Genomic DNA, 55566 nt, shown 5'->3' on the forward strand with positions numbered 1-55566 from the left:
TCACGATATTTCGTGCAATATCGTGAAGAGTCAAGGAGGTATTCATGCTGACAACACAGAGACGGGCTTTGATTTCGGCACGGTTGGCGCGCGACGGCGAGATCGTCGCCAAGCGCCTGGCGGACGAACTGGACCTCTCGGAAGACACGATCCGGCGCGATCTCCGCGAGATGGCGGCGGAAGGTTTGCTGAAGCGCGTACATGGCGGCGCGCTGCCGCTGGTCCCGCCGCTACCAAACTTTACCGCACGGCAGGAGATTGCCGGCGACGTCAAACACCGGCTTGGGCGAAAGGCCGCGACGATGATCGAGGCGGGCCAGACGATCTTTCTCGACGGCGGCACGAGCAACGCGGAAATCGCGCGGGCACTGCCGCGGGAGATGCGGCTGACCGTCGTCACCCACAGCCCGACGATTGCCGCCGAGCTCGAACGCCACGAAGCCGAAGTGATCCTGATCGGTGGCCGGCTCTACAAACATTCGATGGTTGCGACGGGCGCGGCGGCGCTCACCGCCATCGCCGGCATCCGCATCGACCTGTTCTTCCTCGGCGTCACCGCCATTCATCCGGTTCACGGAGTTTCCACCGGCGACTTCGAGGAGGCGGCCGTCAAGCGCGCGATCCTCGCCCAGGCCGCCGACACCTATGTGCTTGCGACAGCGGAGAAATTCGACGCAGTTTCGCCACATCGCGTGGCCGGAATCGCCGATCTCGCCGGCTTCATCGTACCGGTGGAAATCGAGCGCCAGATGCTAACGCCCTATGACGACGCGAGCGTTGTGATGATCGGCGCCTGACGGTGCCAGCGCGCCGAGGCTGTCCGTGAGGGCTGCAGGCGAGAACCGTCGCCCGCGAACCTCAGGCGGCGAAAGCGTCCGTGACCCTGACGTCGCCGACATGGATGCCGTTCCAGTTGTACATCGAGTGATTTGCCTGCGCCATCAGGGCCGCGTGCAGGTCCGGCTCATCCCTGAAGAAGCGCGCAAGCGTTGCCGCCACCATCGCTTCGGCGGCGCGGGTCGTGCCGTCCTCGCATTTCAGCGCGATGGCGATGCCCTTTTCCGGGATGGCGGCACAGAACACGCCTTCGGCACCGGTCTTGGCGAAGATGCGGCCGGGGGCCGTTTTCATCAGCCGGGTGCAGGCGCGCTTGGTTCCGGCCACGTAGAAGGGCTCGACCATGCAGGCCTCGATCAGCCGCCTGGAGGCCCGGGCGCGTTCGGGTCCAAGACCGACGCCGGTCGCCATCTTGGCAAACCCGTGCGCCAGGCCCTTGAGCGGAACGGCGTAGGTCGGGATCGAGCAGCCGTCGACCCCGCAATTGTCCGTGCCGAGGATCGCCCCGGTCAGGCTTTCCATCGTGCCGCGGATTTCCTGCTGCAGCGGATGCTCGTAGCCGACATAGCCCTTCACCTCGGTGCCGGAATGGCAGCAGGCGCAGATGAAGCCTGAATGTTTGCCGGAGCAGTTGTTATGAAGCGCTGTCGGCGCCTCCAGGCTGCGGGCCTGGCCGATCAAGGTCCTCTGGTCGGACGACCAATGGGCGCCGCATTCGAGCGCCGAGACGTCGAGGCCCGCCGCCGCGAGCATCTTTGCGGCAAGCTCTACATGCTCCGGCTCGCCGGAATGGGAGGAGCAGGCAAGAGCCAGTTCCCTGTTGCCGAAACCGTAGGCGTCGGCCGCACCGCTTTCCATCAAGGGCAGCCCTTGCATCGCCTTGCAGGCGGAGCGCGGGAAAACGGCGGTGTCAGTCTCACCGAGCGAAAAGACGGTCCGGCCATCGCCGTCGACGGCGATCACAAGTCCGCGATGGCGACTTTCGACGAGGTTTCCGCGGGTGACTTCGACGAGAACGGGATTCGACATGCCTTGCCCTCAAATTTCCGAAATTGCTCCGTGCATTTAGCAGGAATCTTAAGGCAGGAAACGGAGTTTTCATGAAATTCGCCCGCAGGCTCGCCGCCGCCTTTCTCATCATCTACCTTCTGCCGGCGCTAGCCTCGGCCGGCTGGTGGTACATGCAGGACCGGCCACAGAGCTGGCGCTCTGCCGACTGGTCCTCGGCGGGCATCCTGCCGAAGACAGCCGAGAGCCCCGATGCGGCGATCTACGTCTTTTCGGCAACGACCGGCGGCATGAAGGGCGCCGTCGCCAGCCACGCCTGGATCGTGACCAAGCAACAGGGCGCCCTCGCCTACAACCGCTACGACAAGGTCGGCTGGGGCAAGCCGATCCGCCGCAACGCCTATCCGGCCGATGCGCGCTGGTATTCGAACGAGCCGAGATTGGTTGTTTCGATCACCGGAACCGAAGCCAGCCGGCTGATCCCGAAGATCGAAGCGGCGATCGCAAGCTATCCCTATGACGCACCCGGCGGCTATCGGATCTGGCCGGGCCCGAACTCCAACACCTTCGTCGCCCACGTGCTGCGCTCCGTGCCGGAACTCGGCGCCGTGCTGCCGCCCGACGCCGTCGGCCGCGATTATCTGCCGGAGGGCAAGTTGTTCCAGATCGATGCCGATGGCCGTGACATGCACGCCACGCTCTATGGCGTCGCCGGTATCTCGGCTGGTGTTCGCAGCGGCCTCGAACTGCACTTTTTCGGCCTCGTCGCCGGATTTGATTTCGCGAAGCCCGGCATCAAGATCCCGGCGCTCGGACGCTTCGGGGTGTGATCTGCAAAGTTCCAACAGTTGAGGCTGAAGGCCCGGGCGGGGAATACCGAAAATGGAAAAGGGCCGCCCGAGGCGACCCTTCCCTGAGTTCTGGCCAAGTGAGTGGCCCGGGCTTTAGGCCCGAAGGAAGGCGGGGATCAAGCCGAGGGCTGCCTCGACGTGTTCACCTCTCCCATGCCCTTCACCAAGACCGAAATCTCATTAGACATTGGATCACCTTCCTTTCTGTTCGTTTCAGATGGCAACAAGGTAGGTGATCCCACGGTATTTGCAAGACCGACTAAGGTTTAATGGCGCAAATCACGTGGCGATCCGGGGATCACATGGACATGATGATCTTGCCGATATGGTCGCCGGTCTCCATCTCGCGATGCCCGTCCGCCACCTTGGCAAAGGGCAGCACGGAGTGGATCACCGGCGCGACCTTGCCCGCCTCGAGCAGCGGCCAGACCTTTGCCACCAGACCATCGCGGATCGCCTGCTTCTCCGCCGGCGTACGGGGACGGAGCGCCGAGCCCATCACATGCAGACGCTTTGTCAGGATCGGCGCGATGTTCGCCGCCTCGACCTTGGCGCCGCCGAGGAAGGCGATGATCGACAGGCGGCCGTCCTTCGCCAGCGAAGCGATGTTGCGGTCGAAGTAACGCCCGCCGACCATATCGAGGATGACGTCGACGCCGCGTCCATCCGTCTCTTCGATAACGACCGTTTTGAAGTCCTCTTCGCGATAGTTGATCGCGCGCTTGGCGCCGAGCGACTCGCAAGCCTGACATTTCTCGGCGCTGCCGGCGGTGACGAAGACCTCGGCGCCGAAGGCCTTGGCAAGCTGGATCGCCGTCGTGCCGATGCCACTGGAGCCGCCATGGATGAGGATCGTTTCGCTCGCCTTCAAGCCGGCCATGTCGAAGACATTGGCCCAGACGGTGAAGAAGGTTTCGGGCAGAGCCGCCGCCTTCACCGCGTCATAGCCCTTCGGCCAGGCCAGCGCCTGGCTTGCCGGGACTGCCGCATATTCCGCATAGCCGCCGCCGTTGGCGAGCGCGCAGACTTTGTCTCCGATTTGAAATCCTTCCGCACCCGCGCCGAGCGCCACCACCTCGCCTGCCACTTCAAGGCCGAGGATCGGACTTGCACCCGGCGGTGGCGGATAGTCGCCCTTGCGCTGCAAGACATCGGGACGGTTGATGCCGGCCGCCTCCACCCGAACGAGGATGTCGCCCGGTTTGATCTCAGGCAACGGTCCCTTTTTCAGGACCATGTTTTCCGGTCCGCCTGGGGCCGGAAGATCGACGAAGTTCATTTCTGACGGAAGGGACATGGCACCACCTCATGCTGCTGATGTGCCACATCTAGCGCTGACGGCGTGCCGCGAAAAGGGTGGCGGTAGTATTGGCCGATCAGGGTTCGGCCGCCAGGAAGGACAGGATCTCGCCAGCCACCAGTGCCGGGCTTTCCCAATGAGGGTTGTGGCCATGGCCGGCCAAGCTGATCGAGCGCGCCGAGCCGATGGTTTCCGCCAGCAGCCGGCGATGCCCAGCGTCGAACAGCGGATCCTCACTGCCGCCGATCGCCAGCACCGGCAAACGCAACTGCCGCGCGGCGGCGCGAAGATCGGTCGCGGCAAGGCCATCGAGGATAGCGAGCCACGTCTGCGTCGGTATCTCTGCGGCCTCCTTGCGCATGTGCGCAAGGAACGCCGGGTCGACTGGTTGGTTGCAGGCGTGCCAGACATCGAAGAACGGGTGTTCCTGATCCAGCGGATCCTTCAACGCGCGGATCGCCCGCGCCGTTGGACTCCTCGCGTCGAGGCCCGGCTGCAGGCTGCCGGATAAAAGAACGAGGGCCCGGACCAGGTCCGGGCGAAGGGCGGCAAGCGCAATGGCGGTCATTGCCCCCATGGAATGGCCGATGACGACGATATCCCTCAGCGCCAGCCTATCGGCCAGACAAGCGAGATCCCGCGAAAAATCGGCAACCGTTGCCCCCGGCCCCGCCTGCGACGCGCCGTGGCCGGCGAGATCCGGAATGATCAGTCGATAGCCCACGAGGTGGGGCGCGACCAGCGAGAAAGAGCGGCTATTGTCGGAATAGCCGTGGAGCAGCAACAGCGCCGGCCCCTCGCCGCGATCGACATAGGCGAACTGGCGCCCGCCGGGCAGTTCGAGCCGCCGCTTCAGCGGCGACCAATCTTGCTGGTCGATGACGATCACAGTCCGAGCGCGGCCTTGACCGCGGCAAGCCCCGGCTGCCCGTCGAAGGTCGTCACCCCGGAAAGCCAGGCGTCGAGCCGCTGCGGCTCCTGCTCGATGGCCTTCTTGCCGGCCTCCTCCGGCGCCAGCCCGTCGCTCATCAGGGAACCCATGCCGCGGTTCTCGAAGTCGATATCGAAGCTCAGATTGTTGAGGAGCCTGGCGACATTCGGGCATTCCTGCAGGTAGCCCTTGCGCACCTGGGTCGAAACGGTCGCCGCGCCAAAGTCCGGTCCATAGAACTTGTCGCCGCCGGTCAGATACTTGATCGACAGGGCCGTGTTCATCGGATGCGGCGCCCAGCCCTGAAAGACGATGAAGGACTTGTCGCGAACCCGGCGCGTGACTTCCGCCAGCATGCCTTGCTCGCTTGATTCCACCACTTCCCAGCCATCAAGCCCGAGGCCCTGGTCCTTGACGGCATCCAGCATCAGCTGGTTGGAGCCGGGCTCGATGCCGTACATCTTCTTCTCGAATTTGTCGGCAAAGGTCTTCAGGTCCGCGAAATCCCTGACGCCCGCCTCCCAGACATAATCGGGTACGGCGAACGTGTACTTGGCCCCCTTCAGATTGGTGCGGACGGTTTCGACCGAACCGTCGTCCTTGTAGGGCTTGTAATAGGAGACCATCGCCGGGTCCCAATAGCCAAGGAAGACGTCGAGATCGCCGCTGCGCAGACTGGTGTAGATGACGTCAATGCCGAGCAGCTTGCTTTCGGGTTCATAACCCAATGCCTTGAGGACTGTCAGCCCGACGCCCGTGGTGAACGCCAGATCGTTCCAACCGGGCTCGGCCAGCCGGACTTGCCGACAGGATTGCGCCTCGCCGGCCAAGGCCGGAGAGGCGACGGCGACAACGGCAATGGTGGACATCAACAGTTTCAGCTTCGGCATCGCATCCTCCAGTTTGTCCATTCGGACTAATAATTGTCCCATGGGTCAACATTTGATCTTTCCGGAAAGTTTGTCAATGTGGGAATCGTTTGGAGGCGGCTGATGCGACTGACGAGGATAAGCGAGATCAGGCGGCGCGAGCTGCGCCGCGCGGCCTTTGAGGTGCTGCAGAAAGAGGGCATGGCCGGCGCGACGCTGGAGAAGGTCGCGACACACGCCGGCGCCTCCAAGGGCATCGTGCTGCATTATTTCGCCAACAAACAGGAGCTTTTCGAACATGCCATGCGCGAGGCGAACGCCGCGCTCAAGGAAGCGGTGGTCGTTCGGCTGAACCGCGCACGCACGCCGCGCGAGCGGCTAGAGGCGATCATTGAGGCGAACTTCGAGGAGCGCTTCTTCCAGCCTTCGGTCTGCCATGCCTGGCTTTCCCTTTGTGCCGAAGTTCCGCGCGAGCCGCAGCTTGCCCGCATCCAGAAGGTGATCCACGCGCGCATGCGCTCGAACCTGCTTTCCGCGCTCGTGGACCTGTTGCCGGCAGAAGACTGCGAGACCGTGGCGCTCGGCATCACTTCATTGATCGACGGCCTTTGGCTTAGGCTCGGATTGCAATCGGAAGGGCTGACGCGCGACACGGCGCTTTCCCAGATGCGCGACTATCTCGCCCATCGCATACCCGCGACCTAAGCGAGCCCGAAGACGGGAAATCAGCCGCCGAGTGCGTCCATGACAAGACCGGCTTCGCTGGTCTTGGCGCGGGATTTGATTTCGGCGATGCGGGCGCTGACGGCCTGGGCATCGGAAAAGACGAAGCCCTCCGGCAGGCCGAGGACGGCGATCGAGCAGCGCATCAGCGCGAATTCCTTCGGCGCACCGTCGCGACCATGGCCGCTGATGCGGCCCTCGGCCTGGTGCTCCGCCGAGTAGAGCTGGCGCACGTCGGAGCGGAAATCGTCCAGCAGGCGGTTCAGCACCGCCTCCAGCTCCTCAACCGAACAGCCGCTGATGCCGACGAAGAAATCATCTCCTCCGACATGGCCGAGGAACTTCTCCTCGCCGATGAAGTGGCGGCGCAGGAGTGCGGCAAACAGCGTGATCGCGAGATCGCCCTTCTGGAAGCCGTAGGTGTCGTTGAACGGCTTGAAGTCGTCGAAGTCGCAATAGCAGAAATAGCGGGTCTGATCGCCGTCGAGGATCGCGTCCTGGACGTAGTCGCGGATGGCGCGGTTGCCGGGCAGGCCCGTCAGCGGGTTCTGCTCCTGCGCCATCTTGAGCTGCTTTTCGTTGATGATCTTCAGAAGCGACGAGGCCGAAAGCGTACCGGCGTAACGCATGTTCTCCGTAAGGATCAGGCAATCGCTGCCGTCCATGCCGGCGAAGATCTTCAGCATTTCATCCGCGGGCGTATCGAGATCGGCGATCGGTGCCGGGCTGACGAAATGCGAGATCCGCCGCTGGTAGATCCGGTTCTTGAGGAGATCACGGCCGAAGGGGTGATAGATCAGCTCCTTGACGTGATACTCATGCAGAATGCCGCGCGGCTCGCCATTGGCGTTCAGAACCGGGAAGAAGCCCTGGCGCGGGTTTCGCCGGAAGAGATCGAAGACGGAATCGAGTTCATCGCTTTCGCGCACCGTCGGCAGTTGCTCGATCTGCTTGCGGATCAGGATACTGTCGAGCGAGGACGAGGGTTGCCTCACGCTGACGCTCTGATCGAGATGCGGATAGGCGGGCAGAAGCTCGCTGAGATGGGTGGTCGGCCGGGCGACGTAATAGCCCTGCACGAGATCGCAGCCGAGGTCGCGGCAGGTGAGGAACTCCGCCTCCGTCTCGACGCCCTCGGCGATGACCCGCGTACCAAGCACATGCGCGGTGTTGACGGTGTGGCGCACGAGGTGGCGCTTGCGGGCGTCAGCCTCGATGCCGGAGATGAAGTGCCTGTCGATCTTCACGTAATCGACCGGCTGGTCGCAGAGCAGCTTCAGCCCGTTGAAGCCAGCCCCGAAATCGTCAATGGCGAGCTTGAAGCCGGCGAGCCGGAGATCGCGCACGAGCGCGGAGAAGTCCGGCATCTTGCCGCTGTCGAAACGCTCGGAAAGCTCGAAGCAGAGCGACGAAGGGGCGATACCGGCGCGCTTCAGATGGTTGACGAGGCGCTCGACGATGTCGCCCTCGCCGCCGACGAGGCGCGAGTCGAAATTCAGAAACAGGGTGCGGGCGGAATGATCGGGCAGCGTCGCGAAGCCGGCGACGGCGCGGCTGTTGATCATGTGCTCCAGCGCCAGCAATTGCCCGGCTTCTTCCGCCTTGTCGAGCAGTTCCAGCGGCGAGGCAAAGCCCAGTTTCTGGAAGCCGCGCATCAGCGATTCGTAACCGAAGACGGTGCCGGTCGCCGCTTCGGTGATCGGCTGGAAGGCACTCTCGATCACCAGCTTGGCGAGCGTGACGATCTGGTCGTCGCCGAACCGGCGCAACGAGAGGATTTCGGCGGGGGCGGCGGACATGCCGGGCTCCAGAGACAGGGGAACGGACGATCGGACGCCGGCAGCATGGCCGCCAACTATCAACGAAGTCTTTCCCCATTATGAAGCTTTGATGAAAGCTATATGACAGTCGCTACCGCCCTTGATCTACTGCAAACATTCTAATGAAATCAGTAGTTTCATGAGCGATTGCTGCGGTTGCCCGGGCGCCGATAACGGCCGCTTTCGTACGGCCGGGCACCCAGCTCGGAACCCCACAGGAAGGGGGCGGTTATCCCTTCGCCAGCACGCCGAAGGCGATCAGCGACAGGCCCTGCATCACCAGGTCGACGGCGAGGAAAAGGCCGAGGATCCAGAGACTGTTGACCGGCCAGCCGGCGGCGATGATGAGGCCGGCGGCAAGCGTGACCAGACCGCCGAGTGCCACCCATCCCCAGCCTTGTACTGGCCTGAGCTTGAGACCGACCCAGATGCGGAAGCAGCCGGCGACGATGAGGGCGATCGCCATCACGAAGGTCAGGAAGGACGAGGCAAGCAAGGGATTGATGAAGGCAAACAGGCCGGCGATCGTATAACAGGCGCCGCTGAGCCCCCAGTAAAGTACGCTGTCCCAGCCCTTGACCTGGAAGGCGTGGGCGAGATTGAAAAGCCCGCCGACCAGCATGATGATCCCGACATAATAGACCGAAGCGACCGTGGCCATCAGCAGATTGCCGAAGGCAAGGCCACCGCACATGATGAGCAGCACGCCGAGTGCTACGAACCACCCCCATTTGCGGGCAACCGCCGTCTTGTCGGCGTGATCGAATGCATGGGTCATTTCAACCTCCAGTCCTTCAGATCGCGGGATCGCTACCGGGAGGATTGAGCCGGATTTCTTCGAAAAAGGGAAGCGAAAACACCGAAGATTTTTATTGATTGATGAGTCAATCAAAAATAAACTGACCTCCGTCAAGGGAGAGACGGATGCCAAAGGTCGGAATGGAGCCAGTGCGCCGCAAGGCGCTGGTGGACGCAGCACTTCGCGTGATCGGCGACCAGGGCACGCTGACCGTCACCATGTCCGAGATCGCCCGCCACGCCGGCGTCTCCCCTGCCCTTGCCCACCACTATTTCGGCAGCAAGGAACAATTGCTGATCGAGACGATCCGCAGCCTTCTACGGCAGTTGCGCGACGACACGGTGACGGCGCTTCGCACGGTGGCAGGCCCACGCGAAAGGCTGAGCGCCTTGATCCGCGTCTCCTTCCAGGCAAGCCAGTTCGCCCCAGATACGATTGCCGCATGGCTCGCCTTCTATTCGGAGGCGCAACGGTCTGAGGAGGTGCGGCGGCTGCTCGTCGTCTATGCCCGGCGCCTGCGCTCCAACCTCATGGCGAGCCTCAAGGCCCTTTGTGCCGACGATGACGCGGAACGCATCGCTGAAGGCGCTGCTGCGATGATCGACGGGCTTTATATCCGCCAGAGTCTGCGCTCCGCGCCGATCAGCATCGAAGCATCGATCGCGCTCACGGAAGACTACGTCAGCTCGCACATCGATCGGCTCAAATACCAGGGAACGGCCGCATGACAGCAAGATCGAACATCCTGATCATCATGGTCGACCAGCTGAACGGAAAGCTCTTTCCGGACGGACCGGCCGCGTTCCTGCATGCGCCGAACCTGAAAGCGCTCGCCGCGCGCTCGGCCCGCTTCCGCAACAACTACACCTCGTCGCCGCTCTGCGCCCCTGCCCGCGCCTCGTTCATGGCCGGGCAATTGCCGAGCCGCACCCGCGTCTACGACAACGCTGCCGAGTACCAGTCCTCGATCCCGACCTATGCGCATCATCTGCGCCGCGCCGGCTACTACACGGCTCTGTCGGGCAAGATGCATTTCGTCGGGCCGGACCAGCTGCACGGCTTCGAGGAGCGGCTGACGACCGACATCTACCCGGCCGATTTCGGCTGGACGCCCGATTATCGCAAGCCCGGCGAGCGCATCGACTGGTGGTACCACAATCTCGGCTCTGTCACGGGCGCCGGCGTCGCCGAGATCACCAACCAGATGGAATATGACGACGAGGTCGCCTTCCTCGCCAATCAGAAGCTCTATCAGCTCTCGCGCGAAAACGACGACGCGACACGCCGTCCCTGGTGCCTGACCGTCTCCTTCACCCACCCGCACGACCCCTATGTGGCGCGCAAGAAATTCTGGGATCTCTACGAGGATTGCGAGCATCTGCTGCCCGAGATCGGCATGCTGGCGGAGGACCAGCAGGACCCGCATTCCAAGCGCATCATGCATTCCTGCGACTATGTCAATTTCGACCTGACGGAAGACAATATCCGCCGGTCGCGCCAGGCCTACTTCGCCAATATCTCCTATCTCGACGAGAAGGTCGGAGAGCTCATCGACACGCTGACGCGCACCCGCATGCTCGACGACACGCTGATCCTTTTCTGCTCGGATCACGGCGACATGCTCGGCGAGCGCGGCCTGTGGTTCAAGATGAATTTCTTCGAAGGTTCAGCCCGCGTGCCGCTGATGGTCGCAGGCCCCGGTGTGACGCCGGGTCTGCACTTGGCCCCGACCTCCAATCTCGACGTGACGCCGACGCTTGCCGATCTCGCCGGTATTTCGATGGACGAGGTGAAGCCGTGGACCGACGGCATGAGTCTCGTGCCCATGATCAAAGGTGAGGAGCGCAGCGAGCCGGTGCTGATGGAATATGCAGCGGAAGCTTCTTACGCCCCGCTCGTCGCCATCCGCGAGGGCAAGTGGAAATACATCCACTGCGCGCTCGATCCGGATCAGCTCTACGATCTCGACGCCGACCCGCTGGAACTGAAGAATCTGGCGGCCCATCCGGAAACGCAGGTGCAGGCGGCAACGCTGCAGGCCTTCCGCGAGATGTGCGCCGCCCATTGGGACATGGAGGCTTTCGACGCGGCCGTGCGCGAAAGCCAGGCGCGGCGCTGGGTGGTCTACGAGGCGCTCCGCAACGGTGCCTACTACCCCTGGGATCACCAGCCGCTGCAGAAAGCATCCGAGCGCTACATGCGCAACCATATGAACCTCGACAATCTCGAGGAATCCAAACGCTATCCGCGGGGAGAATGACATGAAAGCCCAACCGCAAGCCTCGCACTTCATCGACGGCGAATATGTCGAGGACATCGAAGGCACCGTCATCGAGAGCATCTATCCGGCGACCGGCGAAGTGATCGCCCGGCTGCATGCGGCAACGCCGGCGATCGTCGAAAAGGCGATTGCAGCCGCCAAGCGCGCTCAACCGGAATGGGCGGCGATGAGCCCGACGGCCCGTGGCCGTATTTTGAAGCGCGCTGCCGAGATCATGCGCGAGCGCAACCGCGAGCTCTCGGAGCTCGAGACGCTCGATACCGGCAAGCCGATCCAAGAGACGATCGTCGCCGATCCGACGTCCGGTGCCGACAGTTTCGAATTCTTCGGTGGCGTCATCGCCACGGCGCTCAACGGCGACTACATCCCGCTCGGCGGCGATTTTGCCTATACCAAGCGCGTGCCGCTCGGCGTCTGCGTGGGTATCGGCGCCTGGAACTATCCGCAGCAGATCGCCTGCTGGAAGGGTGCGCCGGCGCTTGCCGCCGGCAATGCCATGGTCTTCAAGCCGTCGGAGAACACGCCGCTCGGCGCGCTGAAGATCGCCGAGATCCTGGTCGAGGCCGGCCTGCCGAAGGGCCTCTACAACGTCATCCAGGGGGATCGCACCACCGGTCCGTTGCTCGTCAACCATCCTGACGTCGCCAAGGTGTCGCTGACCGGCTCCGTGCCGACAGGCAAGAAGGTAGCCGGTGCGGCCGCAGCCGAACTCAAGCACGTCACCATGGAGCTCGGCGGCAAGTCGCCGCTGATCGTCTTCGACGATGCCGATCTCGAAAGCGCCATCGGCGGCGCCATGCTCGGCAATTTCTATTCGACCGGCCAGGTCTGCTCCAACGGCACCCGCGTTTTCGTGCAGAAAGGCATCAAGGAACAGTTCCTCACCCGGCTGAAGGCCCGCACCGAGGCGATCGTCATCGGCGACCCGATGGACGAGGCGACGCAGCTCGGCCCAATGGTATCGATGCCGCAGCGCGACAAGGTCTTTTCCTATATCGAGAAGGGCAAGGCGGAGGGCGCACGGCTCCTGACCGGCGGCGGCATTCCGAATGCCGTCAACGCAGAAGGCACCTACATCCAGCCGACGGTTTTTGCCGACGTCACCGACGACATGACGATCGCCCGCGAAGAGATCTTCGGGCCGGTCATGTGCGTGCTCGATTTCGACGACGAGGCCGAGGTGATCGCGCGGGCCAATGCGACCGAATTCGGCCTTTCGGCCGGCGTCTTCACCGCCGACATCACCCGCGCGCACCGCGTCGTCGATCAGCTCGAGGCCGGGACGCTGTGGATCAACACCTACAACCTTTGCCCGGTGGAGATCCCGTTCGGCGGCTCGAAGCAGTCCGGCTTCGGCCGCGAGAATTCGGTCGCCGCGCTCAACCACTACAGCGAATTGAAGACCGTCTATGTCGGCATGGGGCCGGTACAGGCGCCGTATTGAGAATTGGGGCCTCCATCGAGAGGCGGCTCCACCTCCCTCATCCTCGGGCGAGCGAAGCGAGTTCCGGGGATCCAGCAGCGCCACGTCTGTGGCGCACAAGAGTCTTCAAGCGACAGACGTCGCTTGGCTGGATTCCTGTGACACGCACAGGAATGAGGGGTGAAAGCGCCAGATAGGTCGAACGCGAGACGCTAGAAGAAAGACCACGCTTATGCAGGCAGATTACATCATCATCGGCTCCGGCTCCGCCGGTTCGGCGCTCGCCTACCGCTTGTCCGAAGACGGCAAGAACACGGTGCTGGTGCTGGAATATGGCGGCTCGGATATCGGCCCCTTCATCCAGATGCCGGCGGCCCTTGCCTGGCCGATGAGCATGAAGCGCTACAACTGGGGCTATCTCTCCGAACCGGAACCGAATCTCAACAACCGGCGCATCACCGCGCCGCGGGGCAAGGTGATCGGCGGCTCCTCCTCGATCAACGGTCTCGTCTATGTGCGCGGCCATGCGGAAGACTACAACCGCTGGGACGAGCTCGGCGCACGCGGCTGGGCCTATGCGGACGTGCTTCCCTATTTCAAGCGCATGGAAAATTCGCATGGCGGCGAAGCGGGCTGGCGCGGCACCGACGGGCCGCTGCACGTCAAGCGCGGCCCGGTCCACAACCCGCTGTTCCACGCCTTCATCGAAGCGGGCCAACAGGCCGGCTTCGAACTCACCGACGATTACAACGGCTCGAAGCAGGAAGGCTTCGGGCTGATGGAGCAGACCGTCTGGCAGGGACGGCGCTGGTCGGCGGCGAACGCCTACCTGAAGCCGGCAATGAAACGGCAAAACGTCTCGCTCGTGCGCTGCTTCGCCCGCCGGATCATCATCGAGAACGGCCGGGCGACCGGGGTCGAGATCGAGCGCGGCGGCAAGATCGAGATCGTCAAGGCGAACCGTGAGGTGATCGTCTCGGCCTCGTCGTTCAATTCGCCGAAACTGCTGATGCTCTCGGGCATTGGTCCAGCACAGCACCTCAAGGACATGGGTATCGAGGTGAAGGTCGACCGGCCCGGCGTCGGCCAGAACCTGCAGGACCACATGGAGTTCTATTTCCAGCAGATTTCGACCAAGCCTGTGTCGCTCTATTCCTGGCTGCCGTGGTTCTGGCAGGGCGTTGCCGGCGCGCAATGGCTGTTCTTCAAGAAGGGCCTCGGCATCTCCAACCAGTTCGAGGCCTGCGCCTTCCTGCGCTCCGCACCCGGCGTCAAGCAGCCGGATATCCAGTACCACTTCCTGCCGGTGGCGATCAGCTACGACGGCAAGGCGGCCGCCAACACGCACGGCTTCCAGGTGCATGTCGGCTACAATCTTTCCAAGTCGCGCGGCAACGTCACGCTGCGCTCCTCCGATCCGATGGCCGATCCTGTCATCCGCTTCAATTATATGAGCCACCCGGAGGACTGGGAGAAGTTCCGCCACTGCGTGCGCCTCACCCGCGAGATCTTCGGCCAGAAGGCTTTCGACCACTATCGCGGTCCGGAGATCCAGCCGGGCGAGAAGGTGCAGTCGGACGAGCAGATCGACGAATTTCTGCGCGAGCACCTGGAAAGCGCCTATCACCCTTGCGGCACCTGCAAGATGGGCGCCAAGGACGATCCGATGGCGGTTGTCGATCCGGAAACCCGCGTCATCGGCGTCGATGGCCTGCGCGTCGCCGACAGCTCGATCTTCCCGCATGTGACCTACGGCAACCTCAACAGCCCGTCGATCATGACCGGCGAGAAGGCAGCCGACCACATTCTCGGCAAGCAGCCGCTGGCGCGCTCCAACCAGGAGCCGTGGATCAACCCGCGCTGGGAGGTCAGCGACCGATAAGGATCGCGTGCACCAGAGCGCCGTGCGTTCAGACGAACGCACGGCGCTCTAGCACTTTGATTCTAGAGCATCTTATACGCTTTCAGTGATTCCACTTGAAAGCGGGATGCTCTAGGCGGCACGTTTTCCTCGCATTCGACAGCCGCAATGTCTGCGGCATGTCACGTTCGCCGACGCTATCTCGTCCTATCTTCTCGAGTGCCCGAGAAGAAGGAGACGAACATGACACCGAGGCTGGACCTGCTTGCCGTTACTCCAGCGGCAATGCCATCATGGCTCCTCGTGCCTGCCGGCCATGCCATAGCCGATTGCCCCGAACGGCGATGGGGGGCGTGATGACCGACGAAGACGTCAGAACGACCTTCGAGCCGCTGCGTCCCCGACTGATCCGCATCGCCTATCGGATGCTGGGTTCGGTCAGCGAAGCCGAGGATGTCGTCCAGGAGGCATTCCTGCGCTGGCTCGACGCCGACCGCACCGCCGTCAAGGATTCGTCAGCCTTCCTGCGCCGCATCGTGACGCGACTTTGCCTCGATCAGTTGAAGTCGGCGCGGCACCGACGCGAGACCTATGTCGGACCATGGCTGCCGGAACCGGTCCTCGAGGAAAACGACGACCTCGACGACATCACCTTGCCACTGATGATGGCGCTGGAGCGCCTGTCGCCGCTCGAACGGGCCGCGTTTCTATTGCACGATGTCTTCGGCGTCAGCTTCGATGAAATCGGCGAGACGCTCAGCCGCAAACCGGCGACCTGCCGTCAACTTGCCAGCCGCGCCCGCGTCAATATCCGCAGCGCTCGTCGCCGCTTTGTCATGCCCCGGGAACAAGGCCTCGAAATCGCCTGCGCTTTCTTCGCGGCTTCGCGCAGCGGCGACATGCAGCAGCTTCGCTCGCTGCTCGCAACGGAGGCGATCGTCTATGCCGACGGCGGCGGCAAGACAGTGGCGCCGAGATGGCCAATCATGGGCTTCGACAAGGTCATGAAACTCCACGCGTCGCTGGCGCTGATCTTTGCGGAGACGATGTCGCGGCTCGTGCGCTACGACTTCATCAACGGGCTACCCGGTTTCATCACCATCGAAGACGGTGAGATCCTGCAGACAACCGCCCTTGAGATCGAACAGGACCGGATCACCGCCATCTATGTCACGCGCAATCCGGAGAAGCTCAAACATCTCCCGGAGACGCTGAGGCAGTTCGATGGTCACGCCATTCATTGAACGACAGTGACTGCGTCCTGACGATCGCACGCGGTCGCTACTGCATGTTTCCTTAAATCGTAGCCGATTTAAGGACAAAAACTTGCAGCAAGGCAAAGTGCTACAGCGACCTTTGCGCGTCTCATAAGAAGCGCGGCACTGTAGAGCCCACCGCCCCATCAACCGATCCTGACCAGCGTTGCCTTCAACGTGCAACGCGCCGCCGGCGCGCGTCTTCGCTCGCGCGCTGCAGATCCATCACCCAAAACCAATGGAGACCAAACCATGAGCAACATATGCATCGCCGTTATCTATCACAGCGGCTACGGCCACACCGCACGTCAGGCGGAAGCCGTCAAAGCCGGAATCGAGCGGGTCGACGGCACGCAATGCCTGCTCTTGACCGTCGACGAAGCACCGGACCGGTGGAACGATCTGCTCTCGGCTGAGGCGATCATCTTCGGCACGCCAACCTATGTCGGGGGTCCATCAGCCGCGTTCAAATCTTTCCAGGAGGCAAGTTCGAACGCGGTGATGGCCAAAGGCTATCTCTGGAAAGACAAGATCGCCGCTGGCTTCACCAATTCGGGAACCGCTTCCGGCGACAAGCTCGCGACGCTGATGCAACTTGCACTCTTTGCTGCCCAGCACGGCATGCACTGGATCAACCTCGATCTGCCGCCGGCCAACCACTCGACCACAGGATCTTCTGACGATCTCAACCGGTTAGGCTTCTGGCTGGGTGCTGGGGCGCAGTCGAATGTCGACCAGGGGGCCGATCTTGCGCCGCCGCAATCCGATCTCGCCACCGCAACGCATCTCGGGCAACGGGTGGCCGAAGCGACGCTGCAGTTCGTGCGCGGCAGAGCGCTCAAGCAGGAGCCAGCCCTCCCCGCGTGGAAAACGGCCAACGACCGATAGAACCAGCATCAGAGAAAGCCGATCCAGCGCCCAGCCAGGAGCGCTGCCGGCCACACCGTCAGCGAGACGGCTGCCGGGATGCGAAGACGCCATGAGACCGGGCCGCCATTTACGGCGGCCCGCCAGGCGCCGCCCATATGCACACTGACAGCGTTGACGGCACCGATCCCCAGCAGAGCGATCTTTGCGAGAAAGGCAGCATTCGTGACATAGGCCGCCGGGCGCACGCTGAAGAGGCATAAGCCAGTGGTGATCGCCAATGCTAAGCCAACTGCCGCCGCACGCGACAGAAACGGTCCGAGCACTTCAAGTGAGGTGTTGCCGAAGAAACCGAGCAACCGTAAATCCAACGGCACGATGGCGCCCATCAGCAGCCCGATCGCGAGAATGTGGGCCGCATTGACCAAGAGATAGAGAAGCGCCGAACGCCTGAGCGCAGCGCCGACCGGCCAGCCGGCGATCCATTCGACAAGCTCCGCCCCACTCATCCACCGGCCCGGATGCGTTCCGGATAGATGTCATAGGTCTTGCCGGAGACCGTGATGCGCACCGCCTTCATGCGCTTTTCGTTCGGGTCGAGCGAGCGGTTGCCGAGAACGACGACGGCGTCACCGGCCTTGGCTGATCCCTCCACAAAGCCGGAGCGCTCCGTCTGCCGGGGATTGCCGAGTTCGACGTGCCACATGCCATCCGCGGTCGTTTCCACCTGCAAGGTCGGATGCGGCGGCGCCATCGATATTTCGCGGATGATGCCCTTGAGCTCGATTTGGTCGGCCTCGGCCCAGGACCATCCGTGATGGGCATAGGCGCCGGTGACCAGAAGCGCCGTCAGGACACCCGCTGCAACGCCACGGCGTGAAATGGCTTTCAACATGTGCGTGCTCCTTCGCCTGTTTCGGAGAGGCGGCAGCTTGAACCCGAAGAACGATTTGCGAAAGGATGTGGTCTTCAACACTTCTTGAGCATCGCCAACCGCCTCCTGTGGTTGCGATGACCATGGGTTGCGCGAGCTTTGTTCAACACCTTAAAATTTAGCCATTCTTAATCTCCGGTTGTTATGTCTAGATAAGACGGAGTGAACGCTGGGCGAACGTGCCATGAGGGCAGTTTCGCCGCGTAGTAACGCGTGCTCCATCCCCATCATCGTCATTACTCCCTGCCAAGGCGAGCTCGCTTCCCGATGACCATGCGGCCTTGTCCGCGGTCACCGGCCGAGGATGATTTGCCTTGCGGGCAACCGAGGAGCGTTTTTCATGACAATCAAAGCACGCCTGCTCGTGTGCTTGTCCCTGCTCGCCGTCGCCATGCTGGTCATGATCGTCACGGCTTTCAACGCGATGACATCGATCTCCAAGCGCACCGAATCGATCGTCGCCGACCGGCTGTTGCCGGTGGCGCAGCTCGATACCGTCGCCGACATGTACGCCGTCGAAATCGTCGATACGACCCACAAGATGCGAAGCGGCGCGCTTGGGTGGGCTGACGGCAAGGAGAAGATCAACGCGGCGCTTGCCACCATCGACGAACAATGGCGCGCCTATGAAGCAACGAGACTGACGCCTGAGGAAAAGAAGCTTGCGAAGACCTTCGACGCAGCCCGCGTCGGCAGCGAGCAGGCGGTCAGGGACATGCTCGAGATCATCGATCGACAGGACATCGCCGAGTTCGGCCGGTTTATCGACAGCCGCCTTTACGCGGCCATCGATCCGCTGGCCGAACCGATCGGCGCCCTGGTCAAGCTCCAGCTCGCGGAAGCCGACCAGGAGCTGGAGGCGGCCAAGGTGGAGAAGGACACCCTGACACGCTGGCAGGTCATGATCGCCGCCTTTGCCATCGCGCTTCTTGGGGCAACAGTCTGGTTCGTGGCCGCCGGTCTCTTTCGGCCGCTGACGCAGCTGTGCGAGGCCATGCGGCAGCTTGCAGCCGGCAACCTCAAGGCCACGATCTTCGGCGAAGGCCGCCGTGACGAGATCGGCCAGATGGCGGGTGCCGTCGCTGTCTTCCGCGACAATGCGCTCGAACGCCAGCGGCTCGAGCAGGAAGCGGAGGCGGGGCGAACACTTTCCGAACGCGAGCGCGAGCAGCGCGAGGCGCAGAAGGTCAAGGAAGCTGCCGAGATCCAGACCGCGGTCAATGCGCTCGGCTTCGGTCTCGACCGGCTGGCGGAAGGCGACCTCACCTATCGCATCGACACGCCGCTTGCCGAACGGCTCGACACGCTACGCACGAACTTCAACAGCTCCGTCACCAATCTCGAAGATGCGCTGCGCTCGGTCGGCGAGAACGCCCGCAGCATCAATGCCGGCGCCAGCGAAATCCGCTCTGCGGCCGGTGACCTTTCCAAGCGCACAGAACAGCAGGCGGCTTCGGTCGAGGAAACGGCGGCTGCACTGGACCAGATCGCGACCACCGTGGCGGATGCCAGCCGGCGTGCGGAGGAGGCAGGCACCTTGGTGACGCGCACCCGCGGTGCAGCAGAGAAGTCCGGCGAGATCGTCGGCAATGCCGTCACCGCGATGAGTGGCATCGAAGCCTCGTCGCGGGAGATCTCCAGCATCATCGGCGTCATCGACGACATTGCCTTTCAGACGAACCTCCTGGCGCTGAATGCCGGCGTCGAGGCGGCTCGCGCGGGCGAAGCCGGCAAGGGCTTTGCCGTCGTCGCCCAGGAGGTGCGCGAGCTCGCCCAGCGCTCGGCGCAGGCCGCCAAGGAGATCAAGGTGCTGATCGCCACATCTGGCCAGCAGGTCAAATCCGGCGTCACGCTGGTGCGCGAGACCGGTACGGCGCTCGAAAGCATCATCACCGAGGTCAAGGAGATCAGCAGCCACGTGACGGCGATCGTCGAAAGCGCCCGCGAACAGGCCGCCGGCATCCAGCAGATCAATACGGCGGTAAACGCGATCGATCAGGGAACGCAGCAGAACGCGGCAATGGTGGAGCAATCGACCGCCGCGAGCCATAGCCTCGCCCGCGAGGCCGGCGCGCTCAACGATCTGCTGATGCGCTTCAAGACGGGCAACGGCCAAGCGGCGGCACCACGCCTCGTGACGAGCGAGATTGCTGCCCCTTCGCCCGCACGCGCCTTGGGCCGCAAACTCGCCACGGCCTATCGCAGTGCCCCGCAGGCACAGGAGGCCGGCTGGGCAGCGTTCTGACGGTCTGGCTCTCCCCTTGGCAGGAGGCGCGGGCCCGCAAGGTTCGCGCCTCCTCTTCAAGGGTTGCCGTCGTAGCCATACAGTATAAAATCTAGTAAATTACTAGTCTATATTCGGTTTTTCGCTGCCTTTCGTTCTGAGAGGCAGATTTGCTCCAAACAAACAGCATTAGAAACCGCTATTTCTGTCCATTGTCGCATTGGGCTGCGATATTCCGACCAAGTTGGAACAGGACGCAGCCATGACCACGTCATCCCTCGAAACCACCGCCAAGGCACTGAACGAGACGCTCGAAGGCCTGGATCTCGCCGGCCGGCTGGCGCTTGTCGCAAGCCTTGAAGGGCAGGCCGTCTTCACGACCTCGCTCGGTATCGAGGATCAGGTGATTACCGCGGCCATCGGCGAGAACAAGCTGTCCATCAATGTCGCGACACTGGAGACCGGGCGCCTGTTCAACGAGACGGTCGCCCTTATCGAAAAAACCGAAGAAACCTACGGGATCCTGATCAAGCGCTACCATCCGGAACAGGCCGACATCGACGCCTATGCGGCGCGCTATGGCCTCAACGGCTTCTACGAGAGCGTCGAGGCCCGGCATGCCTGTTGTGACGTGCGCAAGCTGAAGCCGCTTGCGCGCGCACTCCAAGGGGTAACCTTCTGGGTCACCGGCCTGCGTCGGGGCCAGTCGGGCAATCGCGCATCGACCCCGTTCGCGGAAGCTGATGCCGAACGTGGCCTCATCAAGATCAACCCGCTGGCGGACTGGGACATCGAGACCATCCGTGCTTACGTCGCCGCCAATGCCGTTCCGGTCAACCCGCTGCACGCCCGCGGCTATCCGTCGATCGGCTGCGAGCCCTGCACCCGCGCCATCAAGCCCGGCGAGCCGGAGCGCGCCGGCCGCTGGTGGTGGGAAAACGACGAGAAGCGCGAATGTGGTCTGCACGTTCCGGAAGCTGCCGCCAGTTCCATCATCCCGAATTCGAGCAGCGCCGCCTGAGGCTGGCGCGCTCGTCTGAAGACAAATCCTCCCGGAGACTGAAATGCCCCATATCCATCCGGAAACGGAACTGCACAATCCGCAGAGCGCCAAGCCGCCGCTCGATCCGCATCTGAAGGCACTCGAGAACGAAGCGATCCACATCTTTCGCGAAGTGGCCGCCGAGTTCGAACGCCCGGTCATGCTCTATTCGATCGGCAAGGACTCCTCGGTGCTGCTGCACCTCGCCCGTAAGGCCTTCTATCCTGGCCGCGTGCCCTTCCCGCTGTTGCACGTCAACACCGGCTGGAAGTTCGCCGAGATGATCGCGTTTCGCAACGAGATCGTCGAGCGCTACGACCTCGACCTGATCGAGCACATCAACCCGCGCGGTGCAGCCGAGAACGTCACGCCCTTCAGCCACGGTTCGGCGCTCTATACCGACATCATGAAGACCGAGGCGCTGCGCCAGGCGCTCGACGCCGGCCAGTTCGATGCGGCTTTCGGCGGCGCGCGGCGCGACGAGGAAGCAAGCCGTGCCAAGGAACGCATCTATTCGTTCCGCACGCCGGATCATCGCTGGGATCCGCGCAACCAGCGCCCGGAACTCTGGAACGTCTATAACGGCATGATCCGCAAGGGCGAAAGCGTGCGGGCCTTCCCGCTCTCCAACTGGACCGAAGTCGACATCTGGCGCTACATCCAGGCAGAAGAGATTCCGATCGTGCCGCTCTACTTCGCTGAGAAGCGCCCGATCGTCGAACGCGACGGCATGATGATCCTGGCCGAAGATCCGCGCCTCGAACTCTTGCCGGGTGAGACCAAACGCGAGGAAGTGATCCGCTTCCGCACCCTCGGCTGCTTCCCGCTGACCGGCGCCATCCGCTCCAGCGCGACGACGCTCGACGACATCATCTCCGAACTTGAAACCGCGACCGTATCCGAACGCCAGGGCCGCGCCATCGACCGCGACCAGTCCGGCTCGATGGAAAAGAAAAAACGCGAAGGATATTTCTGATGACTGCTCCCGCAACCGCGAATGCCGTTGAGCACGTTGCTGCCGGCGAGGTTCTGGCCTTTCCGGCGCAGGAGCCGGCGCGCGCCGCGCGTGACAGCCGCCCGCTTCGCCTGATTACCTGCGGCTCTGTCGATGACGGCAAGTCGACGCTGATCGGTCGCCTGCTCTGGGACACCAAGGCGGTCAAGGAAGACCAGGCCGCGACGCTCCAGCGCGATTCCAACGGCAAGCAGAACGATCTCGGCCTGCCCGACTTCGCGCTGCTCCTCGACGGCCTGCAGGCCGAGCGCGAACAGGGCATCACCATTGATGTCGCCTATCGCTATTTCTCGACCGACAAGCGCTCCTTCATCGTCGCCGACACGCCCGGCCACGAGCAATATACCCGCAACATGGCAACGGGCGCCTCGACCGCCGACCTCGCCGTGCTGCTGGTCGACGCCCGCGTCGGCCTGCTCGAGCAGACCCGCCGGCATGCGACGATCGCAACGCTGATGGGCATCAAGCAGTTCGTACTGGCGGTCAACAAGATCGACCTCACCGACTACGATCGCGCCCGCTTCGAAGAGATCAACCACGAATTCCGGGAACTGGCATTGTCGCTTGGCGTGCGCCAGGTCACAGCTATTCCCGTCTCGGCTCTGAAGGGCGAGAACGTCGTCTACGACGGCCGCGCTTCCATGCCCTGGTATGACGGCCCGACGCTGATCGAGGTGCTGGAACTGGCAACCACCCGTTCGGCCCAGACCGTCGGCTTCCGCCTGCCGGTACAGCGCGTCTCGCGGCCCGGCGAAAGCTTCCGCGGCTATCAGGGCACGGTTGCCGGCGGCTCGGTGAAGCCGGGCGACAGTGTCGTGATCCTGCCCTCCGGCATGGTGGCCAACGTCACCAAGATCGTCACCTTTGACCTCGTGCGCAACGCCGCCGTCGCCGGCGACGCGATCACGCTCGTGCTCGACCGCCAGGTCGACGTGTCGCGCGGCGACATGATCGTGGCCATCGACAGCCAGCCGCTGACCGGCCTTGCCTTCGATGCCCAGCTCGTTGCCCTGCAGCCGGAAGGCATCCAGCCGGGCAAGCGCTACTGGCTGAAGAGCGGCAGCCGCCGCCAGCGCGTCCAGATCCAGCCTGCCAGCCAGCTCGACCTTAAGACCGGCAAGTGGAACCATGCCGAGCAGCTGCCGATGAACGCCATCGGCAAGGTGCATCTGGCCTTCGACGAGCAGGCGATCTTCGACACCTACGAGCAGAACCGCTTCACCGGCGCCTTCATCCTGATCGATCCGGACACCAACAACACGGTGGCTGGCGGCATGATCACGGCCAAGCGCTCGGCACTCGGCGGCATCCACACGGAAGACGCCCGCGTTATCCTCTCGCTGCCGGCGGACCTCGCCGACCAGCTGATGGCGACCGAACTCTTCGCGGGCCGCCGCGAGGAGGCCGAAATCCGACGCGTCAGCGCCGGCAAGGCGGTCGAGATCATCGACGATATCGACGGCTGATCGACAGCCGCAGCACACACAAAAAAGGGGCCCGACCAAGGCCCCTTTTTCGTTGCTGAAACCGCGGTTGCTACCGGTCGATTTGGGCCTTTTCAAAGAAGTCCGTCGCCCTATGTCCCTGGCGCATGGGAGAAGCACCATGAAAACGGAACATCAAGGCGAGGATGCGAGGCAAAAAGGCTTTCGCGGGCGCATGGTATCGATCGAAGCATTTGCCCGGAAATATCGGCTCGATGCGGAGGAAGCCGAGCGGCTGGAGAACCAGTTCGGTCCGGTCGCCGGCGAAATCGACCTGCTGCAGGCGGCCAGGCGCAACGGCATGCCGGAGGAGTGAACTCCTGCCGGCATTCAACATCAAAGCTGCTGCTCGATCGCCGGGAGAACCATCGTCAACGGCGCCGGTTCGGCGTGCTGCCAAAGCTGATAGCCTACGACGCTGCCAAGTATGGCGGTCCATATGGCGATCTCGCGAAAGGTGAATATCGGTTCCTTCAACATCTGGGCCTCTCGGGCAAGAACAAGTGTTGATGGAAATATCGCCCTGATTGTTCACTCTGATAAGACATCATTCCGTGAACACGTCGTTTCAAAGTGAACAATAAAGCCGCGCATTGCTGGTGCATGAGTGATCCGGCGCTGTTGAATCCGCTTCCCTGCGGGAGGCTCTCCGACGCCCTGAAGCCGCCACCGTCCCAAAACAGGACAGGGGCTGGCGATCGCTTCACCTTGACCCGAAATCGCACAGATCGCACCTTTTCATCCGTCTCCGCATTCGTAAGTTGGCGCGTCGATCATGAGGATCGATAGGGCTGTTTCACCGTTCCTGGACGTTGTGGGACAGTCCGCCTGACCGTGGCCCGGCAGCAAGGCTCCTGCCCGGCATAGGCGCTCTTCCCTGGCCTCTCCCCCGCCACAGCGCCCCATGTATGCGGGGTATCGATGGACAGAGCCGACCTCTCCGGCGTATCTGGACGACTTTCGCGCAACGATGCGCCGAATCAGGGAGACGAAAAGGTGAGCACGGACAAGCAACCGGAAACCACCGTGAAGGTCGAGAAACGCGTCAACGGCAAATGGTGCTTCGTCATCAAGTATCGCGGCGTCACCTATCCCGCCCAGGGCAATTTCACGTCGATGCTGCAAGCACAGGCCGCGGCCCAATCGACGCTAAAGGCGCTCGAACGGCAGGGCTGACAAGCGGACGGAGCGTTACCATATCGACAATGGAAACGCTCTCCTGCTGCTGCCTGTCCGTTGCGCCCGCTGGTCCCTACTCGACTGCGGAGCGGATGATATTGCAGAGCCCCTCCTGCACCACCTGTTTGGTGGTCACCTGCCCCACCTGAATATCGAACATCGCATCAACCCGCGTGCCTGAACCGCGCTTGCGGGCAACGACGCGCAGCGTCTGCAGCCGTCCGGAGCCGGCGGTATCCTGATAGGCCTCGATGGTCCCGAGCGACTTGTTGATCTCGATTCCCGAAAATCCTTCCGCCGCGACACCCCGTGCCATCCGCTGCAAGGCGGCCTCGGGCTTCAGCTTCGGAAACTCCTGCCAGGTCTTGTAAAAGACCGGCGTCACCAGCGGCACGCCCGAAGCCTTGAAATTCTTCTCGCAGCTCTGCGCCGCCGCCACCGAATGGCCGGCCAGAAGCAGAACCGCTGCAATGAATAGATGCTTGATCGACATTCCCGTTCCTCGTCGTCATTGATCGAATGACGGGAACCTAGAACCTTCGCCTTCGCGCAGACAGGCCGACCCGGGTGCGAATGCACGGCTATTCGACCAACGGCTTCGAGGGAGCGACGAACGGCTAACATGGAGGACGAGTGGGCGTAAAGATCGACGCCGGAACAGGCGCGCAAAGCGCAAGCGCATACGGTGCGGCGCCGAGCGGCATGCAAGGGAATGATCGGGTAAAGGATTGATTTGGCTGGTCGGAGTGGCAAGATTCGAACTTGCGACCCCCACGTCCCGAACGTGGTGCGCTACCAGACTGCGCTACACTCCGTGACCAGCGGCGCCTCTATAGAACAGGCATTTTGATTTCACAAGCGCCTATCTCGAAAAACCTTGCGCCTTTTTCAAAAAACTTGTGACGGTGGAAAACTCATGCGGAAATTGCCGTTTTCCGGGGGCGTCGGCGCCTGAAAGCGCGCCCGATAGGGACTTTGTGCAACGCTTCATATTTTCCTGAAATGCAAGGCGCGGCGTGGATTTCCTTTCGCCTGGTTTGGCGCTAGAGGCACAACGGAAAGCGCGGAAAACCAGGGGATACGGGCTTCCGCGCCATGCCTATTTCAGAACGAGAACCAAAGGGACAGAAACATGAACTTCCGTATGATGACGGTGGCGGGCCTTGCGCTCGTGCTTGCCGGCTGCACGACGACCGGAACGGGGATCTCCAAGAACGCGGTCGAAGCGCGTTGGCTCGGCCAGCCGGCCGGCGGCTTTTTCGCTCAATACGGTCCGCCGATCTCCGACGTCGAAAGCGGCAGCTCCACCGTCTATAGCTGGAAGGGCGGCTACAAGACCCGCAAGGTTCCGGCGCAGTACGAAACCACCAAGGACGGCAAGCGCGGCAAGCGCATCGCGTCGGCCCGCACGGAATATCTGAGCTGCGCCGTCCAGCTTACCGTCTCGTCGGACTATGTCATCCGCTCGATCCGCATTGCCGGCGACCGCAAGCGTGCCGATGGCCCGAGCTGGTGCGAAGAGTTCCTGGGCGCGCCGGCGCAGACCAAGCCGGCCGCAACCGCAAGCTAAACGCCAAGAAACAAAAAAGCCCGCCGGTGAAAATCGGCGGGCTTTTTCTATGGAAAGAATGTCGAACTCAGCTGCTGCTGTTGTCCTCGACGGGTGCGTCGGGACCGTTCTTCTTGATCGAGTCGATGGCGTTCTGCGCGCTGGCCTTGGTCTTGTAGCCCTCGGTCGAGAACATCACTTCGCTGTTGTACTTGAAGCGAACCCGGTATTCACCAGCCTTGTCTTTGTAGATTTCGAATTTGTGAGCCATCTTCTCCCTCATACAAGTAGGAATCACCGAAACTAGCGTGTCAGTTGCAGCGTGACTTGACAAGAGTGCAAGTAGAGGCCCGGCCCAAAGCTGGGTTTGGCCGTTCGGGATCGGACGATTGGAAGAATGTGGCTGGGGCGCCAGGATTCGAACCTGGGAATGCCGGTACCAAAAACCGGTGCCTTACCGCTTGGCGACGCCCCAACTGGACTGACGGAAAAACAAGCCCGCCAAATCGAGCGCCTGATTATCAAAGCTCGCCGTCCGTCACAATCACTAAGTTGACACTAAGTTGGTTTTTCGGCGGATTTGTCGATCAGCTGTGCAAAAGGCCGGCGAGCACACCGCGACACAACGTCTGCCGCTGCCGCCTGCACCCTTCCCTTCCTGCATCGCACCTCCTATTGTCCCGCCGAAATGGAGAAGATCATGAGCCAGTTTCGCGCCCGCCCTCCTGCCGTTCCGAGCGTGCTCGTCGATGACGCGGTGGTGCGTATTACCCGCTGGGATTTCGAGCCCGGCGCCGATACGGGCCACCATGTGCACGGTCTCGGCTATGTCGTCGTGCCGATGACCGACTGCCAGTTCCTGCTCGAGGAGGAAGGCGGCAGCCGCCGTGTCGATATCGCCAAGGGAGCGGCCTATCGCCGCGAGGCGGGCATGTCGCACAATGTCGTCAATGCCGGCAGCGAGCCGATGTCGTTCATCGAGATCGAGTACAAGTGAAAGCCAGGAAGAGACGCATGCAGGGGCCAGACTTCGATCTCGATTTCAAGCCGGCCCATGGCGAGGCGGTGACGGTTGCGGACGATGTGCAGCGCATCACCGTCAACAATCCCGGCCCCTTCACCTTCCACGGCACCAACAGCTATATCGTCGGAAAGCGTTCCGTTGCGGTGATCGACCCCGGCCCGGATGACGAGGCGCATTTTCAGGCGCTGATGGCGGCCCTTGCCGGCCGTGAGGTCACCCATATCGCCGTCAGCCATACGCATCGCGACCACTCGCCGCTTGCGCGCCGGCTGAAGGCTGCGACCGGTGCGCTGATCGTGGGCGAAGGCCCGCACCGCTCCGCCCGCCCCTTGCATACGGGCGAGACCAATCCTTTTGCCGAGAGTTCGGACATGGAGTTCGCCCCCGATCTCGTGCTTGCCGATGGCGGGCGGATCGAGGGCGATGGCTGGAGCCTGACGGGGCTGACGACGCCCGGCCATACGGCCAACCACATGGCCTTCGCACTCGACGGCACCGGTATCCTCTTTTCCGCCGATCACGTCATGGCTTGGGCGACAACGATCGTCGCGCCGCCGGATGGGGCCATGGCGGACTACATGGCCTCGCTTGAAAAACTGCTCTACCGAGACGAGCACCTCTACCTGCCCGGCCACGGCGGGCCGGTGACCGAGCCCGCCTCGTTTCTTCGGGGCTTGCGCGCCCACCGCAAGATGCGCGAGCGCGCAGTGCTCGAACGTATTCGCGCCGGCGACAGCCATATCCCGGATATGGTCAAGGTCATCTATGCCTCGACCGATGTCCGGCTGCATGGGGCGGCGGCACTTTCGGTCCTTGCCCATCTGGAAGACCTGATCGAGCAAGGGCGGGTCGAGACCGATGGGCCGCCCTCGCTCCTTGGCGCCTACCGGCTGGCGCCTGGCGGAGCCGGCTGACCATGCGGCGGGTCGCCTACAGCTATCGCAGCGATGCCGCGGTGCCTGCCTTTGCCGACGACAATCCCGTAATCGTCTTCGACGGCGAATGCATTTTCTGTTCCGGCTGGGTACGTTTCCTGCTTCGCCATGACCGGCGAGCGCAATATCGCTATCTCACGGCGCAGTCGCCGCTTGGCCAGGCGCTCTATCGGCACTACGGCCTCGACGCCAGCAGCTTCGAAAGCAACATCCTGATCGAGGACGGCGTCGCCCGCTTCAAATCCGACGGCTCGATGCGGACGCTTGCGCGGCTCGGCCTGCCATGGTCGCTGGTGAACGTCTGCCGTATCCTGCCCGCTGCCCTTCGCGACCCACTCTATGATCTCGTGGCGAGAAACCGCTATCGCATAGCCGGGCGCCGTCAGAGTTGCATGGTGCCGACGCCCGAGGAGCGTGGCCGCTTCATCGCATGACGACGGAAATCGTGGTCCAACAGCAGAGCCTCTACCGGCGGATCCTCGGACGCGATTGGGATCTCGTGCCGGCCTCGATCCAAGCCCTGCATGATAGATCGGAAGGACACGCAACCTTTCGCGGACGTGCGGTCGTCGAGCGAGGCGGATCGATCTGGGCCCGCCTTGTCGCCTCTATCTTCGGCTTTCCCAGCGCCGGTGCGGATGTGCCGGTCGAAATCCGCTTCGCATGCGGCAACGGTCGGGAGGTCTGGACCCGGCGCTTCGGCGAAAAGATCCTGCGCAGTTCGCAGCAGAAGGTAGAGAGGCGAAACGAACAACTGCTGGCGGAGGATTTCGGACCGTTCCGCATCCTGTGTGCCTTGGAGTCTGCAGAAGATCGACTGCACCTCTCGGTTCGCGCCTGGTCCTTCCTCGGCCTCCCGCTTCCCTTGCGGCTCGCGCCGGGCGGTCGGACGTTCGAGGAAGATCGCGACGGCCTGTTTCACTTCCATGTGGAGGTCGAAAGCCCCTTGACCGGCTTGATCGTGCGCTATCGCGGCTGGCTTGCACCAGCCGATGAGTCGACGTCGTTGCGGGCGCCCGCCCTCGACCGAAAAGCTACCGCTCAATTCGATGGCCGCGGCGCCGCCGTGAACGACTGACGTCTCCTGGCGGTACTCTGCCGATCAATCGCCGGCAATGCCGAGCAGCTCGGCATCGAGCGCCCGCAGGAACTGATCAGCGAAGGCGGCGCCCATGCCGAGGTCATGCGGGCCATAGCGGGAGGCGACACGCAGGTCTACGAAGGTTGTTTCGGCCTCTTCGCGCAGCCGGATCAACACATCGAAACGGAAGCCGGCGATCAGCGTGCGCCATTCGCCCTGGAGCACGACGTCGCTGGCGCGGCGCCCCGCAATCGCCCCTTCGAGCGAGAGTTCCGGCCGCGCCGCCGGCACCGGTACGTTCTCCGGTTCGACGGTCGTCTCCGCCCCGGCATTCGGCCGTACGGTCAGATCCTCGAGATCGGCGCGGGCGTTTTCGACGCCAAGCTCCTCGGTGATGCCGACGCGGTTCTGTTCGATGACAGTGCGCACGCCCTGGTAAACGCGGTCGAGTGCGCCATCGTAGCGCCGGCCGGTGAGGCCCGGATAGGCAAGGATCTGCGCTTCCCGGTCCTCGGGCGTCACAGCGCCCTTGCGTTTCAGCCAGCTCTCTTCGGTCTGCGGTACCTTGAGCCATGGCGGCGGCGTCACCGTGTCGGTGCTGACATCGTAGATCGCCGGGCGGGTCAGATATTGCACGACGCCGAAGCCGATGAAACCGAGCGCCGGCGCGGCATAGACAAGAGCCGCAGCAGACGCGAGGCCGCCGATCGCGGCGACCTGCCAGAGGCGTGCAAGACCGACGACGGCAAGCAATACGCCGAGCAGCGCGAAAATGCCGGACAGGCCGACAAGAGCCAGGAAATGCGGTGTCGTCAGTGGCCCGAAGCGGTGCGCCAGCAGCGAAAGCAAGAAGAGCACGAAGGAGACACGGGCGAAGCGACGCGCCCACTGGGCGGCATAGGAATAGGGACGCTCGTACCGGACCATCATGTAGTTGAATCAATCCCCTGCCGCGAAACAGATCGCATTCTTAGACCATGCCCCGTGCCGTGAAAACAGGCAATGCCCAGTCGGCCGCCGCGCCGCGGGCCATGCCTGAGGCTTCGCCGCAAAATCGCCATTCTCGTTAACCACCTATCAACACATGGGAATGTGCCCGCGCGCCCAAGGCGCGCGGAGTTTCAATCGGAGGCAACGGCCGCGCACGGCTTCATGTGAAAGTACGCGGCGATCGACGGAGAACCGACATGGGCGCATCGCAGGCAGCCGTGGCCATTGCCACCCCTACCCCTCTTCCCCCGCGTGACGGCGGAATTCCGATGGGGCTCCTCGAGCTCGAACTCTCCCTCGACGGCTTTTCCGGAAACAAGGACGATTTCCCTGGTTTTGTCCGGACCGTTGCCGACAATGCCGGCGGCGAGTTTCTGTTTGCATTGCCTGCTTCGGAACTGGTCGAAGATTGCCTGAGTATCGCCGTGCTCCGGCATGGCGAGCAGGACAGCGAAACATCGATCCTGTTTGCCTGCCTTGATGAGCAGGGCACGACCATCCGCCTCGAGCACCCGGGCGATGGCACGCGAGACCTGGAGCGCTTCGCCGAGTCCTTCGTCGGCGTGCTCGAACGCATGTGATCGCCGCCTGCCGGCGGCGGTTTAAACTGGCTTCAATCGAAAAACCTACGCGCTGACGTGTCGGTTCTGGCGTGCTGATCACGTCGGGCCAAGCCTCAGAAAATCAACTTTCAGGACGACATCGGACGCTTTACGTCTCCCCTGCGTGCGACCGCGCGCCTGCCGCAGAATTGGCGTGGTCCGCTTCGATTTTCGGCGCAACTCCCTATATTAATTGCGATTCGAGAAATGAATACGAAGGCGGCACCCAGGAGACACGAACATCATGACGACCCGATTGACGATCCTAGTCGCAGCCGCCCTGCTGCTGACGGCGTGCCAGACCATGACACCGGAAGAGCGGCGCATCGCCGACGGCAACACCTGCGCCTCCTACGGTTTCCGCCGCGGCACCGACGCCTTTGCCACCTGCCTGCAACGCATCGAACTCGACCGGCGCGCTGAATCGCGCGCCTTCCGCTATCAGAACGACGTGATGATGTGGGGCTGGGACCGCCCCGTCGTCATCATGCGCTGACGGAGGCGTTCAACCGAAGCAACCGGTAATGTCGCGGCTCGACGATCAGCGTATCAAGGCGACCCGGGCGCACAAGCCCGGGTCGCCAAGGAAGGCTACAGGCGGAAGGTCTTGACCGCGTTACCCCGCTCCAGCTCCTTGCTGGCCATGAACAAGGCCGTCTTTTCTTGCTGCTCGTTCCCGGCGGCGATGAGATCCAGAATGGCTTGAAGCCTGCGAATTGCAGTTGCCTTGTTGCGATGCTGCGATCGCTCCTCTCGGCAAACGACCGTGTGGCCCGTGGGGACATGCGTCGCCCGCACGGCGCTATCGGTAGTGTTTTGATGCTGGCCACCGGGCCCGCCGGCCCGCAAGGTTTCGAAGCGCAAATCCCCAAGCTCGATCGTCGGTACGACGCCCGCGCCGGAAAGATCCACTTGCCGGACACCGACAAACCAGTTCTGTCGTTAATGCCCTTTTCTAACCGGGCTCTTGAAAACAAAGCGAATCGTCCCGCAATAGGCTCTTGCCAAATCTTCGGATCGAGCGCCTGCCATCGTGACGATTGCGGATTTTGGACCGAACGCATCCGGTTGCCCGCCAAGGGCCAGGTCAAAGCTGCAGCCGTTGACCTTCGCTTCCTTGCCCAAGATGTCGATCAGCGCGGCCATGGCAATGCGACATTCCACCGGACCGTTGCCGGAGGTCAGAAAGAGCGTCACTTCACCCATGGCGCATCCTCCTTATCGTCGTCCGCTCCCACTTCGTTTTCTCGCGCACCCGTTCCTGCGGCTGCACGTTCTTGTAGGTGACGAGCGGCTTCATCGCCGCGATCGGTCGAATAAGCCCGAACGCCTCGAGGTCTGCGACAACCTTAGCGGCATCCTTGTAGGCGCCGGCCGCCTCCTCGATCAGCAGGTTGCGATCCTCGCAGATTGAGAGACCACCCCAGGCATTGATGCGCAAGGCATCACGCTCGGAGCGATTGCCACCCACGCGGCCGTGCATGGCCTTACGGTCATATTTCCTCCCCGCACCGTGCGAGATGCCCCAATGCGATCGCTCCGCACCGGCCAGGGCGCGCACCAGAAAGCTTCGCGTTGCGCGCGATCCAGCGACCGGCGCGACGGCATCCTCACCGATTGCGGCCGCGCCCTTATAGTGCAGGAAGCCCGACGCCGTGGCCCGCACCAGGTTGTGCGGGATATCGGCAACCAGCGACAGATCGGCGCGCAACGTCCGCGCTGCCCGCTCCGCCACCATTCGCCGGTTAAGCGAAGCCCATCGAACGCACTCGCCGCTTCCGGCGAGCCATTCAACGGCGGCGGCCGAACCGGCAGCCAGACCGTCCCGCAAGTGTTCTGTGCCGAGCGTGCGACCGAAAAGATTGGCGCCCAGCGAACGCGAGCCCGAGTGGACCAGAAGATAGAGCTTCTGCCGGTCGGCCACACTTTCCGCCTCGTCCTCGAACACTTCGTCCACGGCCTGCAGCTCACAGAAGTGGTTGCCGCCGCCGATGGTGCCAAGGGATTGCGGGCCCATGTCAGGCGAAAGATCGTGCTCCGCCAGGCGGGTTGCCATGTCGCCGAGATCGATCTGCTCCAGCCTGCGCAGTTGCTCGGCCGCCTTTTCGACCTTGAATTTGCGCAGCGGCAAGGAGAGCTCGAAGAATGACATGCCGCAGCCGATATCGTTGCCGATCAGCTGCGGGTAGAGCCGCTGCGAAAGCGCGACCATGCCGACGGGGCCATACTTGCCCGGGTGCAGGTCCGGGAAACCGGCGACCGAGATCATGCCGGGGAGACTGGCAATTTCCGCCAGTTGATGAACTGCCGCGCCTTCAATCCAGCTGCCGGCAGTAAAATAATGCGTGACGGTCGCTCTGCGCGCACCATCGTCGCCTTCGGGGACGATGTCCCCAAAAGAATGATTGCCCAAGAAAAATAATCCAGAACAGGGTCAAACAGCCGGCACATTGGCCAGCAGGACGGGCCCTTTCAGCGCATCAACGCTGATTAGCCGCGAAGCCCCAAGGGGCGTGTGGAAACGCACTGCGTCATTTTCCGGTCCCGTTCTGAACAAACCTCTATGCACATGCATAGCTAGCGATCGCCCGCGCCGATACGGCGCGAACGAGGCGTTGATGCACTATCCGCTCGCCGCGTGCAACCAGGAATGCAGGGCTCCGATAAACCGGCGTCCGCGCGTTGCATCGTTGCAACACGCAGAGGGCCCCCCTACCCCTTGCCGTTGATCGCCGCCTGGGCGGCGGCAAGACGGGCAATCGGTACGCGGAACGGCGAGCAGGAGACGTAGTCGAGACCGGCGTCCTCGCAGAAGCGGATCGAGGCCGGGTCACCGCCATGTTCGCCGCAGATGCCGAGCTTCAGGCCGTTCTTGGTGCGTCGTCCACGTTCGGCGGCGATCTGGATCAGTTCGCCGACACCTTCGAAATCGAGCGAGACGAAGGGGTCCTGCTCGATGATGCCCTTCTGCTGGTAGGTCGCCAGGAACTGCGAGGCGTCGTCGCGCGAGATGCCGAAGGTCGTCTGCGTCAGGTCGTTGGTGCCGAAAGAGAAGAAGTCGGCCGCTTCGGCGATTACGCCGGCGCGGAGTGCTGCGCGCGGCAATTCGATCATCGTGCCGACGAGATAGTCGATGCCGATGCCGGCTTCGCCGATCACCGCCTTGGCGACCGCGTCGATGCGCTCCTTGACGTAGTCGAGTTCGGCCCGGAGGCCGACGAGCGGCACCATGATTTCAGGAACGACGGCCGCGCCGGTTTCGCGGGCGGCCTCGACGGCAGCCTCGAAGATGGCGCGCGCCTGCATCTCGGCGATCTCAGGATAGGAGATTGCCAGACGGCACCCACGATGGCCGAGCATTGGGTTGAACTCGTGCAGCTCGTCGACACGCTGGCGCAGTGCCGACGGATCAAGCGAAAGTGCGCCGGCGACATCGGCGATCTCCTCGTCGGTCTTCGGCAAGAACTCGTGCAGCGGCGGGTCGAGCAGGCGGATTGTCACCGGCAGGCCATGCATGATCGAGAACAATTCGGCGAAATCCGAGCGCTGCATCGGCAGGAGCTTGGCGAGTGCCAAGCGCCGGCCGGCCTCGTCGTCGGCGAGGATCATCTCGCGCATGACGTTGATGCGGTCATCCTCGAAGAACATGTGCTCGGTGCGGCAGAGGCCGATGCCCTCGGCGCCGAAGGAGCGCGCCGCGCGCGCATCCGCCGGGGTTTCGGCATTGGTTCTGACAGTCATGCGGCGGCTGGCATCCGCCCAGGCCATGATCTTGCCGAAGTCGCCGGAAAGCTCCGGCTGCAGCATGGCGATCGACCCTTTCAGCACCTGACCGGACGAGCCGTCGATGGTGATGACGTCGCCCTTGCGGAGCGTCACGCTTCCGGCCGTCAGCAATTCGTTGCGAAGATCGACGCGGATGCTGCCGGCGCCGGAAACGCAAGGCGTGCCCATGCCGCGGGCAACGACGGCCGCATGGCTGGTCATGCCACCGCGCGTCGTCAGGATGCCTTCGGCGGCGTGCATGCCGTGAATGTCTTCCGGGCTGGTTTCGACGCGCACGAGAATGACCTTGCGGCCTTCCTTGTCGGCCTGAACCGCCTCCTCGGAGGTGAAGACGATTTCGCCGGTCGCAGCACCTGGCGAGGCCGGCAGGCCGGAGCCGATGATGTCGCGCCGCGCATGCGGATCGATCGTCGGATGCAGCAACTGGTCGAGCGAGGCCGGATCGATGCGGGCGACGGCCTCCTGCTCGGAAATCAGGCCCTCCTCCGCCATATCGACGGCGATCTTCAGCGCTGCCTTGGCGGTGCGCTTGCCCGAGCGCGTCTGCAGCATCCAGAGCGTGCCGCGCTCGATGGTGAACTCGAGATCCTGCATGTCGCGGTAGTGACGCTCCAGCGTATCACAGATCGACCGAAACTCGGTGAAGGCTTCCGGCATCAGCTTTTCGAGCGACGGCTTGTCGGAACCGGAGGCGAGACGCGCGGCCTCGGTGATGTTTTGCGGCGTGCGAATGCCGGCAACAACGTCTTCGCCTTGCGCGTTGACGAGGAACTCGCCGTAGAGTTCGCTCTCGCCGGTCGACGGATTGCGGGTGAAGGCGACGCCGGTTGCCGACGCATTGCCGAGATTGCCGAAGACCATCGCCTGGACGTTGACCGCCGTGCCCCAGGCAGCCGGAATTCCGTGCAGATGACGATAGGTCACCGCGCGCGCGTTCATCCAGCTTGAGAAGACGGCGCCGATGGCGCCCCAAAGCTGTACTTCCGGATCCTGCGGAAACGGCTCGCCGAGCGCCTCTTCGATCGCCTCCTTGTAGCGGGAGATGACATGCTGCCACTCGACCGCGGAAAGCTCGGTGTCCTGTTCGTGGCCGAGACGCGCTTTCTCATCTTCGAGGATTTCCTCGAAGACGTCGTGATCGACGCCCATGACCACGTCGCCATACATCTGGATGAAGCGACGGTAGCTGTCCCAGGCAAAGCGCGCGTCGCCGGCGTCATGGCCGAGCGCGTGCACCGACTCGTCGTTGAGCCCAAGATTGAGAACTGTATCCATCATGCCCGGCATCGAGGCGCGGGCACCGGAGCGAACCGAAAGCAGCAAGGGATGGCTGGTGTCGCCGAAGACGCGGCCCGTCACCTCCTCCATCCGGCGGATACCCTCGCGCACCTGATCGTGCAGGCCGTCAGGCATTTGCCTGTCGTTGTCGAAGAAGTTGTTGCAGGCATCGGTGACGATGGTCAGGCCAGGCGGCACCGGCAAGCCGAGGTTGCACATCTCGGCAAGGTTTGCGCCCTTGCCACCCAACCGCTCGCGGTCACCTGCACGTCCTTCGGCCTTGCCCCCACCGAAGGTGTAAACCCATTTCGTCATGCCTGCTCTCCACCCAGATACAGTGTTTTATGACGATTTACAGTATATGCTTCAGGCTGAAAATGCATCCGGCGAAGATTTATGCTGCACCGCATCATTTTCTGTAACAATGCAACATATTGGCAGGCCGAGGGGCAGAACCCGCACAACATGGGCTTTGCCTCTTCTATCGGCACCACAAATGCCCGCCAGAGGCTTGAGTGTCGACATTGCCCGATCCATTATAAAAACCTAATATAAATGCACGCGATGGGGCGCATCCAAGAATATCCCGTCATGGCGATCCGTTTCAGTCCCGTGGGCTTGGAGGGTAGGTCATGCAATGGCGTGCGAAAGTGAGATCCTGGCTCCTCTCGGTCGCGATGGTCTTGCTCGTGGTCGGGCATGGCCTCGCCGAGGAGAGCGGCAAGCGGCTTGCGCTCGTCGTCGGCATGACGAACTACGTGGCGGCAGGAACGCTGCCCAACGCCTCACGCGACGCCGAAGCATTCGGCACCTTCCTCAACGGGCAGGGATTTGAAACCGATCTTGTGCTCAACGCAGATCGCAGGGGCCTTGCGGCCGCGCTTTCAAGCTTTTCGCGCAAAATCGGCCCGGAGGATGTCGCCCTCTTCTACTACGCCGGCCATGGCATGCAGTTGCACGGCGAGAACTTTCTCATCGGCACGGATGCTAAGCTCGAGAGCGAGTTCGATGTTCCCGCCGAAACCATAGCCCTGTCCGAGATCATTACCGCGCTGGAGAAGCGTGCCCGGATATCGATGATCTTCCTCGATGCCTGCCGCAACAACCCGCTCGCCAACCGGCTGAATACCGAAGTCGAAGGCGCCACCCGCGGCGGCGCGACCAGAGGGTTGGCGCCGATCGAGACCCAGGGTGCCGGCACGCTCATCGCCTTTGCCGCCGCGCCCGGGCAAGTGGCCGCCGATGGAACCGACGGGCACTCGCCGTTTACGCGCGCTCTGATCGCCAATCTCTCCGGCGCTGGCCTGGAGGTCGGCACTGCTTTCAAACGCGTCGTTCGCGACGTGCGCAAGGAAACGCAGGGCAAGCAGCAGCCTCAGATCCTGTCATCGCTTTCGCTCGAATTCTATTTCGGACCGGAAGCGGCCGCGCCGCAGATCCAGGCCGCCCTGCCGGCCGTTGCGGTACCGGCCATAGACCCCGAAGGACTGGAGGCCGAAGCAGATTTCAAGAAGGCCTTGAGGATCGGCACGCCTCGGATCTGGCACTTCTTCATCGAAAAGCATCGCACCGGCGAATATGCGGAACTCGCTCGCCAGACGCTGGCACAGATCGAGCCCGCGGCGGTGCGCAACCAGTCTCATCTGCCACAATCCGTCGAAGCACGGCTGTTGCCGGACAAAGACAAGCGGCGAAACGTCCAGCTCGCACTTGCCGCCCAGGGATTTGCGGCGGGCACGGCCGATGGCGTTTTCGGTGGACAGACGCGCGAAGCGATCAAACTCTTCCAAAGCACCAACCGCCAGCCGGCGAGCGGTTTCATTACCGAGCGCACCGCAGCAGCCCTCGGCATCAAGGTCAACGACAGCGCGGAAGGCATCTACAGCGCGACCAAAGCCCGACGCTACGATGTTGCCAACCTCGAAGGTCTCGAAACCGATAAACGTGTTCTGGAGGCTTTAACCTGCCTGCGCCACTTCGATACCGTATACGGCGCGTTCGGCGGGCATCTCTATGTCGCCGTGCAAACGGGTACGATTCTGGCAGTTTACGCGCGCGGGATAGCCAGCGGTTGCGGCGCGCATCTTGCGGCGATTTCCTCTCAAGAAGAGAACACTTTCGTCGCCTCGCTTTTCAACGCCGACCAAAGGTTCTTCCAGACGGGCTACGATCCCACCGGAAACGTCAGCTACAAGATGGGCCCATGGATCGGCCTTACGCAAGATCCACAGGGCAAGGAGCCCAAGGGCGGCTGGCACTGGGATAATGGCAAGCCGCTGACCTACACGAAATGGTTCCAGGACATGCCGAACGAGGGCAAGAAGGGCGACGATATCGGCATGTACTACGCGCACCGCAACGGCAGAGCCGACACGAAGTCCGTCTATGTCGACACCTGGGACGATATGGGGCCAACCGACGGAACGGGCGGTCTCATTCTCGAATTCGAGTGACCGCCTGGACCACCGCGCAGGTCGGCACGCCCGCATAACTGGATAAATCACAATTATCTAATATAATTCACGCGATGGGGACGCATCCATGAATATCCCGTCATGGCAATCCGTTTCAGTCTCGAGGGCTCGGAGGGTAGGTCATGAAATGGCGTGCGGATCTGAGATTTTGGCTCCTCTCGGCGCTGATGGTCCTATTTGCTGCAGGGAACGCTCTTGCCGAAGGAAGTGGCAAACGGCTGGCGCTGATCGTCGGCATGAGCAACTACGTCGTTGCCGGAACGCTGCCCAATGCCTCACGTGATGCCGAAGCGTTCGACGCCTTCCTCAAGGGCCAGGGATTTGAAACCGACCTCGTGCTCAACGCGGATCGCAAGGGTCTCGCCGGCGCGCTTTCAAACTTTTCGCGCAAGATCGGGCCTGAAGACACAGCCCTGTTCTACTACGCCGGGCACGGCATGCAGCTGCGCGGCGAAAACTTCCTCGTCGGGACCGATGCAAAGCTTGAGAGCGAATTCGACGTCCCGGCCGAAACCGTAGCGCTTTCCGAGATCATCAATGCACTGGAGAAACGTGCCAGGATATCGATGGTCTTCCTCGACGCCTGCCGCAACAACCCACTCGCCGAAAGACTCACGCGCGAAGTTGAGGGTGCCACCCGCGGCGGCGCAACCAGAGGATTGGCGCCGATCGAGACCCAGGGTGGCGGAACGCTCGTCGCCTTCGCCGCCGCCCCTGGCCAGGTCGCAGCCGACGGAACCGACGGACATTCGCCGTTCACCCGCGCGCTGATCGCCAATCTCTCCGGCGCTGGCCTTGAGGTCGGCACCGCTTTCAAGCGGGTCGTTCGCGACGTGCGCAAGGAAACGCAGGGCAAACAGCAGCCGCAAATCCTGTCCTCCCTGTCGCTGGAATTCTACTTCGGGCCGGAGATGATAGTGCCGCATACCAATGCCACCCTGCCTGCAATACAGGCACCGGCAGTCGACCCGGCTGCGCTTGGGGCGGAAGCGGATTTCAAGAAGGCCCTGAGGATCGGCACGCCACGGATCTGGCACTTCTTCGTCGAAAAGCACCGCACCGGCGAGTATGCGCAACTCGCGCGCCAGACACTGGCACAGATCGAACCCGCAGCGGTGCGCAACCAGTCGCATCTTCCGCTGTCGGTAGAAGCGCGGCTCTTGCCGGACAAGCAACAGCGCAAAAACGTCCAGCTAGCACTCGCAGCCAAGGGCTTTGCATCCGGCGTGGCCGACGGCGTTTTCGGCGGACAGACACGCGATCAAACGCTTCCAAAGCACCAACCGTCAGCCGGCGAGCGGTTTCATCACCGAGCTCACTGCAGCAGCCCTTGGCATAAAGGTCAACGACAGGGCAGAGGGCATATACAGTTCAACGACGGCGCGAATCTATGACATCGACGACCTTACCGGGCTCGAAACAGACGAGCGTGTCCTTGCCGCCATCAAATGCCTGGGTCACGAGCCGTCCGTCTATGGTGCTTTCGGGGGCCATCTCTATGTCGTGGCACGAACGGGGTCGACTCGCGCACCCTATGCCGAAACCGTCGCCAAGAACTGCGGCACATATCTTGCCTCGATCACATCGGACGCGGAAAATGCCTTTATCGCATCGCTGTTTAACGCCGACCCGGGCTTTTTCGATATGGGCTACTACGCTCCGGACAACATCAGCTACAAAATCGGGCCGTGGATTGGCCTGGTTCAGGACCCGCAAGGCAAAGAGCCAAAAGGCGGCTGGCACTGGGACAGCGGCGAGGCGAGGCGATGACTTACACAAAATGGGTCCCAGGCGCGCCATACGAATTCAAGCCGGACGCCGATTCCGCGATGTATTTTACCCAGCGTGACGGCCGGCAAGACATGAGGAGTACCTACCTCAACACGTGGCAAGACATGGGGCTCATCAACATGTCCCCGAGCCTCGTTCTTGAATTTGAGTAGTCACGCATATCGATTCCGGCGATGGGGTGCATTCAAGAATGTCCCGTCATGGCGATCCGTTCAGGCTCAGAGGCTCGGAGGGTAGGTCATGAAATGGCGTACAAAACTCACGTCCTGGGTCACCTCGGCCCTGATCGTCCTGCTTGCAGTCGGGCACGCCCTCGCCGAGGAGGACGGCAAACGGTTGGCGCTGATCGTCGGCATGAGCAACTACGTCGTTGCAGGTATTCTGCCCAATGCTTCGCGCGACGCCGAAGCGTTCAAGACCTTCCTCGATGACCAGGGCTTTGAGGCCGACCTCGTGCTCAATACAAATCGCAGGGGTCTCGCCGAGGCGCTTGCGCGCTTTTCGCGCAAGATCGGCCCCAAAGACGTTGCACTGTTTTACTACGCCGGACATGGCATGCAGCTGCACGGCGATAATTTCCTTGTCGCAACCGATGCGAGGCTCGAAAGCGAATTCGACGTGCCAGCCGAAACCATGGCACTCTCCGAAATTGTCAACGCGTTGGAAAAGCGTGCGAAGATCTCGCTGATCTTCCTCGATGCCTGCCGCAACAATCCGCTCGCAGACCGGCTCAATCGCGAAGTGGAGGGCGCAAGCCGCGGTGGCGCCATCAGGGGGCTCGCACCGATTGACACACAGGGTGCAGGCACGCTCGTGGCCTTTGCCGCGGCACCCGGACAGGTCGCCGCAGACGGCACCGACGGGCACTCACCCTTTACCCGTGCGCTGATCGCCAATCTCTCCGGCCCTGGCCTTGAAATCGGCACGGCCTTCAAGCGCGTGATCCGGGAAGTACGCTCAGAGACGGACGGGAAACAGTCACCGCAGATTCTGTCTTCGCTCGATCTGGAGTTCTATCTCGGCCGCGACACAGCCGTTAGAGAGCCTGCCCATTCGGCGGCGACCACCGTGGATCTCGCCGCGCTCGACTTTGGCAAGGCGATGCGTGTCGACACCATTCGAACCTGGAAACGCTTCATCGCCAAACATGGCAGCGGCAGCTACGCCGACGCAGCCCGCCAATCCGTTCGGCGTCTCGGAGCAATTGACGACCTGCGGTCGCCATTGGTAGCGATGGCGCAGGAGCAAAAGGTGTTCGACAGCAGGGAAAAGCGTTCAAGCGCGCAAGAGGCATTGCGCAGCGAAGGGTTCGATACGGGCCAGACAGACGGGACCTTCGGTGGCCAGACGCGCCGGGCGGTAACCTCGTTTCAGACAGCCCGCGGTCTGACGCAATCCGGATTTCTCGACCAGGAGACCAGCGCCGCCCTGGGCCTGGGATTTGCTCGCGTCGACCACCAAATCCTCTCGGCTGCAATCGCACGCCGCTATGATGCCGCCGATCTCGAGGGGCTTGAGGATGCGGCAGTGGTGGCCATGGTGCGTTGCCTGTCGCCGTTGTCCTTGACCTACGGCATGTTCGACGGGCGCCTCTACGCGGCCGCCTACAATGCGCAGCAGATCAGCTGGCAGGAAGCCAAGGCGACTGCCGAACGCTGCGGCGGTCACCTTGCCACGATTGAATCCAGTGACGAAAATGCGTTCGTCGCCTCGCTGGTAAACACGGACGCCAGGTTCTTCAACAGCCTGTTCGAAGGCGGGGAACATCGCCGCGTCGGACCCTGGCTCGGGCTCGTCAACGAGAACGGCATCGGCGACGCATGGACCTGGGTGACGGGCGCCGTTGTCACCTACAGCAGGTGGTTCAGGCGACCGCCGGAGAAGGCAGGCGCTGCGACGCTATATGCGGCATATCGCGCAAACAAAGTCCCCCTGGCCGCCTACATCGATACCTGGGGAGCGCGCGATGCATTGCGGCCGGTGCCGGGGTTCATCACCGAATTCGAGTGAGTGGCTACACCACTTCCCTCAACCGCTCTGCCGTCTGCAGGTCGACGGAGACGAGTTGGGACACGCCCTGCTCGGCCATGGTCACGCCGAAGAGGCGGTTCATGCGGGCCATGGTGATCGGGTTGTGGGTGATGATGATGAAGCGGGTCTCGGTCGAGGCCGCCATCTCGTCCATCAGGTTGCAGTAGCGCTCGACATTGTGATCGTCGAGCGGTGCATCCACTTCGTCGAGCACGCAGATCGGCGCCGGATTGGTGAGGAATACCGCAAAGATCAGCGCCATCGCCGTCAGCGCCTGCTCACCGCCCGAAAGCAGCGTCATGGTCTGCGGCTTCTTGCCCGGCGGGCGAGCGAGGATTTCCAGGCCTGCCTCCAGCGGATCGTCGCTCTCGATCAGTTGCAGCTCGGCGGTGCCGCCGCCGAAGAGGTGGGTGAAGAGCCGCTGGAACTGCACGTTGACCACATCAAACGCGGCGATCAGGCGCTCGCGGCCCTCGCGGTTCAGGTTCTGGATGGCGCTCCTGAGCTTGCGGATCGCCTCGATGACGTCGTCGCGCTCCCTAAGGAGAAGAGCAAGCTTTTCGGAAAGCTCCTTCTGCTCCTCTTCTGCGCGCAGGTTGACGGCGCCAAGCCGTTCGCGTTCGATCTTCAGCCGTTCGAGTTCGCGCTCGATGTTGCGCATGTCCGGCAACGCCGCATCGACAGCGAGCCCGGTCAGGCGCATCACCTCGTGCGGCGCACAGGAGAGCGCTTCCTGGATGCGCGCTTCGATTTCGACACGGCGCTCACGGGCCGAAACCAGCCGCTCCTCTGCGCGGCCACGCTTCTCGCGCGATTCCGCCAGCTCGGAGAGCGCCGTCGCCGCCAGCCGATCCGCCTCGCGCTGGTGATTTTCGGCCTCGGCGAGAAGGTCAGCCGCCTCGCGCCGTGCCGCTTCTGCCTTCTGCAATTCGTTCATCAACGCACGGCGCTTGTCATCGAACTCGTCGGGCGCGTCGATCAGTTCTTCCACTTCGTCGCGAGCCTCGGCCTCGCGGTCACGTAGCGTGGCGATATGTTCCTCGGCGCTCGCGGCGCGCGCCTTCCAGGTCTGGCGCTCGTTGGCTATCGCGGTGATGCGTCGCTGGCGGGCCTCGTTCTCGCGCGCCAGGCCGTCATGGGCGGCACGGGCCTCGGCAACTGCGGCACGATCGGCAGCGACGTCGGCGGTCTGCGTGCGCAGTTTCAGTTCCAGCTCCGAAAGATCGGGAGCATCCGCCAGTGCGTCGTTGGCCGTCTCGATCTGCTCGGCCACTTCCTCGACCTGGACCTCGATCTGGCTGCGCGTTTCCGCCAACACCGCACGGCGGCGAGCAAGATCGCCGGAGGCGCGCTCGGCGGCAGCAAGGGCGTCACGGGCTTCAGCTAGCTGCCGCGTGATCATGCGCTGCGCATCGCGCGCAAGCCGCAGTCTTTCGTCTTCGGCGTGGATGCGTGTACCGGCGGCCGCAAGTTCGGCCTCGGCGCGGCGCAGCGCCTCTGCTGCGCCCTCGGCTTCGGCATCGAGTTCTGCCAGCCGGTTCTTCTGGGCCAGTCGCAGGGCGGCCGCACTCGGCGCCTCGGAGCCGGTCACGTGCCCGTCCCAGCGCCAGACGGAGCCCTGCTTGGTGACGAGGCTCTGGCCCGGCTTCAACAGCGGCAGCAGCCGTTCCGCGTCCGCTTCGCTTGCGACAATGCCGATCTGCTTCAGCGCGCGGGTCAGCGCATCCGGTGCTTTCACGTGCGCAATCAGCGACGTAACGCCCTCCGGCAGGCCGGCGTCGCCGGCATGATCTCCCGGGGCGCGCCAATGGGCCGGCGCGTCCGTTTCGAGCGGTGAATCGAGATCGTCGCCAAGGGCTGCGCCGAGCGCGATTTCGAAGCCTCGGTCGACCTTCATCTCCTCGACGACGGCGGGATAGGTGCCGCCCGATGCCGCTTCCAGCATCCGCCGGATCGTGCGCGCTTCGGTTTCGATGCCGTTGAGAGTAGCGCGTGAACGATCAACAGGCGGACGCGCCTCGACCTCGGCGCGGCGCGCCTCTGCCAGAGCCTCCTCGATCGCAAGCACATTGATTTCCGCTTCTTCGAGCGCGGCCTCGGCAACCTCGACTTGGCCCTGTTTCTCATGCGGATCGGGAAGTGCGGCCATCTGCCGGTTTAGCTCGTCGAGATCGCGCGACTGATCGGCGAGCTGACGCGCAAGCCGGGCCTGGCGCTCCGAGAGATCGCGCAGCGTGCGCTCGAGCTGGTTGCGACCGGCCTGTGCCTCGGCACGTTCGGCCGTCAGCCGCGCCAACAGCGCTTCGTTGCCGGCAAGCTTTTCGTTCGCCTCTTCCAGCCGCTCGCGTGCTTCCGTCGCACGGTCATCGGCCTCGGCCAGCATGTCGCTGAGTTCGGCTTCTTCTTCGTCGAGCCGCGCCAGGATGCCGGCATTGTCGACGACAAGCCTCTCTTCGCGGGCGATGTCTTCGGCAAGCTGCGCCAGACGGCGCTGCAACTCGTCGCGCCGCCTGAGGATACGGCCGGCATCCTCTTCAAGCTGCGAGCGGGCGATCTGCAGGCGTTGCAAGGCGGCGGCGAACCGCGCCTCGTTCTCGCGCAACTCCGGCAGCTTCAGGCTGGCAATCGCCTGATCCTTCGCCGCCTGCATCTGCGCTTGCGCCTTTTCCGCGACCAGCGCCGTGATCTGATTGAGCTGGCTCGTCGCCTCGGCCTCCGCCTCCTTGGCGTGCACCCAGCGGATATGGAACAGGATCGCCTCGTGCTTGCGGATATCGGCCGAAAGCATCTTGAAGCGATTGGCCTGACGCGACTGGCGCTTGAGGCTCTCGATCTGGCTTTCGAGCTGCGAGGTTACGTCGTCGAGGCGTTCAAGGTTGGTTTCCGCTGCCCGGAGGCGCAGTTCCGCCTCATGGCGGCGCGAGTGCAGTCCGGAAATGCCGGCTGCTTCTTCGAGGAGTTGCCGACGCGCCTGCGGTTTGGCGGCGATCAGCTCGCCGATACGCCCCTGCCCGACCATCGACGGCGAGCGCGCGCCCGTGGAGGCGTCGGCAAAGAGGAGCTGCACATCCTTGGCGCGCGCCTCCTTGCCGTTGATGCGGTAGACGGAGCCCTGTTCGCGCTCGATGCGGCGCGTCACCTGGATCTCGTCACTGTCGTTGAAGGCGGCCGGTGCCGTGCGATCGCCGTTGTCGAGATAGAGGCCGACTTCCGCCGTGTTGCGCGCCGGACGGTTGCCGGATCCGGAAAAGATCACGTCGTCCATGCCGGAGGCGCGCATGTTCTTGTAGGAGTTTTCCCCCATCACCCAGCGCAGCGCTTCGACGAGGTTCGACTTGCCGCAACCATTCGGTCCTACGACGCCGGTCAGGCCCCGCTCGATGATGAACTCGGTCGGTTCGACGAAGGATTTGAAGCCAAGCAGGCGGAGCTTGTTGAACTTCATGCGGGCGACGCTGGGGCGACGAGATACCCCCCTCTACAGCGCCGCGAAACGAAAAAAACGGGCGCACGGCTGCTGCCGTCGCCCGTTTTCAGGAAAAGCGAAGGATCAGAGCTTGCTGTCGATGAGGGCCGACATAACGTCAACCGACATGTCCCCCGAATAGTGCTCACCATTGACGAAGAAGGTCGGCGTCGACTGTACGCCGAAATCCTTTGCGCCCCGCTGCATGACAGAGTTCACATCATCCAGAAGTTTTTGGTTCGTCAAGCAGGCCTCGAAGCTCTCCTGTGTAAAACCGGCGAGTTTGGACATTTGCAGCAGCGCATCACGGCCGTTCTGGGCCGCGGCCCACTGCTGCTGCTGCTTGAAGAGCATGGAGATCATCGGGAAATACTGGCCTTCCGGCGCGCAACGCGCCAGCATGAAGGCGGCGGCCGCGCGCGGATCGAACGGGAATTCGCGCACGATGAAGCGGACCTTGCCGCTGTCGATGTACTTCGTCTTGATCGCTTCGAACGTGTTGTTGTGGAAGGCCGCGCAGTGCGGGCAGGTCATCGACATGTATTCGACGATGGTGACCGGCGCATTGGCTTCGCCCAGCGCCATTTCCGGCAGGACGCCCGGCTCGAGCAGCTTTGCCTGATCGACCGAGCCTTCCGAAGAAGGAAGCTCGACCTTCACGGGAGCGGAGGTCGACTGGGCGACTTCGGTGCCTGCAGCCGGCTTTGCTTCGGTGCTTGCAGGGGCCGCGGCCGTCGATGCCGTGGTGATGGCGTCCGTAGCGGGATTTGCCGCCGTCTCGCTCGCCTCGGTCGGCGCGGTTGATGCCGTTTCCTTCTTTTCGTCGCTGCAGGCAGCAAGCACCAGGGCGACGGTTGCGATGGCGGCACCGCTGAGCAGGCGTTTCGTAAGGTTCATTGCGGAAGCGGACATGAATTTGACCCGTGTTCGGAGGGATTTATGGTGTGGATTCGATATCTTGCTGCGCGCGGGGCGGCAAGTGGCCGGTCGTCAACAGAATTCAAAGAATTGTGACCGGCTGATGGCCCTACCGCCGACGCGGCGCGAGCACGGCCGTCCCAAGCCGACGCAAAGCCGCCTTCAGTTCTTCGCTCTCTATGCCCTCGACCATCGCTTCCAGCCGGCGCGCGGGCTCGCCCGAAAGTGGCTTCGGCTTGCCACGGTGTTTGTGCTGCGGCGACACGGGCTTCTGAACGATGCGCAGTTGGCCGATGGCATAGAAACCGAAGAAACCGTTGATGCGCTGGATCAGTTCGCCCTGGGCATGGGTCAGGAAGAGCGCACGTGCGCCTTCACAAGCGACCGTCAACACGCCCGGCTGGTAGCCGCCCTCACCCGAGATTTCCGAGGCGCGGCGCGGCCAGGCGATCTTCTCCGGCCGCGTGCAATCGGCGAAGCCTTCCCCGGCAATTTCGTCCCAGGAGCCGAGCAGCATGGTGTTGATGCCTGCCCGCTTGGCGAGGACGGGGTCGATCAGGCCGTTGGCGACTTCGCTGATCTGGACGACACCCTTGCGTGGCTTCTGCTCACTCACGAAAGCGACTTTCTGTATGCAACGTCGATTGAGCCTTGATGCCGCGGCTCCGCTTCGCCAAGTATAGGCCGGAAAGAGAACTCCCGGCAAATCATGCACGATTCAATCCCAGCGGCCGACGCCGCTCCCCTACTTTTGGAATGGTACGACAGGCACCACCGCGACCTGCCCTGGCGGGTCTCTCCGCCTATGGCGAGCCGAGGGATCGTTGCCGATCCCTATCACGTCTGGCTGTCGGAGGTCATGCTGCAGCAGACGACGGTCCAGGCAGTGAAGGCCTATTTCGAGAAGTTCCTGTCGCTGTGGCCGACAGTCGAGGACCTGGCGCGCGCCGAGAACGAGGACGTGATGAAGGCCTGGGCCGGGCTCGGCTATTATGCCCGTGCCCGCAACCTGAAGAAATGTGCCGAAGCCGTCGCGAACAGTCACGGTGGCCGTTTTCCCGACACGGAAGACGGGCTGAAATCCCTTCCGGGCATCGGCGACTACACCGCAGCCGCGATCGCGGCGATTGCCTTCAATCGCAAGAGCGCCGTACTCGACGGAAATGTCGAGCGGGTGATCTCGCGCCTCTATGCGATCGAAGCGCCCCTGCCGGCAGCGAAGCCCGAAATGCGGGCGCGCGTCGCCATCCTCACGCCTGATGATCGTCCGGGCGATTTCGCCCAGGCGATGATGGACCTCGGCGCGACGATCTGCACGCCGAAGCGGCCTGCCTGCTCGCTCTGTCCCTTCCGTGCGCACTGTCGCGCACTCTCGGTTGCCGATCCCGAGACCTTTCCGCGCAAGGCGCAGAAGAAAGAAAAGCCACTTCGGCGCGGCGCGGCCTTCGTCGCGATCGATGCCGACAATGCCGTCTATCTGCGCAAGCGGGTCGAAACCGGCCTTCTTGGCGGCATGACCGAGGTACCCGGCACCGACTGGACATCGCGACAGGACGGCGACACCTCGCTCGCCTCCCAACCCTTCGTTGCGCCCTGGGAAGACTGCGGAACCATCAGCCACGTCTTCACACATTTCGAGTTGCGTCTCTCCGTCTACCGCGCCAATGTCGCGCGCGCCGGAGCGGAGGGCGACGGCTGGTGGGAACCCGTTCACTCCCTCGGGGCCCAGGCGCTGCCGACGGTCATGAAAAAGGCGATCACCCAGGCGATCCCTGACGCCTTCAAGGCTGAACGCTGAAAGATCGAGCAAGGAATGCAGCTATGAGCAGCATCGATATCCGCCATATCGTCTTCGACATCGGCAAGGTGCTGATCCACTATGACCCCAACCTGCCCTATAGCCGCATCATTCCGGACGAGGCCGAGCGCGAATGGTTCTTCGCCAATGTCTGCACCCATGACTGGAACATCGAGCAGGACCGTGGCCGCCCCTGGGAGGAAGCCGAAGCGCTTTTGATCAAAGACCATCCGGAACGCGAAGAGCAGATCCGTGCGTTCCGCAAGTATTGGCAGGAGATGGTGCCGCACGCCTATGTCGAAACGGTCTCGCTGCTGGAGCGGCTGATCGCCGAAGGGCGCGACGTGACCATGCTGACCAATTTCGCCTCTGATACGTTCCGTGAGGCCCAGCAGCTCTATCCCTTCCTGACATTGCCGCGCGGCGTCACGGTTTCGGGCGACGTGAAGCTAATCAAACCCGATATTGCCATCTACGAGACGCACACCCGCACCTTCGGGCTTACCCCCTCGGCCACGCTCTTCATCGACGACAGCGTGCCGAATGTCGAAGCCGCACGGCTCGCCGGCTGGCATGCGGTACACTTCGTCGATCCGGAGAAACTGAAGGCCGACCTCGTCGCCTACGGCATCCATCCCTGACGCAGGCCGTCTCGCCGAAAACCAGCCGATGGCCAGCTAAGTTGCGGTATCGTCAGCTTTCGGCCGAAACCATGCGCCACACCACCCAGCCAGCAAGCGCTGCGACCACCAGCCAGATGCATAGGATCGCGACCAGACCGCCGCGGCTGGACGGGCGCCCCTCCTGTGCCGTCGCCCGCTCCCGAAATTCGTGCATCAGCGCCGGCGGCACGAGACGCACCGCCAACAGGATGCCGAGCGGAACGATGACCAGATCATCAAGGTAGCCGAGCACCGGAATGAAATCGGGGATCAAGTCGACCGGCGACAGCGCATAGGCCGCCACGGCGCCGGCAACGAATTTCGCTGAAAGCGGCGTTCGAGGATCTCGTGCAGCGAACCAGAGTGCTACGACGTCGCGTTTGATTTGACGCGCCCATTGCTTCACGCGCTTGAGTCGATCGGGAGAGGTCATGCGGAAGGCACCCCATGTTCGGGTGAAGACTGGTTTCTCCGAACCCTATTTCCGGACGCAAGGACTGGCAATCAGGCGAAGCTTCGTTGCCTATCGCGTCAACCCGGCAAGCGTACCGGAAACATACAAATGCCCGGAATCCCCTTTTCGAGGATTCCGGGCATTTAAAGCACTCCTTCCGGGACTGAAGGTACAAAAACCGGTCGGAGCGCTTTTCGAAGGATCCGGCGAACTGGTTGATCAGTTCAGCTTTGCCAGATCATTTCGAATGACGGTTCTGAGTTCGTCGATGGGCTTCAGGGTGTTCCCGTCTTCGAAGTGCCAGAATGTCCATCCGTTGCATGCATCAAGCCCCTGGACCTTGGCGCCCAGGCGGTGAATTGAGCCGGCCTCGCCGCCGGAAGCGACCGTGCCGTCGGCGCGGACGATCGCGCTGTAGCGGCGCTTGGCGTCCGTGAGCACCGTGCCGGGCTTGATCAGCCCGCTTTCGATCAGCGTGTTGAAGGCGACACGCGGTTCGGCCTTCTTGCCGGTCATCACCGACAGCATGGCCTTGCCGAGCGGTTCGACCGCGTCGATGCGTGCCGATGCCGCGTCGATATAATCCTGCTCGCGCTCGATGCCGACGAAATGGCGGCCGAGGCGCTTGGCGACGGCACCGGTCGTGCCGGAGCCGAAGAAGGGATCGAGCACGACGTCGCCAGGCTTGGTGGAGGCCATGAGGATACGGGCGAGCAGTGCTTCTGGCTTCTGCGTCGGATGCACCTTCTTGCCGTCGTCGCCCTTCAGGCGCTCGTGACCGGAGCAGATCGGAAACAGCCAGTCGGAGCGCATCTGCACGTCGTCATTGGCCGCCTTCATCGCATCGTAGTTGAAGGTGTAGCCCTTGGCATTTGCGTTCGGCGTCGCCCAGATCAGCGTTTCATGGGCGTTCTGGAACCGGCGACCCTTGAAGTTCGGCATCGGGTTGGTCTTGCGCCAGATGATATCGTTGAGGATCCAGAAGTGCAGGTCCTGCAGGATGGCGCCGACGCGGAAGATGTTGTGGTAGGAGCCGATGACCCAGAGCGTGCCGGTCGGCTTCAGCACGCGGCGGCAGGCGAGCAGCCAGGCGCGGGTGAAGGCGTCATAGGCCTCGAAGGAGGCGAACTGATCCCATTCGTCATCGACGGCATCGACCACCGACTGATCGGGACGGGTCAGCATGCCGCCGAGCTGGAGGTTGTAGGGCGGGTCGGCGAAAACGACGTCGACAGAATTGTCGGGAAGCGCATTGAGCGCCGCAACGCAGTCACCCTTGATGATGCTGTCGAGCCAGCCCAGCGGGCGGGTGGAACGGGAGACTTCGGCAAGCGAAACAACTGAAGACATGGACAACTCGCAAATACGCTTACTCGGAACGGACTATGGAGCTTATGGTTACCGAAGATGGTTACCAAAGCCTGAAGGCCGTTCCGAAAAAGTTCGTATTCACGCCATGTTAGTGAGAACTTTTGCAGCGGCGTTTCATTTGGCGTCGTGAAAGGTGCGGCTGTCGGCCGGCGCTTCACGGCGCTCGTTCAGCCCGTAATCACGGATGACGGAGGCGATGCGCAGGCGATAGTCGGCAAAGATGCCATGGCGTCCCGCATCCTGCGCAGCGCGATGTTCGGCGCCGTTCCGCCAAGCCTTCACCGCCTCCTCGTCGCGCCAGAAGGATAGGGACAGCACCTTGTCGGGATTGGCGAGACTCTGGAACCGCTCGATCGAGATGAAACCATCGATGTCGTCGAGCAGTGGGCGCAGATCGGCGGCAATGCCGAGATAGGTGTCGCGACAACCCTCGGCCGGCAGGACTTCGAAGATGACGGCAATCATGTTTCACTTACCTCCGGCAGGCATAGATACGTTCTTCAGGAAGATTCGCTCCTCCTTCAGGATAAACCGCTCGCGGCGGGAAAAGGCGTAATTCTCTCGGCCGAGCGGATCGGCGGCAAGCCGGGCGCGATAGGCCTCGTAAGCCGCGAGGCTCTCGATGTTGTAGACCCCGTAGGCCGTTGTCGCCGAACCCTCGTGTGGTCCGAAATAGCCGATGAGATCAGCGCCGCAGCGCGGGATCGCCTCGCCCCAGTTGCGCGAATAGGTGGCGAACTCCTCCTTCTTGAAGGGATCGATTTCGTAGCGGATGAAGCAGGTGATCATCGTCGTCTCCTTGTGGCCACGGCATTTTGCGGGCCTTCGATGAGTGGAGTATGCCCGCTTGTTCGATAGGGATGCTTCGACTACGATCGAAGTATGAAGGAAGGTCCTGACATCGCTCTCATCGGATCGCTGATCGGCGATCCCGCCCGCGCCAACATGCTGACGGCGCTGATGGCCGGCCGTGCCCTGACGGCGACCGAACTTGCGACCCACGCCGGCATCACGCTGCAGACCGCCAGTTCCCACCTTTCCAAACTCGAAGCCGGTGGCCTGCTCACCCAGCGCAAGCAGGGACGGCACCGCTATTTCCAACTCGCGGAAGACGAAGTCGGGCTGATGCTCGAGAACCTGATGGGTTTTGCCGCCAGCCGCGGCATGAACCGCCATCGACCAGGCCCTAAGGATCCGGCGCTCCGGAAGGCGCGCGTCTGCTACAACCATCTCGCCGGCGACTATGGCGTACGCATGTATGACAGCCTGATTGCCGAGAAGCAGATCGAGGTCAAAGGCGACGACCTGGCGCTGACGCCGGCCGGCCAGAGCCGGATCGAGGCGCTCGGCATCGACTATGCCGCATTGAAAAAATCCCGGCGGCCGATCTGCCGCACCTGTCTCGACTGGAGCGAGCGTCGCTCGCATCTCGCGGGATCTCTGGGCGAAGCGCTGCTGACGCTGTTCATCGACAAGGGCTGGGCAAAGCGCGAGGCCAACAGCCGCGCCATCCGCTTTACGGCCAATGGCGACAAGGCGTTTTCGGAGCTGTTCCCGCAGTAGTGGCTGCGCGTCTCAATCGACGCAATTCCGGACGGAAAACCGCTTCACACTTTTCCTGGAATTGCTTCGTAGTTAACGCAATTCCGGACGGAAAACCGTCTCACACTTTTCCTGGAATTGCTGCTAGCCGACGATCGAGAAGGCTTCGCGGGTTTCGCCGGCCGCTGTCCTCACCGGCGTCTTCCCGATCCATCCAACATGGCGTTCCAGGATCTTTGCAGCCTCGTCGCCGCGGCCTTCGCGCAAGGCTGCGAGGATCGCGCGGTGATCGTGGTCGGTGCGCGCTTCCCAGCTCGTGCGCCAGGCAGAGAAGAGAAAACGGGCGCTTGCCGCATGCAGATCGTCGATCGCGGCCAAGAGCCTCGGCATGCCGCAGGGCTGCAGGATCAATCGGTGAAAGGCGCGGTTCGCCGCTTCCCAGGAGCGCACGTCGCGCGAGGTGTCGGCGGCGACCGTCGCCGCTTCGGCCCGATCAAGGATCGCCGGCGTCAAATGCGGGATCGCATGGCGTAGAGCCAGAACCTCGAGAACCGCGCGCATCTCCGCAACCTCCCTCACCTCCTTGAGATCGAAGGAGGCGACGCGGACGCCGCGGCGCGGTTCGCTGACGGCAAGCCCCTGGGCCTCCAGCCGCCGAAAAGCCTCGCGAACGGGAACGTGGCTCGCGCCGAATTCCTCGGCGATGTGATCCTGCCGCAAGCGCTCCCCGGGCATCAAAATGCCGGAGATGATCCTCTCGGCGAGTGCCCTGCTGATGCGACTTGCAAGTGTGTCGTCCTGTTGCTTTTCCATCGCCTACAGATAGAGCCGCGATACAATACTGTCGAGCAAGCGGAACAGCGGTTTCGATAATTTCCAAAGGTTGAGCTTTCGGCCGCCTTCGTATAAAGCTCTGGCGTACGAAAGCCCCGCGCCGCGCAAGCTATCCTCCCCCTGCCTGCGGCGCCTTCTTCTCCCAGGGAACTGTTTCAAATGTCCGGTATCGATCTCATCATTTTTGATTGCGACGGCGTTCTCGTCGATTCCGAAATCATCGCTTCGGAAGTCGAAGCCGCGCTGCTCACCGAAGCGGGTTATCCGATCAGCGTCGAAGAAATGGCTGAGCGTTTTGCCGGCATGACCTGGCACAACACGCTGTTGCAGATCGAGAAGGAAGCGAGCATCCCGCTTTCCGCGTCGCTGATCGGCAAGGTAGACACCATTCTCGACGAACGTCTGGAGCGCGACGTCAAGATCATCGACGGCGTCAAGCCGATGCTGCTGCAGCTCACCCTGCCCCATTGCATCTGCTCGAACTCCACCTCGGCGCGCCTCGCCATGATGCTCGGCAAGGTCGGCATCAAGGACCACTTCGGCCCGCGCATCTACTCGGCGCGCGACCTCGGACCCGATCGCGTCAAGCCGAAGCCGGACATCTTCCTGCATGGTGCCAAGCAGATGGGCGTGGACCCGTCGCGGGTGCTGGTCATCGAGGACTCGGTGCATGGTATCCACGGCGCGCGTGCCGCCGGCATGCGCGTCGTCGGCTTCACCGGCGGCTCCCACACCTTCCCGTCGCATGCCGACAAGCTGACGGAAGCCGGCGCGGAGACCGTGATCTCGCGCATGACGGCCCTTCCGGGCGTGATCGCAGCACTTTCCGAATGGTCGGAATCGCTGACAGCCTGAGACGCCGCGGCCGACCGATTTTGCCCCCTTTCGCCCCGGCCTTCAGCCGGAGCGGGAAAGAAGCCTTCGGCCACCACGGCAGGCGTCCAATTAGGCGTCGAGGGACACGATGACACATTGCAGTCGCGTCGCGTCCCCTAGAAAATCTCCCAGGTTTTCGAAAAGCCGCGCACGAGGGCCATATCAAGCAAGCCCCATCAGGGGTATTTCTAGGAGGAAACACTATGCGTCTTTCAATGTTGACTGGCCTGACCCTGGCGGCCAGCGTCGCCTTCGGCCCGCTCGCCTTTGCCGATATCACCGTTGGCGTCATCACGCCGCTCACCGGCCCGGTCGCGGCCTATGGCGAGCAGGTGAAGAACGGGGCGGAAACGGCCGCTGAAGAGATCAACAAGGCTGGCGGCATCAACGGCGAAAAGATCGTCCTGAAGCTGCTCGACGACGCCGGCGACCCGAAGCAGGCCGTTTCGGTTGCCAACCAGGCGGCTGGCGAAGGCATCCGCTACGTGGTCGGCCCGGTGCTTTCGGGCACCTCGATGGCGGCTTCCGACGTTCTCGCCGAGAACGGCATTCTGATGGTGACGCCGACGGCAACGACGCCTGACCTCACCACCCGCGGCCTCTGGAACGTGCTGCGCACCTGCGGCCGCGACGACCAGCAGGCTGAGGTCGCCGCTGCCTATGTGGTCAAGAACCTCAAGGACAAGAAGGTCGCCGTGCTGCACGACAAGGCTCCTTACGGCAAGGGTCTCGCTGACGGCTTCAAGAAGGCGATCAACGCAGGCGGCATCACCGAGGTCGTCTATGAAGGCCTGAACCCGGGCGACAAGGACTTCAGCGCCATCGTCACCCGCCTGAAGGCCGAGAATGTCGATGTCGTCTACTTCGGTGGCTACCATCCGGAAGGCGGCCTGCTCGCACGCCAGATGCACGATCAGAGCGTGAAGGCACAGATCTTTGGCGGCGACGGCCTGTCGAACACGGAATTCTGGGCAATCGGCGGCGAAGCTGCGACCGGCACGGTCTACACCAACGCCAGCGACGCGACCCGCAACCCGGCATCAGCTCCAGCCGTCGAAGCGCTGAAGGCGAAGAACATTCCGGCCGAAGCCTTCACTCTCAACGCCTACGCCGCCGTGCAGGTGTTGAAGGCTGGCATCGAGAAGGCCGGCTCCGCCGAAGACGCGACTGCGGTTGCCACTGCGATCAAGTCCGGCGAAGCGATCGACACGGTGCTCGGCAAGCTGACCTATGGCGAAGCCGGCGACCTCACCTCGCAGGCTTTCTCGCTCTACAAGTGGGAAGGCGGCAAGAGCGTTCCGGCTGAATAAGCTAGAGCGCGATATAAAATAGAAACGCCGGGGCTTGCCCCGGCGTTTTTGTTTGCAGGCTGCAATCGCAGCTTACTTTTTCTTGCCCTT

56 protein-coding genes and 2 tRNA genes (1 of these 58 running past the window's edge) are annotated in these 55566 nt (G+C 62.8%); 31 read left to right on the top strand and 27 right to left on the bottom strand.

The window, feature by feature from the left end:
* The first annotated feature begins 44 nt into the window (after positions 1-44).
* Entirely contained in the window at positions 45-797 is a 753-nt protein-coding gene (locus tag ASE60_RS12065; RefSeq protein WP_057250557.1) for a DeoR/GlpR family DNA-binding transcription regulator, read from the top strand.
* Positions 798-858: 61 nt separating this feature from the next.
* Here the strand turns inward: ASE60_RS12065 and ASE60_RS12070 are convergent, their stop codons facing one another.
* Positions 859-1866 carry an asparaginase gene (locus tag ASE60_RS12070; protein WP_057250559.1) on the bottom strand — a complete coding sequence of 336 codons (1008 nt, stop codon included), beginning with the start codon at positions 1864-1866 and terminating at the stop codon, positions 859-861.
* Between the two features lie 71 nt (positions 1867-1937).
* On the opposite strand from ASE60_RS12070, the gene ASE60_RS12075 reads away from it, so the two are divergent.
* Positions 1938-2675, top strand: a complete 738-nt coding sequence (locus ASE60_RS12075; protein ID WP_057250561.1) for a DUF3750 domain-containing protein — start codon at positions 1938-1940, stop codon at positions 2673-2675.
* A 319-nt stretch (positions 2676-2994) separates the two neighbouring features.
* Here ASE60_RS12075 and ASE60_RS12080 read toward each other — a convergent pair whose 3' ends face one another.
* From ASE60_RS12080 to choX, 3 genes are all read right to left on the bottom strand, one after another.
* Positions 2995-3993 (bottom strand): NAD(P)H-quinone oxidoreductase, encoded by a 999-nt coding sequence (locus tag ASE60_RS12080; protein WP_057250563.1) that lies wholly within the window; start codon positions 3991-3993, stop codon positions 2995-2997.
* 79 nt (positions 3994-4072) lie between these two features.
* Positions 4073-4885, bottom strand: a complete 813-nt coding sequence (locus ASE60_RS12085) for an alpha/beta hydrolase (protein ID WP_063893296.1) — start codon at positions 4883-4885, stop codon at positions 4073-4075.
* On the bottom strand, positions 4882-5817 hold the full coding sequence (gene choX, locus ASE60_RS12090) for a choline ABC transporter substrate-binding protein (protein WP_057250565.1): 936 nt from the start codon (positions 5815-5817) through the stop codon (positions 4882-4884). The genes ASE60_RS12085 and choX overlap by 4 nt, the downstream gene beginning before the upstream one ends.
* Before the next feature lie 102 nt (positions 5818-5919).
* Between choX and betI (ASE60_RS12095) the strand changes: the two genes are divergently transcribed.
* Positions 5920-6501 carry a transcriptional regulator BetI gene (gene betI, locus ASE60_RS12095; RefSeq protein ID WP_057250567.1) on the top strand — a complete coding sequence of 194 codons (582 nt, stop codon included), beginning with the start codon at positions 5920-5922 and terminating at the stop codon, positions 6499-6501.
* Between the two features lie 20 nt (positions 6502-6521).
* On the opposite strand, the gene ASE60_RS12100 is transcribed toward betI (ASE60_RS12095), so the two are convergent.
* Positions 6522-8318 (bottom strand): GGDEF domain-containing protein, encoded by a 1797-nt coding sequence (locus ASE60_RS12100; RefSeq protein WP_057250569.1) that lies wholly within the window; start codon positions 8316-8318, stop codon positions 6522-6524.
* Positions 8319-8568: 250 nt separating this feature from the next.
* Positions 8569-9117, bottom strand: a complete 549-nt coding sequence (locus ASE60_RS12105) for an HdeD family acid-resistance protein (RefSeq protein WP_057250571.1) — start codon at positions 9115-9117, stop codon at positions 8569-8571.
* A gap of 146 nt (positions 9118-9263) precedes the next feature.
* Here ASE60_RS12105 and betI (ASE60_RS12110) point away from each other — a divergent pair, with 146 nt between their 5' ends.
* The 6 genes from betI (ASE60_RS12110) (at position 9264) to ASE60_RS12135 (ending at position 16847) form a co-directional block, all read left to right on the top strand.
* Entirely contained in the window at positions 9264-9866 is a 603-nt protein-coding gene (betI, locus tag ASE60_RS12110) for a transcriptional regulator BetI (RefSeq protein ID WP_057250573.1), read from the top strand.
* Entirely contained in the window at positions 9863-11398 is a 1536-nt protein-coding gene (betC, locus tag ASE60_RS12115) for a choline-sulfatase (protein WP_057250576.1), read from the top strand. Before betI (ASE60_RS12110) ends, betC begins: the two co-directional genes overlap by 4 nt.
* A 1-nt stretch (position 11399) precedes the next feature.
* Complete coding sequence (gene betB, locus ASE60_RS12120) at positions 11400-12863, top strand: betaine-aldehyde dehydrogenase (protein ID WP_057250578.1); 1464 nt, start codon at positions 11400-11402, stop codon at positions 12861-12863.
* A gap of 211 nt (positions 12864-13074) precedes the next feature.
* On the top strand, positions 13075-14724 hold the full coding sequence (gene betA / locus ASE60_RS12125) for a choline dehydrogenase (RefSeq protein ID WP_057250580.1): 1650 nt from the start codon (positions 13075-13077) through the stop codon (positions 14722-14724).
* 335 nt (positions 14725-15059) lie between these two features.
* On the top strand, positions 15060-15947 hold the full coding sequence (locus tag ASE60_RS12130) for a sigma-70 family RNA polymerase sigma factor (protein ID WP_082615822.1): 888 nt from the start codon (positions 15060-15062) through the stop codon (positions 15945-15947).
* 264 nt (positions 15948-16211) lie between these two features.
* Positions 16212-16847: a flavodoxin family protein gene (locus tag ASE60_RS12135; protein ID WP_057250584.1), complete on the top strand. Its 636-nt coding sequence runs from the start codon at positions 16212-16214 to the stop codon at positions 16845-16847.
* Between the two features lie 8 nt (positions 16848-16855).
* Here the strand turns inward: ASE60_RS12135 and ASE60_RS12140 are convergent, their stop codons facing one another.
* Together ASE60_RS12140 and ASE60_RS12145 are read right to left on the bottom strand one after the other, a co-directional pair.
* The gene (locus tag ASE60_RS12140) at positions 16856-17335 is read right to left on the bottom strand and encodes a hypothetical protein (protein WP_057250587.1); all 480 of its coding nucleotides are present in this window, start codon (positions 17333-17335) and stop codon (positions 16856-16858) included.
* Positions 17332-17721, bottom strand: coding sequence for a DUF6152 family protein (locus ASE60_RS12145; RefSeq protein WP_057250589.1), 390 nt, complete (start codon positions 17719-17721; stop codon positions 17332-17334). Before ASE60_RS12145 ends, ASE60_RS12140 begins: the two co-directional genes overlap by 4 nt.
* A gap of 379 nt (positions 17722-18100) precedes the next feature.
* Between ASE60_RS12145 and ASE60_RS12150 the strand changes: the two genes are divergently transcribed.
* The 5 genes from ASE60_RS12150 to ASE60_RS12170 all read left to right on the top strand — a co-directional run bounded on the left by ASE60_RS12150 (position 18101) and on the right by ASE60_RS12170 (position 23841).
* On the top strand, positions 18101-20005 hold the full coding sequence (locus ASE60_RS12150; RefSeq protein WP_057250591.1) for a methyl-accepting chemotaxis protein: 1905 nt from the start codon (positions 18101-18103) through the stop codon (positions 20003-20005).
* Positions 20006-20246: 241 nt separating this feature from the next.
* Positions 20247-21005: a phosphoadenylyl-sulfate reductase gene (locus tag ASE60_RS12155; RefSeq protein ID WP_057250595.1), complete on the top strand. Its 759-nt coding sequence runs from the start codon at positions 20247-20249 to the stop codon at positions 21003-21005.
* 43 nt (positions 21006-21048) lie between these two features.
* Positions 21049-22002 (top strand): sulfate adenylyltransferase subunit CysD, encoded by a 954-nt coding sequence (gene cysD / locus ASE60_RS12160; RefSeq protein ID WP_057250597.1) that lies wholly within the window; start codon positions 21049-21051, stop codon positions 22000-22002.
* Entirely contained in the window at positions 22002-23507 is a 1506-nt protein-coding gene (gene cysN, locus ASE60_RS12165) for a sulfate adenylyltransferase subunit CysN (RefSeq protein WP_057250599.1), read from the top strand. Before cysD ends, cysN begins: the two co-directional genes overlap by 1 nt.
* Positions 23508-23646: 139 nt before the next feature.
* On the top strand, positions 23647-23841 hold the full coding sequence (locus ASE60_RS12170) for a hypothetical protein (protein ID WP_057250601.1): 195 nt from the start codon (positions 23647-23649) through the stop codon (positions 23839-23841).
* 20 nt (positions 23842-23861) lie between these two features.
* Here ASE60_RS12170 and ASE60_RS35170 read toward each other — a convergent pair whose 3' ends face one another.
* Positions 23862-24005, bottom strand: coding sequence for a hypothetical protein (locus ASE60_RS35170; RefSeq protein WP_093232085.1), 144 nt, complete (start codon positions 24003-24005; stop codon positions 23862-23864).
* A 516-nt stretch (positions 24006-24521) separates the two neighbouring features.
* On the opposite strand from ASE60_RS35170, the gene ASE60_RS12175 reads away from it, so the two are divergent.
* Positions 24522-24701 (top strand): hypothetical protein, encoded by a 180-nt coding sequence (locus ASE60_RS12175; protein ID WP_057251083.1) that lies wholly within the window; start codon positions 24522-24524, stop codon positions 24699-24701.
* A 76-nt stretch (positions 24702-24777) separates the two neighbouring features.
* Here ASE60_RS12175 and ASE60_RS12180 read toward each other — a convergent pair whose 3' ends face one another.
* Both ASE60_RS12180 and ASE60_RS12185 read right to left on the bottom strand, forming a co-directional pair.
* Positions 24778-25191 (bottom strand): hypothetical protein, encoded by a 414-nt coding sequence (locus tag ASE60_RS12180; protein ID WP_057251084.1) that lies wholly within the window; start codon positions 25189-25191, stop codon positions 24778-24780.
* A 251-nt stretch (positions 25192-25442) separates the two neighbouring features.
* Positions 25443-25519: transfer RNA gene (locus tag ASE60_RS12185), tRNA-Pro, on the bottom strand.
* Positions 25520-25836: 317 nt separating this feature from the next.
* On the opposite strand from ASE60_RS12185, the gene ASE60_RS12190 reads away from it, so the two are divergent.
* Positions 25837-26274: a hypothetical protein gene (locus tag ASE60_RS12190; RefSeq protein ID WP_057250603.1), complete on the top strand. Its 438-nt coding sequence runs from the start codon at positions 25837-25839 to the stop codon at positions 26272-26274.
* Positions 26275-26341: 67 nt separating this feature from the next.
* On the opposite strand, the gene ASE60_RS12195 is transcribed toward ASE60_RS12190, so the two are convergent.
* Together ASE60_RS12195 and ASE60_RS12200 are read right to left on the bottom strand one after the other, a co-directional pair.
* The gene (locus ASE60_RS12195; protein ID WP_057250604.1) at positions 26342-26524 is read right to left on the bottom strand and encodes a YegP family protein; all 183 of its coding nucleotides are present in this window, start codon (positions 26522-26524) and stop codon (positions 26342-26344) included.
* A gap of 129 nt (positions 26525-26653) precedes the next feature.
* Positions 26654-26728 (bottom strand) — tRNA-Gln (locus ASE60_RS12200).
* A 225-nt stretch (positions 26729-26953) separates the two neighbouring features.
* Here ASE60_RS12200 and ASE60_RS12205 point away from each other — a divergent pair.
* The 4 genes from ASE60_RS12205 to ASE60_RS12220 are packed head-to-tail and all read left to right on the top strand — an operon-like array spanning position 26954 to position 29290.
* On the top strand, positions 26954-27250 hold the full coding sequence (locus ASE60_RS12205) for a cupin domain-containing protein (protein ID WP_057250606.1): 297 nt from the start codon (positions 26954-26956) through the stop codon (positions 27248-27250).
* Between the two features lie 17 nt (positions 27251-27267).
* Positions 27268-28191 carry an MBL fold metallo-hydrolase gene (locus ASE60_RS12210; RefSeq protein ID WP_057250608.1) on the top strand — a complete coding sequence of 308 codons (924 nt, stop codon included), beginning with the start codon at positions 27268-27270 and terminating at the stop codon, positions 28189-28191.
* 2 nt (positions 28192-28193) lie between these two features.
* Positions 28194-28646 (top strand): thiol-disulfide oxidoreductase DCC family protein, encoded by a 453-nt coding sequence (locus tag ASE60_RS12215; RefSeq protein ID WP_057250610.1) that lies wholly within the window; start codon positions 28194-28196, stop codon positions 28644-28646.
* The gene (locus ASE60_RS12220; RefSeq protein WP_057250612.1) at positions 28643-29290 is read left to right on the top strand and encodes a DUF4166 domain-containing protein; all 648 of its coding nucleotides are present in this window, start codon (positions 28643-28645) and stop codon (positions 29288-29290) included. Before ASE60_RS12215 ends, ASE60_RS12220 begins: the two co-directional genes overlap by 4 nt.
* A gap of 24 nt (positions 29291-29314) precedes the next feature.
* On the opposite strand, the gene ASE60_RS12225 is transcribed toward ASE60_RS12220, so the two are convergent.
* The gene (locus ASE60_RS12225; RefSeq protein ID WP_057250614.1) at positions 29315-30223 is read right to left on the bottom strand and encodes a DUF1499 domain-containing protein; all 909 of its coding nucleotides are present in this window, start codon (positions 30221-30223) and stop codon (positions 29315-29317) included.
* Between the two features lie 257 nt (positions 30224-30480).
* Between ASE60_RS12225 and ASE60_RS12230 the strand changes: the two genes are divergently transcribed.
* Together ASE60_RS12230 and ASE60_RS12235 are read left to right on the top strand one after the other, a co-directional pair.
* The gene (locus tag ASE60_RS12230) at positions 30481-30864 is read left to right on the top strand and encodes a hypothetical protein (protein WP_057250616.1); all 384 of its coding nucleotides are present in this window, start codon (positions 30481-30483) and stop codon (positions 30862-30864) included.
* Positions 30865-31129: 265 nt separating this feature from the next.
* Complete coding sequence (locus ASE60_RS12235; protein WP_057250618.1) at positions 31130-31381, top strand: hypothetical protein; 252 nt, start codon at positions 31130-31132, stop codon at positions 31379-31381.
* Between the two features lie 95 nt (positions 31382-31476).
* Here the strand turns inward: ASE60_RS12235 and ASE60_RS35635 are convergent, their stop codons facing one another.
* From ASE60_RS35635 to ppdK, 4 genes are all read right to left on the bottom strand, one after another.
* The gene (locus ASE60_RS35635; RefSeq protein ID WP_244495597.1) at positions 31477-31797 is read right to left on the bottom strand and encodes a peptide chain release factor-like protein; all 321 of its coding nucleotides are present in this window, start codon (positions 31795-31797) and stop codon (positions 31477-31479) included.
* A 30-nt stretch (positions 31798-31827) separates the two neighbouring features.
* Positions 31828-32091 carry a hypothetical protein gene (locus tag ASE60_RS35640; RefSeq protein ID WP_244495598.1) on the bottom strand — a complete coding sequence of 88 codons (264 nt, stop codon included), beginning with the start codon at positions 32089-32091 and terminating at the stop codon, positions 31828-31830.
* Entirely contained in the window at positions 32084-33298 is a 1215-nt protein-coding gene (locus tag ASE60_RS12245) for an RNA ligase RtcB family protein (RefSeq protein ID WP_210334385.1), read from the bottom strand. Before ASE60_RS12245 ends, ASE60_RS35640 begins: the two co-directional genes overlap by 8 nt.
* A gap of 299 nt (positions 33299-33597) precedes the next feature.
* Entirely contained in the window at positions 33598-36264 is a 2667-nt protein-coding gene (gene ppdK, locus ASE60_RS12250; RefSeq protein ID WP_057250621.1) for a pyruvate, phosphate dikinase, read from the bottom strand.
* A gap of 317 nt (positions 36265-36581) precedes the next feature.
* Between ppdK and ASE60_RS12255 the strand changes: the two genes are divergently transcribed.
* The 4 genes from ASE60_RS12255 to ASE60_RS12270 all read left to right on the top strand — a co-directional run bounded on the left by ASE60_RS12255 (position 36582) and on the right by ASE60_RS12270 (position 42224).
* Positions 36582-38402, top strand: a complete 1821-nt coding sequence (locus ASE60_RS12255) for a caspase family protein (RefSeq protein ID WP_057250623.1) — start codon at positions 36582-36584, stop codon at positions 38400-38402.
* Between the two features lie 143 nt (positions 38403-38545).
* Positions 38546-39817, top strand: a complete 1272-nt coding sequence (locus ASE60_RS12260) for a caspase family protein (protein ID WP_057250625.1) — start codon at positions 38546-38548, stop codon at positions 39815-39817.
* Between the two features lie 109 nt (positions 39818-39926).
* Positions 39927-40193, top strand: coding sequence for a hypothetical protein (locus ASE60_RS12265; RefSeq protein ID WP_057250627.1), 267 nt, complete (start codon positions 39927-39929; stop codon positions 40191-40193).
* A 261-nt stretch (positions 40194-40454) separates the two neighbouring features.
* On the top strand, positions 40455-42224 hold the full coding sequence (locus ASE60_RS12270; protein ID WP_057250629.1) for a caspase family protein: 1770 nt from the start codon (positions 40455-40457) through the stop codon (positions 42222-42224).
* Positions 42225-42228: 4 nt separating this feature from the next.
* Here the strand turns inward: ASE60_RS12270 and smc are convergent, their stop codons facing one another.
* The 3 genes from smc to ASE60_RS12285 all read right to left on the bottom strand — a co-directional run bounded on the left by smc (position 42229) and on the right by ASE60_RS12285 (position 47245).
* Entirely contained in the window at positions 42229-45690 is a 3462-nt protein-coding gene (gene smc, locus ASE60_RS12275; RefSeq protein WP_057250631.1) for a chromosome segregation protein SMC, read from the bottom strand.
* A gap of 105 nt (positions 45691-45795) precedes the next feature.
* On the bottom strand, positions 45796-46623 hold the full coding sequence (locus tag ASE60_RS12280; RefSeq protein ID WP_057250633.1) for a DsbA family protein: 828 nt from the start codon (positions 46621-46623) through the stop codon (positions 45796-45798).
* Positions 46624-46738: 115 nt separating this feature from the next.
* Positions 46739-47245, bottom strand: a complete 507-nt coding sequence (locus tag ASE60_RS12285; RefSeq protein WP_057250635.1) for a DUF721 domain-containing protein — start codon at positions 47243-47245, stop codon at positions 46739-46741.
* 93 nt (positions 47246-47338) lie between these two features.
* Between ASE60_RS12285 and mutY the strand changes: the two genes are divergently transcribed.
* Together mutY and ASE60_RS12295 are read left to right on the top strand one after the other, a co-directional pair.
* Positions 47339-48427: an A/G-specific adenine glycosylase gene (gene mutY, locus ASE60_RS12290; protein WP_057250637.1), complete on the top strand. Its 1089-nt coding sequence runs from the start codon at positions 47339-47341 to the stop codon at positions 48425-48427.
* Between the two features lie 23 nt (positions 48428-48450).
* The gene (locus ASE60_RS12295) at positions 48451-49068 is read left to right on the top strand and encodes an HAD family phosphatase (protein ID WP_057250639.1); all 618 of its coding nucleotides are present in this window, start codon (positions 48451-48453) and stop codon (positions 49066-49068) included.
* A 52-nt stretch (positions 49069-49120) separates the two neighbouring features.
* Here the strand turns inward: ASE60_RS12295 and ASE60_RS12300 are convergent, their stop codons facing one another.
* The 4 genes from ASE60_RS12300 to ASE60_RS12315 form a co-directional block, all read right to left on the bottom strand.
* Positions 49121-49522 carry a YkvA family protein gene (locus ASE60_RS12300; protein ID WP_057250641.1) on the bottom strand — a complete coding sequence of 134 codons (402 nt, stop codon included), beginning with the start codon at positions 49520-49522 and terminating at the stop codon, positions 49121-49123.
* 240 nt (positions 49523-49762) lie between these two features.
* Positions 49763-50893: a site-specific DNA-methyltransferase gene (locus ASE60_RS12305; RefSeq protein WP_057250643.1), complete on the bottom strand. Its 1131-nt coding sequence runs from the start codon at positions 50891-50893 to the stop codon at positions 49763-49765.
* 135 nt (positions 50894-51028) lie between these two features.
* Positions 51029-51379, bottom strand: a complete 351-nt coding sequence (locus tag ASE60_RS12310; RefSeq protein WP_057250645.1) for an antibiotic biosynthesis monooxygenase — start codon at positions 51377-51379, stop codon at positions 51029-51031.
* 3 nt (positions 51380-51382) lie between these two features.
* Positions 51383-51703, bottom strand: a complete 321-nt coding sequence (locus tag ASE60_RS12315; protein ID WP_057250647.1) for an NIPSNAP family protein — start codon at positions 51701-51703, stop codon at positions 51383-51385.
* A 93-nt stretch (positions 51704-51796) separates the two neighbouring features.
* On the opposite strand from ASE60_RS12315, the gene ASE60_RS12320 reads away from it, so the two are divergent.
* Positions 51797-52477 (top strand): winged helix-turn-helix domain-containing protein, encoded by a 681-nt coding sequence (locus ASE60_RS12320; protein WP_057250649.1) that lies wholly within the window; start codon positions 51797-51799, stop codon positions 52475-52477.
* A 123-nt stretch (positions 52478-52600) separates the two neighbouring features.
* Here the strand turns inward: ASE60_RS12320 and ASE60_RS12325 are convergent, their stop codons facing one another.
* Positions 52601-53269, bottom strand: a complete 669-nt coding sequence (locus tag ASE60_RS12325) for a GntR family transcriptional regulator (protein ID WP_057250651.1) — start codon at positions 53267-53269, stop codon at positions 52601-52603.
* A 180-nt stretch (positions 53270-53449) separates the two neighbouring features.
* Between ASE60_RS12325 and ASE60_RS12330 the strand changes: the two genes are divergently transcribed.
* Positions 53450-54145 (top strand): HAD family hydrolase, encoded by a 696-nt coding sequence (locus ASE60_RS12330; RefSeq protein WP_057250653.1) that lies wholly within the window; start codon positions 53450-53452, stop codon positions 54143-54145.
* A 224-nt stretch (positions 54146-54369) separates the two neighbouring features.
* The gene (locus ASE60_RS12335; protein WP_057250656.1) at positions 54370-55476 is read left to right on the top strand and encodes an ABC transporter substrate-binding protein; all 1107 of its coding nucleotides are present in this window, start codon (positions 54370-54372) and stop codon (positions 55474-55476) included.
* A gap of 72 nt (positions 55477-55548) precedes the next feature.
* On the opposite strand, the gene ASE60_RS12340 is transcribed toward ASE60_RS12335, so the two are convergent.
* On the bottom strand, positions 55549-55566 hold the final stretch of the coding sequence (locus ASE60_RS12340) for a hypothetical protein (RefSeq protein ID WP_057251086.1). Its footprint extends 534 nt past the window's final position; the window shows 18 of its 552 coding nt (coding positions 535-552); its start codon lies off the right edge, out of view; the stop codon is at positions 55549-55551.

The sequence above is a fragment of the Ensifer sp. Root278 genome (assembly GCF_001429285.1).
Taxonomy (GTDB): domain Bacteria; phylum Pseudomonadota; class Alphaproteobacteria; order Rhizobiales; family Rhizobiaceae; genus Ensifer.

Excerpts from the sequence above, each read along its gene's own strand:
- ASE60_RS12065 (WP_057250557.1), top strand. The coding sequence starts at position 45 with ATGCTGACAACACAGAGACGGGCTTTGATTTCGGCACGGTTGGCGCGC.
- ASE60_RS12070 (WP_057250559.1), bottom strand. The coding sequence starts at position 1,866 with ATGTCGAATCCCGTTCTCGTCGAAGTCACCCGCGGAAACCTCGTCGAA.
- ASE60_RS12075 (WP_057250561.1), top strand. The coding sequence starts at position 1,938 with ATGAAATTCGCCCGCAGGCTCGCCGCCGCCTTTCTCATCATCTACCTT.
- ASE60_RS12080 (WP_057250563.1), bottom strand. The coding sequence starts at position 3,993 with ATGTCCCTTCCGTCAGAAATGAACTTCGTCGATCTTCCGGCCCCAGGC.
- choX (WP_057250565.1), bottom strand. The coding sequence starts at position 5,817 with ATGCCGAAGCTGAAACTGTTGATGTCCACCATTGCCGTTGTCGCCGTC.
- betI (WP_057250567.1), top strand. The coding sequence starts at position 5,920 with ATGCGACTGACGAGGATAAGCGAGATCAGGCGGCGCGAGCTGCGCCGC.
- ASE60_RS12100 (WP_057250569.1), bottom strand. The coding sequence starts at position 8,318 with ATGTCCGCCGCCCCCGCCGAAATCCTCTCGTTGCGCCGGTTCGGCGAC.
- ASE60_RS12105 (WP_057250571.1), bottom strand. The coding sequence starts at position 9,117 with ATGACCCATGCATTCGATCACGCCGACAAGACGGCGGTTGCCCGCAAA.
- betI (WP_057250573.1), top strand. The coding sequence starts at position 9,264 with ATGCCAAAGGTCGGAATGGAGCCAGTGCGCCGCAAGGCGCTGGTGGAC.
- betC (WP_057250576.1), top strand. The coding sequence starts at position 9,863 with ATGACAGCAAGATCGAACATCCTGATCATCATGGTCGACCAGCTGAAC.
- betB (WP_057250578.1), top strand. The coding sequence starts at position 11,400 with ATGAAAGCCCAACCGCAAGCCTCGCACTTCATCGACGGCGAATATGTC.
- betA (WP_057250580.1), top strand. The coding sequence starts at position 13,075 with ATGCAGGCAGATTACATCATCATCGGCTCCGGCTCCGCCGGTTCGGCG.
- ASE60_RS12130 (WP_082615822.1), top strand. The coding sequence starts at position 15,060 with ATGACCGACGAAGACGTCAGAACGACCTTCGAGCCGCTGCGTCCCCGA.
- ASE60_RS12135 (WP_057250584.1), top strand. The coding sequence starts at position 16,212 with ATGAGCAACATATGCATCGCCGTTATCTATCACAGCGGCTACGGCCAC.
- ASE60_RS12140 (WP_057250587.1), bottom strand. The coding sequence starts at position 17,335 with ATGAGTGGGGCGGAGCTTGTCGAATGGATCGCCGGCTGGCCGGTCGGC.
- ASE60_RS12145 (WP_057250589.1), bottom strand. The coding sequence starts at position 17,721 with ATGTTGAAAGCCATTTCACGCCGTGGCGTTGCAGCGGGTGTCCTGACG.
- ASE60_RS12150 (WP_057250591.1), top strand. The coding sequence starts at position 18,101 with ATGACAATCAAAGCACGCCTGCTCGTGTGCTTGTCCCTGCTCGCCGTC.
- ASE60_RS12155 (WP_057250595.1), top strand. The coding sequence starts at position 20,247 with ATGACCACGTCATCCCTCGAAACCACCGCCAAGGCACTGAACGAGACG.
- cysD (WP_057250597.1), top strand. The coding sequence starts at position 21,049 with ATGCCCCATATCCATCCGGAAACGGAACTGCACAATCCGCAGAGCGCC.
- cysN (WP_057250599.1), top strand. The coding sequence starts at position 22,002 with ATGACTGCTCCCGCAACCGCGAATGCCGTTGAGCACGTTGCTGCCGGC.
- ASE60_RS12170 (WP_057250601.1), top strand. The coding sequence starts at position 23,647 with ATGAAAACGGAACATCAAGGCGAGGATGCGAGGCAAAAAGGCTTTCGC.
- ASE60_RS35170 (WP_093232085.1), bottom strand. The coding sequence starts at position 24,005 with ATGTTGAAGGAACCGATATTCACCTTTCGCGAGATCGCCATATGGACC.
- ASE60_RS12190 (WP_057250603.1), top strand. The coding sequence starts at position 25,837 with ATGAACTTCCGTATGATGACGGTGGCGGGCCTTGCGCTCGTGCTTGCC.
- ASE60_RS12195 (WP_057250604.1), bottom strand. The coding sequence starts at position 26,524 with ATGGCTCACAAATTCGAAATCTACAAAGACAAGGCTGGTGAATACCGG.
- ASE60_RS12205 (WP_057250606.1), top strand. The coding sequence starts at position 26,954 with ATGAGCCAGTTTCGCGCCCGCCCTCCTGCCGTTCCGAGCGTGCTCGTC.
- ASE60_RS12210 (WP_057250608.1), top strand. The coding sequence starts at position 27,268 with ATGCAGGGGCCAGACTTCGATCTCGATTTCAAGCCGGCCCATGGCGAG.
- ASE60_RS12215 (WP_057250610.1), top strand. The coding sequence starts at position 28,194 with ATGCGGCGGGTCGCCTACAGCTATCGCAGCGATGCCGCGGTGCCTGCC.
- ASE60_RS12220 (WP_057250612.1), top strand. The coding sequence starts at position 28,643 with ATGACGACGGAAATCGTGGTCCAACAGCAGAGCCTCTACCGGCGGATC.
- ASE60_RS12225 (WP_057250614.1), bottom strand. The coding sequence starts at position 30,223 with ATGATGGTCCGGTACGAGCGTCCCTATTCCTATGCCGCCCAGTGGGCG.
- ASE60_RS12230 (WP_057250616.1), top strand. The coding sequence starts at position 30,481 with ATGGGCGCATCGCAGGCAGCCGTGGCCATTGCCACCCCTACCCCTCTT.
- ASE60_RS12235 (WP_057250618.1), top strand. The coding sequence starts at position 31,130 with ATGACGACCCGATTGACGATCCTAGTCGCAGCCGCCCTGCTGCTGACG.
- ASE60_RS35640 (WP_244495598.1), bottom strand. The coding sequence starts at position 32,091 with ATGGGTGAAGTGACGCTCTTTCTGACCTCCGGCAACGGTCCGGTGGAA.
- ppdK (WP_057250621.1), bottom strand. The coding sequence starts at position 36,264 with ATGACGAAATGGGTTTACACCTTCGGTGGGGGCAAGGCCGAAGGACGT.
- ASE60_RS12255 (WP_057250623.1), top strand. The coding sequence starts at position 36,582 with ATGCAATGGCGTGCGAAAGTGAGATCCTGGCTCCTCTCGGTCGCGATG.
- ASE60_RS12260 (WP_057250625.1), top strand. The coding sequence starts at position 38,546 with ATGAAATGGCGTGCGGATCTGAGATTTTGGCTCCTCTCGGCGCTGATG.
- ASE60_RS12270 (WP_057250629.1), top strand. The coding sequence starts at position 40,455 with ATGAAATGGCGTACAAAACTCACGTCCTGGGTCACCTCGGCCCTGATC.
- smc (WP_057250631.1), bottom strand. The coding sequence starts at position 45,690 with ATGAAGTTCAACAAGCTCCGCCTGCTTGGCTTCAAATCCTTCGTCGAA.
- ASE60_RS12280 (WP_057250633.1), bottom strand. The coding sequence starts at position 46,623 with ATGTCCGCTTCCGCAATGAACCTTACGAAACGCCTGCTCAGCGGTGCC.
- mutY (WP_057250637.1), top strand. The coding sequence starts at position 47,339 with ATGCACGATTCAATCCCAGCGGCCGACGCCGCTCCCCTACTTTTGGAA.
- ASE60_RS12295 (WP_057250639.1), top strand. The coding sequence starts at position 48,451 with ATGAGCAGCATCGATATCCGCCATATCGTCTTCGACATCGGCAAGGTG.
- ASE60_RS12300 (WP_057250641.1), bottom strand. The coding sequence starts at position 49,522 with ATGACCTCTCCCGATCGACTCAAGCGCGTGAAGCAATGGGCGCGTCAA.
- ASE60_RS12305 (WP_057250643.1), bottom strand. The coding sequence starts at position 50,893 with ATGTCTTCAGTTGTTTCGCTTGCCGAAGTCTCCCGTTCCACCCGCCCG.
- ASE60_RS12310 (WP_057250645.1), bottom strand. The coding sequence starts at position 51,379 with ATGATTGCCGTCATCTTCGAAGTCCTGCCGGCCGAGGGTTGTCGCGAC.
- ASE60_RS12315 (WP_057250647.1), bottom strand. The coding sequence starts at position 51,703 with ATGATCACCTGCTTCATCCGCTACGAAATCGATCCCTTCAAGAAGGAG.
- ASE60_RS12320 (WP_057250649.1), top strand. The coding sequence starts at position 51,797 with ATGAAGGAAGGTCCTGACATCGCTCTCATCGGATCGCTGATCGGCGAT.
- ASE60_RS12325 (WP_057250651.1), bottom strand. The coding sequence starts at position 53,269 with ATGGAAAAGCAACAGGACGACACACTTGCAAGTCGCATCAGCAGGGCA.
- ASE60_RS12330 (WP_057250653.1), top strand. The coding sequence starts at position 53,450 with ATGTCCGGTATCGATCTCATCATTTTTGATTGCGACGGCGTTCTCGTC.
- ASE60_RS12335 (WP_057250656.1), top strand. The coding sequence starts at position 54,370 with ATGCGTCTTTCAATGTTGACTGGCCTGACCCTGGCGGCCAGCGTCGCC.